Below are 57,671 nucleotides of genomic sequence, written 5' to 3'. Positions count from 1 at the left end.
CGAAGGCATAGGCGGGCCACACGTAGGTATGGATATGGTATGGCCTATGTCCATTATCATGAAGGGACTGACCAGTACCGATCCTCAGGAAATAAAGAAATGTATAAAAATGCTGAAGTCCACTCACGGAGATACCGGCTTTATGCACGAATCTTTTCATAAGGACGATCCGAAGAATTTTACCAGGTCCTGGTTTGCCTGGACCAATACATTGTTCGGCGAACTCCTTTGGGATACTTATAAAAAACAACCGGAATTATTGCGTTAAAAACGCTTAAACCGATCAAAACCGTTACTATGAAATTTTTTTTGAAGAGCGGGATTACCTTGCTTATCCTGTCCCTTTTGTGCTTTAACTGCAAAGAAGGAGATAAGGAAAAAAAGGTTCCCGTAAATAAAACAGCAGAAGATGTCGCGCTTACATCATACGTTAATCCGTTCATAGGCACGGCGCCGCTTACCGACCCGGAGATGATAGGCTATACCCCTCCGGAAAACTGGCGGGTTTGGGCGGGGCTGGTATATCCCGGCTCCTCCCTTCCCAATGCTATGGTGCAATTAAGCCCTATTACCGAATACGGCAGCGGGGCGGGATATGAATATGAAGATAGTGAAATACTGGGATTTACACATACCAATAAAGGACACTGGAACCTCTGTAATATCCCCGTACTCCCTGTTTCGGGCAATGCCCGGCATCCCTTCAGATCTTCATTCGATCATAAAGAAGAAGATGCTTCCCCGGCCTATTACGAAGTCCTGCTGAAAGACTACAATGTAAAAGTCCGGTTGAGCTCAACCCTTCGCTGCGGGATTCACGAATATACCTATAAGGATACTACGGACCGTAAGGTGTTACTCGACCTGGGCAGGGCCAATAACCGGGTTTCGGACTGGGAAATACAACTCATCGGAAAAAACAGGCTGGAAGGGTTTCAGCAAATGGGAAAGGAGAAGATCTATTTTTCGGCTTTGATAAGTGACGAGATCGAAAATATAGAAAAAAAGAATGAGGGGGAAAGTGAAGGTTATGCCCTGGTACAGCTAAAAGACGGTAGCCGTCCCGTGGTATTGAAAATCGGGCTGTCTTTTGTGAGTACCGGCAATGCAAGGGAAAACCTGGAAAAAGAAATAGGAGACAAATCCCTCGATGATATCCGTGAAAAAGGTGTTGAAACATGGGGAAAACTATTGTCATCGATCAAAGTTTCCGGTGGGACCGGCAGGCAGAAAGAACTTTTTTATACTTCCTTTTACCGCGCTTTTTTATGGCCCGCACTCCGCAGTGACAACAACGGGGAGTTTACCGATGAAGCCGGTAATAAAAGAAAAGAAGACTTCCGTTACTACACTATTCCTTCATTGTGGGATACATACCGGAATAAGCTCGTGTTACTGGCACTAGTTTCTCCTGATGTTACCGAAGATGTCATAAAATCCCTTGCGAACAGGGGAGAAATAAGAGGATTTATACCTACCTTTTTTCACGGGGACCATGCCTCGGCTTTTATTACCGGTTCCTATCTGCGGGGAATAAAGGATTTCGATGTAAAAAAGGCATATGAATTATTGCTGAATAATGCCTATAAAGAAGGAGGTACAAGGCCTTTTATAGCCGAATATATAAAAAAAGGATATATCTCCGACCCGCAGATCGATGATCCGCATGTGGAAAGCAAAGGAAAAGCCGGGGTTTCCAAAACCCTGGAATACGCTTATGACGATTATGCATTAGCCCTGCTTGCCCGGGAAATGGGAGATATGGAACACTACCGGGAACTCCTGAAAAGATCGGGTAATTACGCGAATGTGTTTGACCCCTCTGTAAATTTTATGCGCGGGAGGCGGGAAAACGGACAATGGATAACCCCTTTTAATCCCCAATACCCTTATTATGAATATATGTACCGCGAAGCCAATGCCTGGCAGGTCTCTTTTTATGCACCACATGACATGCCCGGGCTTGTGGAGCTTTACGGAGGGGAAAGAGAATTTGAAAACAAACTGGATTCGCTCTTTAAAGTTCCGTGGAATCCCGGTCACATAGCGAGAAATGTCTCCGGGTTTATGGGGCAGTACTGCCACGGAAATCAGCCCGATCATGAAGCTCCGTTTGCCTATTACTTTGCAGATAAACCACACAAATCACAAGAGGTGATCGACAATCTGCTGGAAAATTATTACGGAGTCGGGGAAGACGGACTGGCCCTGGTAGGGATGGACGATGCCGGGGAAATGTCTTCCTGGTATGTATTTGCTGCTATGGGACTTTACCCGCTGTCTCCGGCCGATCCGGAATACCTTGTAACTGTACCTGTTTTTGATAGCGTGGACTTTAATTTCAAGGGACATAAACCTGTTTCTCTGCAAAAAAAATCGGAGGGAAGGAAACTGGAGGAAATACGCATCGACGGAAAAAAGAGCAATTCCTTTTTTATACCGCACCGGTTGTTCCGGGATGGGGGAAAAGTGGAAATACATACAGGAGAATAGTAGATAATTACGTAGTGTTTTTGTGAATTTTAAAAGGTTTTAAAAGTTAATTTGCGAAAAAAACAGATAAAATTTTGTTAAAACACTAATTGTTGCTAAGTTTATACCGCTGGATAAAAGTATAGTTTCCCTTCGGTGAAAAAGCCTACAATTCATACTATAGACGACACATTGCTAAAACCTTTTAGCAAAGGTGACCGTACAGCCTTTCAGACCATATTCGAACTTATGGAGAAGAGGCTGTACGGTTTTGTATTTTCCTATACCAAATCCGAATACATCGCTGAAGAAATTGTACAGGAAGTATTTATAAGGATCTGGGAAAAGAGAGAAGAGATAAAGCTGAAAGGGTCTTTCAGTTCCCTTCTGTATACGATGGCAAAAAACCTTACCCTGAATTATTTGCGAAATGCTTCACAACGAGCTGTTATCCGTGACGAACTCTGGAGAAATGTTTCCGAACTCCGGGAAGATACGGAATCGGAAGTGATATTCTCGGAATATCGCGATATCCTCGACGATATTGTAGATCATCTGCCACAGAAAAAACGTTCCATTTATATAATGTCCAGGGAAGAAGGAAAGACCAATGCGGAAATTGCCGATATTATGGGCATTTCCCAGAAAACTGTAAAAAACCATCTCTGGAAGATCTTCGAAACGATAAAAGTGCAATTACAGCCTCACCTGGAAAATACCATTAAATTTTTCTTTCTCCTGTCCGTATATCATTTCTTCTGATTTTCAGTTCCTTATTTTTACTTCCCGCGGGAATATTTTGTATGAGATAAAAAAAACAAAAAGGTATTGGGACTTTGCAGGTAGTTATGTGTGTTGTTTACAAAGAATAAGTTTTTACAATTGAGAATTTAGTACCTGATAAAATTCATTTTTTAATGAATTTCCGGAATATCGGTTTTTTCCCTTTTGGGAACAGAGGATGAAAATCGGGAAAACTTTATCCGGATTGAGTTTTATCACCTGTTGAAAAGCGAGAAACTTCCTGTTGGTCAGATGGAGATTCCACCCCTCAATACTTAGGGACAGGTCGCGACCATTGAAAAATAGTAAAAAAGACATGAAAAATATTATTACCTGTTTCGGCATTGTTCTGTTATTGTTGTCGTGTAAAGAAGAAGAAAGGACTCCGGAAGTGAAGGAGAAAAACGAGATAGCTTCTGCCAACTATTTACAGAACAGGAAACCCTTACAACCAAAACCATACCTGGAATTGCCCCTGGGAGCTATACGCGCGGAAGGATGGCTCGAAGAACAACTGCACCGGATGGCAAACGGGATGACGGGGAAAATGGATTCCATCTATTCGGAAGTTGTGGGTGAAAGGAACGGCTGGCTCGGGGGCGATGGCGACGGATGGGAAAGAGGCCCCTACTGGATTGACGGCCTGCTTCCCCTGGCATATATACTCGATAACGACACACTTAAGGAAAAAGCAAAACCCTGGATCGAATGGACACTGAACAACCAGACCGACGACGGTTATCTCGGCCCGGTACCTTTTGAGAAAGAACCGGAACATGAGCCTGGATTGCAACGGGGGGCACGCCGGGACTGGTGGCCCAAAATGATCATGCTTAAAATATTGAAACAGCATTACGAAGCTACCGGAGACAAGAGGGTGATTACCGCCCTTACCAGGTATTTCAAATACCAGCTAAAAGAACTACCCGAAAAACCTCTCGATTTCCTCTCGTTCTGGGGCAACCGCAGGGGAGGGGACAATTTGCAGGTGGTCTATTGGTTGTATAACATAACCGGCGATGAATTCCTCCTGAAACTCGGAGACCTCATACACGAACAGACATTTCCCTGGACAACAGTATTTCTCAACGAAGTCAAAGATGCCGATCCGGGACATCCCTGGTCTTTCGGGAGCACAAAAGGTTATCCTTTTGATTCCCTGGAAATAAGTAAAATCACCCTTTCCAAACCAGGAGGTATACATACCGTAAACCTGGCACAAGGGATCAAGGAGCCCGTAGTACGTTATCAGAAAGAAACCGACGATAAATATCTTCGCGCCGTTAAAAAAGCATTCCGGGATATAAAACAATTTCACGGTCAGCCCCAGGGAATGTACGGGGGAGATGAGCCCTTACACGGCAACAATCCGGTTCGCGGTATTGAGTTCTGTTCCGTTTCCGAAATGATGTTTTCGCTGGAAAGTATGGTACAGATCACCGGGGATATGGAATTTGCCGACCTGCTGGAAAAGATTACTTATAATGCCCTGCCTACCCAGGCATCGGACGATTATATGGCCAAACAGTATTTCCAGGCGGCTAACCAGGTGGAAATAAGCGACCGTATAGATGCTGCTTTTGAGACCCATAACCACCATTTTACCGATTTCGTATACGGTACGGTAACGGGTTATACCTGCTGTACAACCAATATGCACCAGTCCTGGCCCAAGTTTGTTCAAAACCTTTTTTACGGAACAAAGGACGGTGGTGTAGCAGCCCTGCAATACGCCCCCAGTCGGGCAGAACTCAAAGTTGCCGGCGGGGTAGACCTGGAACTCCATGAAACCACGGAATATCCTTTCAGGGATACGGTCCGTTTTAAACTGACATTATCCGGGTCGGCCTCCTTTCCGTTCCATCTGCGCATCCCCGGATGGACGGACAATCCCGTCATTACCGTAAACGGGGAGAAAGTAAACGCAGATATTCAGGAACAGATTGCCATAATAGACAGAAAATGGGAATCCGGAGATGAAGTGGTATTGCAATTACCTATGAAAATACGGACTTCCAGGTGGTATGAGTTTTCCGCCGCTGTAGAGCGGGGGCCTTTGGTGTATGCTCTTAAAATACCGCATCATGAGAAAAGAAAGGACCGGAAAGACGGTTACGGGGAGTTCCGTGAATTTTATCCTGCGGCAGACTGGAACTATGGTTTATTGGAGTCTGTTATAAATAATCCTGAAGAGAATATACAGGTTGTGGAGAAGGACCTGAAAGAAAACTATCCCTGGAACCTTGAAAATGCCCCGGTGGAACTGCACCTTAAGGGAGTTAAAGCAGAAGAATGGAAAGACGTGAACGGGGTGCCGGTTATGCCCGGCTTCTGGAATAACAGTAAATCTTCGGGAGATCTAAAAGATATTATTCTTATACCCTACGGATGTACAACGCTGAGAATCACTGAATTTCCAACCTATAACATAAGGGAATAATACCAGTCCGGAAGACAGCGACACAAAAAGTCAAAAAAAATTATTTTAAAGTTGGGACTTTACACCGGGCTACGTGTGATGTATATGTGAAGGACGGCGAGAGTAGAGGACACTGGTGACCGTGCCCACTGTAAACCATAACATGGAGATGAACAGGGAGAAGGAAATAGAAATACTATTCAAAAAATTCCGGGAAAATACCATAAATGAGGAAGAGTACCATCGGCTGATGGACTGGATCAAGGAATCCGGTTCTGAAAGCAGGATGCGAAAATGGATGGACGAACACTGGGAAGAATTAAAAAAAAACGAGGATCATCCTGAAAGAGAAACAGTATCGGATACCCGCTTTCACCAACTACTGGAAAAAGCGGATAAGAGACGCAGGGTCCACCGGCCCCGGGACATGGAACAGGGATATGTATATTACCGGGTTGCGGCAATACTGGTTTTATTGCTTTCCGTTTCGGGGATCTGGTATTTTAAAAACCGAGAAAAGCCTTTACCGCCTCCGGTCATGGTTACCCAGCATATCTCCTCCGGGGAAAAAGCAACAATTACTTTGCCCGACGGTACGGTAGTGAGACTTAATTCTAATACCGAACTGGTTTTTCCCGATCGCTTTTCCGGCGATGTCAGGGAAGTGACCCTGCGCGGGGAAGCCTTTTTTGAAGTGACGAAAGATAAAAAACATCCTTTTCTTGTGAAAACAGGTGAGCTTACCACCCGGGTTTTGGGTACGTCTTTTAATATAAAGGCTTATGAAAATGAAGAAGAAGTGGAAGTTTCCGTAGCCACCGGGCTGGTTGAGGTGAGTAAAGGAGAAACCGGTAAAGAGAGCGAAGAAGAGCAGCATGTATTGCTCAACCCCAGTCAGCAGGCTGTCTACCGTGAAGATGAGCAGAATTTTATCACAAGGGAAGTGGACATAGCCAGCATAGCTATGTGGAAAAACGGTATTTTATCCTTTAACAGGACGCCCCTGGACCAGGCGGCAAAAATGCTCGAACGCTGGTATGGCGTAAAAGTAATACTTAAAAATCCAGGGCTTAAAAAATGTGTAATAACCGGAGACCATAAAAATCAGGGATTGTCCAGTGTGTTGCACAGCTTCAGATATGCCCTGGGAGTCTCATATGAAATAACAAAGGATACCGTCATTATAAACGGAAAAGACTGTACCAGATAAAACACCGATATATGAATAAACCAACCGGATAACAATGCACATATAAACCAAAAAAAGCGGCCTCCTTACCACTGTTAGCGCAATTGATAGAAGGCCGGAAACCAAACGAAACCGAAGTTTCACTTAATCTTCACAAAATTATGAAAAATAATCTTGCCAAGGCGTGTATTATCATGACTTTACGCACAGTTATACTGAGCATCTGGACATTTTCCGGATTAGCTTTTGCATCAAAAGCGACCTCACAGAACATTCGGGATGTCTATATCAATGTGGTAGTGAAGGATGTGTCAGTAGAACAGATCCTGAAGACCATAGAAAGCAAGACCGACTTTGTTTTCTTCTATGAAGAAGGAATTATCTATAATACCCATAAAAAAATTACCCTGGATGCCCGGAACCGGAGTGTCGCCGAAATTCTGAAAATGGTCTCCAGGGAAGCCCATGTATCTTTTTTACAAAAGAATAACACTATAGCCGTAAAAAAGATCAGGATACCCCCTCCGGTAAAAAAAGCGGAAGAAAAACCACAGGAAAAAACAGTAGAAGGGACCGTGATTGACGATAAAGGAGTGCCATTGCCCGGCGTGAATATCCTGGTCAAGGATAAGCCCAAAGGGACCTCTACGGATTTCGATGGTAATTACGAACTCAGCGTTACCGAAGATGATGTCATTACCTTTTCCTACGTAGGTTTTATTTCACAGGAAGTAGCAGTTGCCGGGAAAACACGTATTGATATAACCATGCAGGAAGACGCCCAGCAACTCGACGAAGTGGTTATTACCGGCTACTCCGCACAGGATAAAAAATCGCTCACAGGCTCGATAGCTACTATAACCAGTGAAGATATGGAGAATGTACACGGAGGTGCTACCGTGAGTTCAGGCCTGGCTGGAAAGATTCCGGGAGTCACCTTTCGGATGGCCGATGGGCGGCCGGGGGCTAGTGCCGCCGTACAGATCCGTAACATGGGAACCCCCTTATTTATAATAGACGGTGTGCCGCAGGATGAAGGGCAATTTAATAATCTTGCTCCGAATGACATAGAAAGCCTTACCGTCCTGAAAGATGCTTCTGCGGCCATTTACGGCGTCCGGGCAGCAAACGGGGTGGTGGTAGTCACTACCAAACGAGGAAAGAAAGGCTCCAGGAATACCGTAAATATCAATGCGTATACCGGCTGGCAGAACTGGTCGAGGTTCCCCGAACCGGTAAACGATTCTTACCAATGGATGCTGATGAAAGCCGAAGCCGATGTCAACCAGTTCGGGCAGACGAACATTACCCCGGAGGAACTGGAAAAATACCGGATAGGTACAGAGTATGGCTATCAGTCCTTTAACTGGAAAGATTTTATTATCAAGAAAAATGCCCCGCTTACCAATATCAATATAAATGCTTCCGGAGGCTCCGAAAAGATCAATTATTATCTTTCTGCCACCCGCTTAAAGCAGGAGTCCGTGCTGGGAGATGAATTTACGTTTGAACGGACCAATATTCAAAGTAATGTAGATGCGAATATCTCCGATCGTCTTCGTGTGGGTGTACAGATCAACGGGAGAATAGAGATACGGGACAATCCGGGAATTCCCGGGGCCGACGATTACTGGTTACCTCGTTTTGCCATTCTGAGGAACCGCCCTTTTGAGCGCCCCTACGCTAATGATAACCCGGATTATCTCAATGATATAGGACATAATGAAACGAACTGGGCATTGCACAATAAGGAAATCGGAGGATATGCCCTGGATACCTGGAGGGTTATCCAGACCAATTTTACGGGAGAATACGATATTCCTTATATAGATGGGCTCACCCTGAAAGGAATGTATTCCTACTACCTTGCCGACCGGGTACTCGATGGTCACGAATATACTTATGAAGCTTATACTTATCATCCGGATACCGATACTTATGAAGTTACGGGAGGAAGTACCAATCCCTGGCGGGAAAGGGAGAACAAAAAAGTGTTCCGCCAACTGTACCAGGGGCAGCTGCATTATAAAAATTCTTTTGGCAACCACAATATCGAATCCTTTTTTGTGGTAGAACGAAAAGAAGACCGCGAAACACGGCAGTGGGTGCATTCCGTACCGGATAACAACGACCTTCCCCTGATCTATTTCAAGGATATGGACACATTTGATGACAGTGATAATGAAGAAGCAAGAATAGGTTATGTAGGGAGAATAAGCTACAATTACAAAAACCGGTATTACCTGGAACTGTCCGGAAGGCGCGATGCCTCCTGGATGTTTGCTCCCGGGAAGAGGACCGGTTTCTTTCCTTCCGTATCAGGGGGATGGCGTATAACTGACGAGCCGTTTATGCAAAATTTTCTCGGGGAGAACACGGTTTTAAATGATTTGAAATTCCGTGCTTCCTATGGTGTCCTGGGGGATGATAACCGGAATGTTACGGGATTGGGAGCTTATGATTACCTGAGCGGGTATAATTACAATGTGTCGCAGGTCATCCTGGACGGAGATGTTGTAGTAGGTTCGCGAAACCGGGGAATACCCATAACCAATTTTAGCTGGTTCAAAAGTAAGATAACCAACATCGGAGCGGATTTCTACCTGTTCGACAGTAAACTGAGCGGGTCTTTCGAATATTTCTACAGAAAACGTACCGGGTTAAGGGGACGGAAATATGATATATTGATCCCCAGTGAAGTAGGTTACGGCCTTCCGGATGAAAATGTAAACAGCGATGCCCGTTATGGTATAGAAGGGGCACTGGCCTATTCCGGAAATTTCGGAGAACTCACTTTTACGGTTAGCGGAAATGCTTCGGTTTCCAGGAGCAAGTTCCTCGATAGCTATAAGCCGCGGTATGCCAATGCCCTTCAGGAATACCGGAACCGCCGGGAAGGCAGATATGAAAATATTTTCTGGGGGCTTACGGCCATAGGACAGTTTCAAAACCAGGAAGAGATCGATAACTACCCGGTAAATATAGACGGACAGGGAAATTCCACTTTGTTGCCGGGCGATATTATCTATAAGGATTTTAATGGTGACGGATATATTAACGGTAATGACGAGAGACCTATCGGATACACCTCGTTTAATCCTAATGTCAATTTCGGGTTCAGCCTCCGGATGGCGTATAAAGGCTTTGACCTTACCGCAGATTTCTCCGGGGCTTCAGGGTATTCCTGGAATCAGGAGCATGAAACGAGGGTCCCTTACCAGAACGAAGGGGCACTTAACCGGATATTGCTGGATCGCTGGCACCGTGCCGATCCTTTCGACACGGAGAGCGAATGGATATCCGGCAAGTACCCGCCGCTTCGCTATAATCACGGCGGACACAGCAGCTACAGGAATTCCACATTCTGGCTGCACAATGTAACCTACATAAGGGCAAGAACACTTGAACTCGGTTACACGCTTCCCAAAGCTCTCCTGGACAAATTCGGTGTGCAGAAAATGAGGTTCTATATAAACGGGTATAACCTGTTTTCCATAGATAACCTGTCCAAATTTGGAGTGGATCCGGAAATAGCAGATACCAACGGGTTACAATACCCTCCGAATAAGTTTGTGAACTTAGGTGTGAATATTTCATTATAAAGCAAAAGAACAGAGATGAAAAAATATATATATACCCTGATAGCATTGACTTTATGGTTAGGTGGTTGCAATGACGATGATTTCCTGAACCGCGAACCCACACAGATCATCCCTACGGATAAAGCCTATAACAGTCCGGAACTGACCTTGTCTATTCTTGCGGACCTGTATAACCGGTATTATGATTTCGGAACGGTGGAGTCCTGGCAGTCGCTCTCCGGTTTTAATATGGCTTTCTGGTCCGATAACGGGAGTTACGGGGCATTTCAGAACAATAGATGGGGATATGGTGACTGGCGCACATGGGATTACGGTTACATCCGCGATATCAATATTTTTATACAGGGAGTTACGGATTCGGAAGGTCTGGAAGAAGAAGATAAAACCCGTTTTATTGCAGAAGCCAGGTTTTTACGGGCCTCGTATTATTTTACTATGGTAAAGCGTATGGGAGGTGTTCCGCTTATTCTCGAACCTATGGAGTACGATTACAGCGGAGATCCTACATATCTCCAGCATCCGAGGGAAACCGAAGCAGCCATATATGATTTTGTTATTGCAGAGGCGGAAGAGATCATGGAAATGCTTCCCGATGACGTAAATTCCAAATCACGGGCCAGCATGGGTGCAGCCCTTGCCATGCAATGCAGGGCGGCATTATATGCCGGTTCCATAGCCAAATACGGGTCCACAATCCCCCAGGTATCGCTGCCGGGTGGAGAAGTAGGCATTCCGGCAGACAGGGCGAATGGTTATTATACTGCCGCATTGCAGGCAGCACAGAGAATTATAGACGGAGAAGCGGGAGCTTATGCACTGTATCAGAAGAAACCCGACCTGGCAGATAATTTTGCCAGTATCTTTTACGATAAGGCCAGCAATCCCGAGGCTATTTTTGTAGAAGACTACAAATTACAAACCGGCAAAAGGCATGGTTTTACCATATCCAACCAACCCCGGTTTGGCGCCGAAGAAGAAGAGGGAGGGCGCATAAACCCTTCACTGAATTTCGTACAATCTTTTGAAACCCTGGAGGGAGAATTTGCACCGTTGCCCAATAAAGATGCCTCCGGAGCATATATCGCCTACGATAACATAGGAGATATCTTCGAAAACCGGGACGCGCGCCTGCAAGGTACTGTAATTGTACCCGGTTCGTCCTTTAAAGGCAGGGAGGTGGATATTTTTGCCGGAATACAAATGCCCGACGGTTCCGTAATCAGTGGAGATTCCAGGGGGCAAAGCAAGGATGTTGACGGTACTTCCGTGCAGGTTGTTGGTTTTGACGGGCCTATTGACGGACTGGAACACGTGGCACAATCCGGCTTTTATATCCGGAAATACCAGGACCCCAAGGATGGTTCGGGGCAACGTGGGGTAATGAGCGATGTGTGGTTTATCCGTTACCGCTTCGGAGAAGTGCTGTTAAATGCTGCCGAAGCTGCTTTTGAACTCGGCCAGTCCGATGTGGCGGCGGATTATATGAACAGGGTCCGGGAGAGAGCCGGGATTACCGTACCGCTTACCCCCGGAGATATAACCTTTGACAGGATAGCTCACGAACGGTATGTGGAGCTCGCCTTTGAGGGCCTGTACTTTTTTGACCTGAAGCGCTGGCGGATTGCCCATCTGGTAATGGACGGTTCGGAGATTACGGAATCTGGGATCACACAAAATATAGGAAGCGCTACCAAACGGCAGACACAGCCCTATGGAATATGGCCTTATAAAGTGTACAATCCCGGAAATGCAGATCATGAAAAGTATATCTACAAGATTGTCAGACCAAGCCGTGTAACCGCTTCCGATCGCTTCCGGTTTGGAAATTACTATTCCGAGATCGCCCAGGATGTGCTGAACAACAACCCTAAGATTGTAAAAAACCCTAACCACTAAAACGGCAAAGATGAAAACACTAAAATTTAAATATTATTGGATATGTCTCTGTGTATGCGGGATATTCACTTCCTGCGGTGTCGATAATTTTGACGAACCGGATACCTTTTTCAGCGGGCGGGTGGTCTATGAAGGAGAACCGGTACAGGTAAGGCACGGCGAGGTGAGATTTCAGTTATGGCAGCCGGGATACGGGGACCCGGGACCAATTGAGGTTCCGTTAAACCAGGACGGCTCTTTCAGTATAAAAACATTCCATGGGGACTATAAACTGGTCTTTGTTAATAATGCAGGCCCTTTTCAGACGGAAATCATAAATGAAGAACAGCGGGATACTATCTTTTTTACCCTGAATGGAGAAAAAACGCTCGATGTGGATGTAAAGCCTTATTTTATGGTAGAAAATACGGAGTTTTCCCTTTCCGGCAATACGGTTAATGCCAGGTGTAGCATAAGACAGATTATAACCGGAGAGGAGGCCAGGGAAGTGGAGCGCGTAACACTCTATCTCAATAATACGGCTTTTGTTTCGGACAATGATCTGGAAAATTATGCAAATGCCAATGCCGATACGGCAGACCTTAATGCCATTGAGGTTTCGGCGGAAATTCCCGATGACAATACCAGGAATTATGTGTTTGCACGTATAGGAGTAAAGATCAGTGGAGTAGAAAGCCTTATCTTTTCACCGGTGGAAAAATTGGAATTCTGATGAATACCTTAAAATTTAAACGGTTTCTGAATGAAACAGCACTCGGTATATAAAATAGCAAGATCAATTTTATAATAAATATTTTAAGCATGAAGAAAATATATCCGTTAACACTATTACTATTCCTAAGTATGATATGCAGTGCTGTGGCACAGCAAAAGGGAGAACGATGGTCCATAGAGAAGGCCGAAGCGTGGTATAAACAGCACGACTGGATCAATGGAGCCAATTTTATCCCCAGTAACGCTATAAACCAGCTAGAGATGTGGCAGGAAAAGACTTTCAGTCCCGAACTCATAGACCGTGAACTGGGATATGCCGAAAGCATAGGGATGAATGTTATGCGGGTCTATCTGCATAGCCTGGCCTATAAAGCCGATCCCGAAGGTTTTAAAAAGCGGGTGGACCGGTACCTGGATATTGCCAATAAACATGCTATAAAGACTATGTTTGTCATCTTTGACGATGTATGGGACAAAACCCCGAAGATCGGCAAACAGCCCGAACCAAAAACAGGTACTCATAATTCCGGTTGGGTACAGGATCCCGGTGATCCCGCTTCCGGAGAAGAAAAGAATTTTCCGGAACTGGAAAAATACGTCAAGGATATTATCAATACCTTTAAAGATGATAAACGTATCCTGTTGTGGGATCTCTACAACGAACCGGGAAATGAAGGGAAAGGAAACGAATCGTTGCCGTTACTCAAAAATGTGTTTGAATGGGCGCGTGAAGTGAATCCTTCCCAACCGGTATCGGCCGGTTTATGGTCGTGGGGTCTAACGGACCTCGGGGCTTTTCAGGCATTGCATTCCGACATTATTACCTATCACAATTACGGCGATCCCGAAGATCACCGGAGGGTCCTGGAATTGCTGAAAAGCCACGGACGCCCGATGATCTGTACCGAGTATATGGCCCGTACCAGGAACAGCAGGTTTGCCAATATTATGCCAATGCTGAAAGAGGAAAACATAGGGGCGATAAACTGGGGGCTGGTCAACGGCAAAACGAATACCATTTATGCCTGGAATACCCCGATAGAAAGCGGAGAAGAACCCGTCGAATGGTTTCACGATGTATTCCGAAAGGATGGCACCCCGTACCGGCAGGATGAAGCGGACCTGATAAAAAAACTGAATAACAAAAAGTAAGCTGATTTTTATGTGCCGAAAGCTTTCTGTATTTCTCCTGTTAATGTCGGTCTGTATGAGTTGCCGGACAAAACCAGGAAAAACTGTACAACTAACATAAAAATCATGAAAAAAATTAATCTGTATATTATCTTAACCCTGGCTGTAAGTTTAACAGCCTGCAAACAAACCAATAAAAAAGAGACCACGGCGAAAACACCGGAAGATACCGGTCAGGCCGAGTTACGGGAAAAAGCCTTCGATACGATCCTGGATGGTAAGCAGGTAGGTCTGTACCGGATAAAGAACAATAAGATAAAAGCCGCCTTTACCAATTATGGGGGACGTTTGGTGGGGTTGTGGGTACCGGATAAAAACGGGAAAATGACCGATGTAGTGATAGGCTTTGACAATGTGGGTGATTTTATCAATTCCACGGAACCCTATTTTGGCGCAACAATAGGCCGGGTAGGGAACCGTATCGCCAAAGGAAAATTCACACTGGAAGGTAAAGAGTACACTATTCCCGTAAATAACGGAGAAAATTCGTTACACGGCGGTAACAAGGGGTTCCAGGATGTAGTCTGGAAAGCAGAACAACCGGATGACAAGACCCTGGTACTGCATTACACTTCTCCCGATATGGAAGAAGGCTTCCCCGGGAATCTTGAGGTGAAAGTTACTTACTCCGTTACGGCAGATAATAGTCTGAAAATGGAATATGAAGCAGCAACCGATAAGCCTACCCCCGTTAATCTTACAAATCATGCTTTTTTTAACCTCAATGGCGAGGGGAATGGGACTATTCTGGAACACCGTGTGAAATTTTATGCGGATGCATTTACCCCCGTAGATGAAGGCCTTATTCCTACAGGAGAGCTAAAGGACGTAAAAGGGACTCCTTTCGATTTTTCGGAATTTCACACCATAGGGGAGCGTATCGGAGAAGAAAATGAACAATTAAAGAACGGAGACGGTTACGATCACAATTTTGTATTGAACAATACTAAAGCAAAAGGAATGAACCATGCCGCTACGATCATAGGGGACAAAACGGGTATTACCATGAATGTCTATACGGAAGAGCCCGGGATACAGTTTTACAGCGGTAACTTCATGCAGGGAAAGAATACTTTCAAAAGCGGGACCAAAGACGACTTCCGTACGGCATTCGCCCTGGAAACCCAGCACTTCCCCGATGCCCCGAACCAGCCGGATTTCCCGTCGATAATATTAGATCCCGATGAGGAATACCATACCGTTTCCATATATAGTTTTTCAACAACCGATAATTAGAATAACCAGATAACTCCATCTAAAATCACCGTGATGAAAAAATTAATTCAGATCCTGTTTACCATCTTGTTTTTCCAGGCCGGTTATGCCCAGCAAAGGCAGGCACCTGCATATCCCCTTATAACACACGATCCTTATTTTAGTATCTGGTCATTTGCCGACGAGGTAAATTCCACGCCCACCACGCACTGGACAGGAACCGATCAATCCCTGCTGGGGTTTGTGAAAGTAGACGGGAAAACATACCGTTTCCTGGGAAAAGAAGGTGTAAATTATAAAGATGTACTTCCCGCTTCAGACAGTGAAGCCTATGAAGTAAAAAGTACGGAGAAAAACCCCGGACAAGGCTGGGAACAACCCGGCTATAACGATTCGGACTGGTCTGTATCCTCTGCCCCTTTCGGGGATAACGATCAGGCCGGGACTTCCTGGAAGAGTGAAGCCCTCTGGTACAGGCGTACCTTTGACCTTTCTGCCGTCCCTTCGGAAGAAATATTGCTGAAACTCCGTCATGATGATAACGTAAAAGTATATATCAACGGAGAGCCGGTATACGATTGCGAATGCTGGAATAACGAATTCAAATACTATGACATCCCGGAAAAGGTCCGGAAAAAACTAAAGAAAAAAGGAAATGTGCTGGCTATTCACATACGGAATACAGCAGGCGGACAATGGTTGGATGCAGGTATCGTGGAAAAAATAGTTCCGAAAGACAAAGCCATTGCAGCCAGGCAAAAAGCTCTGAATCTTTCTGCAACACAAACCACATATACTTTGGAATGCGGTCCGGTAGACGTAGACCTTACGTTTACCTCTCCTTTGCTTATGGACGATCTCACCCTTTTTGCCCGACCGGTATCCTATATTTCCGTAAAAACTACGCCTAAAGATGGCAAGGCTCATAAAGTGCAGGTATATTTCGGAGCTTCTTCTGCAGTAGCATCCAATGTACCCGGCCAGTTGATGACTACGGAAAAATCGTCCACGGAAAACCTCTCATACCTGAAAGCAGGTACCACAGAACAACCTGTCCTGGAGAAAAAGGGAGATAACCTGCGTATTGACTGGGGCTATATGTATGTTGCCGCCCCGGGTGCCGCAAAAGCAACACAATATGTTTCCCCTGCCACGGAAGCCGCGGAAAATTTCATCTCCGGAAATACGGTTTCAGGGGAGGTAAAGGAAGGAAAGCAACTGATGCTGAACACCGTTTTTCCCGAAGAAGAGATCCGTTCCGAAAAGGAACACCTGATCCTGCTTGGCTATGACGATATCTATTCTATCCAGTATTTCGGGCAGAACCTGCGCCCGTGGTGGAATAAAGACGGGAAAAATACCTTTCAGAACGAATTGGAAAAAGCCTATTTCCGGTACGAAGACGTCATGGAAAAATGTGATGCATTTGACAGCGATCTGCGTCAGAAAGCCGTGGCGGCAGGGGGTGAGAAATATGCTGAGATATGCGAGATCGGTTACCGGCAGAGTATTGCGGCTCATAAGCTGGTAGAGAGCCCTGACGGTGAGGTATTGTTCCTTTCCAAAGAGAATTTCAGTAACGGTTGTATCAATACCGTTGATGTGACCTACCCGTCCGCACCGCTATTTCTCCTGTACAATCCTGAACTTATGGAAGGTATGCTTACCGGGATTTTTTACTATTCTGAAAGCGGAAGGTATAAAGAACCTTTCCCTGCCCATGATATAGGTACATATCCCAAAGCGAACGGGGTGGTATACGGAGAACCCATGCCCGTTGAGGAATCCGGAAATATGATTATTCTCACGGCGGCCATAGCAAGGGCTGAAGGCAATGCCGGTTATGCCAAAAAGCACTGGGAAACGCTTACCACCTGGGCCAATTACCTGGCAGATAAAGGCTTTGATCCCGGGAACCAGTTGTGTACGGATGATTTTGCCGGACACCTGGCGAGAAACGCCAACCTGTCCGTAAAAGCGATAGTAGCCCTCGGGTGTTACGGGTATCTTGCCGATCAATTGGGATATAAAGATGTAGCTGAAAAATATACGGCAATGGCCAAAGAAATGACCGGGAAATGGCAGGAACTCGCCGATGCGGGAGATCATTATGCGCTTACGTTCGACGACAGTAACACCTGGAGCCAGAAATACAATCTCGTCTGGGATAAAGTACTTGACCTTGATCTGTTCCCGAAAGAAGTCTATCGGAAAGAAATAGCCTTTTACCTGAAGAACCAGAACAAGTACGGTCTGCCCCTGGACAGCAGGTCCGACTACACCAAATCGGACTGGATATTGTGGACGGCGACACTGACGGATTCGAAGTCCGGGTTTATGAAACTCGCAGATCCTGTGCACGTTTTTGCCACAGAAAGTAAGGACAGGGTGCCCATGAGTGACTGGCATTTTACATCTAGCGGGGATGTCCGCGGGTTCCAGGCCAGAAGCGTAGTAGGAGGCTATTTTATAAAACTGCTGGAAGAAGAATGGAAGAAATAATATAATACCGGATAGTTGATTCCGGCCGGGAAACAGTTATCGGTGCTCATAAATCCTTTTTGCCCTCAAATTGTAAAATTAACCAAACAGAAATGACACCATGAACAGAAAATTAATCTACAGCATCCTGGCCGGGATTTCATCCGTGCTATGTGTTGCGGCACAAACAGTGCCCCGTGTGGAAGGGAGCCCTTACCCGTTTTCAGCCGTGCCGGATCGTTTGTTCCTCACTTCGGAGAACTATGCCCCTTCGGAAATTATTGCCCTTCAGACCCTTATGGGGGTAATTGCCAAAGACAAACCGGAAATACTCAGGGATATTTACGGTCACAGGGGTCTTGTGGAGAATACGGGAATAACGGTGGATGATACATATTACACGGATTTCCCCGCACTACTGGAACATTTTGCCGGCAGGCTGGACGGATATATCCTTTGTAATCCGAAAGACAGGTCTACCAATGTAGCCATCTCCCTGGCCGGTGTAATGAATGCCGTGGCCATCCCCGCGGATATAGAGCAGACCGCCATAAGTGCGGGACTCGAAAAACTACTGGATGTAAGGGACAAGGATGAATCCTGGGCGCTTGCCAATTACGGGGATCTTTTTAGCACCACCATCGCATCCTATCAGCAGAGTTCTGACGACCGGGTATATCACCTGGGAGATTACAGCGCATTCACAGGAGCTTTCCAGTTCTGGGACGATTCGCCTTCCGGAACACTGGCCAATAACGTGTATAGCCGGATGGACAAAGGAGCCACCTATTTCGGCTGGGGCCCTCAGGAATATGAGACGGTAGAACAATTGTCCCTGAATTCCGCGGTGATACACCCGTCCGATTGGGGCCCTAATATGTCAACCCTCACCAATATTCCCGCGACTAAGGAAACATTCCGTCAGAAAGAACCGGTGAAGGCCTTTGAAGTAGTCCCGGATGTTCATACGGTATGCTTTGTCATTTCCGACGGCGATAACGTACAGTGGCTTCTCGGTTCACACGATAGTCCCACCAGCTGGAACAATCCGAATCGTGCCCGCGTTAACCTCGGGTGGACGATTTCTCCCGCACTTGCGGAACTCGCCCCCGTGGTCTATGAAAAATATGTGGATAACTGTCTTACCACATCCGAAGGCCGGAATGTGCTCATCGCAGGGCCTTCCGGAAGAGGATACCACCTGCCGGGAAGATATCCGGATGCCGATCTTGAAGCGGAAAGCGAATTGCTGAATCGCTATATGAAAAAGGCAGACCTGAGGATCGTAAATATCATCGATGCGGATGATAGTGATAATGACCCGTCAGCCTATCTCAGACAGGATAATATAGATGCCCTCTTCTATTACAGCTACGGGGCCAATTATACCGGAAGGCAGGGGGAAATAGACTGGTATAACGGAAAACCATCCATTGGTGGCAGGTATACCTTATGGGGGACCCTCTCTTCTCCCGGGCCACTTGCTGAACAACTCAATCAGGCATCTACCGACATTTATTCCGAGGATGGTTACAGCCTCATCCCCGTTCACGTTTGGTCCAGGGGAGTGGACGATGTGCTGGAATGTATCGAGAACCTGGGACCCAACGTACGGGTAGTGGCACCGGACGAGTTCGTGTGGCTTATCCGTAAAAATCTCGGCGGATTACAGGTGGGTACCGGTAATGGGCTCAGGGCAGATTATTACGATGGATATAACCGGAACGAACTCAGGTACAGTCAGACCGATGCGAATGTCGATTTTGATTGGGGAACCGGTTCTCCCGATGTGGAAAAACTGGGGACCGATCAGTTCTCCGTGAAATGGTCCGGGCAGGTACAGCCTTTATATGATGAAGAATATACTTTTTATGTGCAGTCGGACGATGGCGTGAGACTTACCGTAAACGGAGAGGTACTTATGGATGCCTACGATTCAAGGGGTGCACAGACCGGAAGCGGTACGATAACCCTGGCTGCCGGGGAGAAATATGATATCTTACTCGAATACGCTGAAGACAGCGATGATGCCTTCTGTCACCTGGAATGGGAAAGCATCTCCCAGATGCGTGAAATTGTGCCGAAGGGACAGCTTTACAGCCGCCCGGATAGCTCCAAAGGGCCGGTGACATTTTATGAAAAATGTGGTTTTAAAGGCTTTCATGCAGAACTTCCCATAGGAGAATACAAACTGGCTGACCTGGAACTCCGCGGATTCCGGGAAAAAGAGATCGCAGCACTGAAAATTGCCCGGGGATATAAAGCGGTGCTGTACGAAGAAGATAACTTCGGAGGGGCGTCCAAAGAGATCAATACCAACCGGGGATGCTTCGGCAACTGGAAAAATAAGGTGAGTTCTCTCAAGGTAATGGCCGACGGAGATACGGAACTGGAAGGCACCTATTCTCTCAAAAACATAAACAGCGGGTTGTTTATGGATGTCCGGGGAGGGCTCGGAGGAGTGTCGGACGGGGTGAATGTACAATTATGGCACGAAAATAACCAGGCCAACCAGACCTTTAACCTGGAACACATGGGTAACGGAGTATATACCATTACGGTATATCACAGTGCCAAATGCCTGGATGTGGAACAATCCGGGTTGGACGACGGTACTAATATTTCACAGCGAACCAACTATGAAGCCCGTAACCAGCAGTTTATTGCTGTTCGTGAGGGGGGCAATTACAAATTTATTGCCGTACACAGTGGTAAGGTCATTGCCGCTGAAGATGAAAGTACATCATCGGAAGCCAGTGTAGTACAATATACCGATACCGGTCAGGCTTCTGCAAAGTGGGAACTTGTATCTGCTCCGGCAGTGGGTAATGGCGACGGGCTCACGGGAGATTATTACAACGGTATGGAGTTCGACACTTTCGTTTTTTCCAGGACAGACCCCTCAATCGATTTTGACTGGGGCGAAGGTTCCCCGGGAACTGGTGTGGATGTAGACGACTATTCCATACGATGGAACGGAAAAGTAGAACCCAGGTATTCCGGGGAATACACATTTTACATCACCAGTGATAACGGCAGGAGACTATGGATTGACGGCGAACTTATTATCGATGCCTGGATAGATGACTGGGATGTGGAATACTTCGGTACTATTACCCTGGAAGCCGGACAGAAATACGACATACGACTGGAATATTTTGAAAATTACGGCGGGGCCAATTGCAGGCTGCGGTGGTCCAGTGATTCCCAGCCCAAAGAGATCATACCGCGAAATCAACTGTATGCTTCTGGGCAAACAATTATTGTTCAAACAGAAAAGGCCGAAGAAAAGGAAGATGCAACTATACTTTATCCCAATCCTTCTTCGGGAGACCTGCGTCTGCAGTTTGATTCCGAAAAGACCGAAGTGGCCATTTATAACATGGCCGGGCGTAAGGTTATGCCGGTTAAGACCGTAAGACCGGATGAAGCAGTGGATGTTTCATCATTGAAGAGCGGACAATATATCATCCGTTTTTATGTGAACGGAGAAGAAAAAACAAAGCACTTTATTAAAGATTAAGGGACCTGTTTGCCCCTTAAAACCGGAGTCTTCATGCTGAGCTGCCTTCCGAAGCCCTGTTAAGGTGGGGGAAGGCAGTTTTATGTGAGTATCAGAACTACCGGGAAATTGCCTGGTAAGTGAGTGTTTCAAATTCATCACCTATACGCCAATAGGGGGACAGGTATTCCTGGGTAAAAAGTATTCCTATAAGATTTTCCTCCGGGTCTGCCCAGTAATGTGTATTAAATGCGCCTCCCCAGCTAAAAGTACCGATAGAAAAGGGTGACAGGTAATCGTTCTTTTCGGTTTCCAGGGCAAATCCCAGTCCGAACTGAAAATCATCCGGTTGCGGAGGGTAGGGGGAAATACGCATTTCGGGGGTTAGCTGGTTGGTAAGCATAAGTTCTACTGTTTTGGGGCTTAACAGTCTTTTTCCGTTGTAGGTCCCTTTATTGAGGAAAAGAGTAAGGAACCTGGCATAGTCCGAAGTCGTGGAGCTGAGTCCGGCACCTCCCGAAAAATAAGTTCCTTTCTGATTGGGGAAGAGGGGATTTACACCTTCGTAAATAGAACTGGTTACCTTTTCCAGTCCCTTGGGAGTACTTTCGTATAGGGTAACCAGGCGCGATTGTTTTTCTTCCGGAATATGAAAATACGTGTCCTCCATTCCCAATGGTTCGAATACCCTTTTGCGAAGGAAGTTGTCAAAAGTCTGCCCGCTCCATAATTCCACCAGGTACCCGAGGAGATCGGTATTGATACCATAGGTAAAAGCTTCGCCGGGCTGATGTTGTAAGGGTACTCTGGCCAGGAGTTCCATTTTTTCTTTTATAGTAGAACCGGCAGACCCGATACCACTGGGGATACCTGCCTTTTCATAAATGGCCCACATCCGTTTGTCACTGAAAACAGCCGGATAGGCAATACCCGAGGTGTGCCTCAGCAAGTCCCGGATGGTAATTTGTCTTTCTGCCGGGGAGGTGGTGTACGTCGTATCCTTTTCATTGTAAGTGTTCAGGACTGTCATATTTTCATAAGCCGGTATATACATGGAAACGGGGTCATCCAGCAAAAACTTCCCTTCTTCCCAGAGTAACATCACAGCAAGGCTGGTAATAGCCTTGCTTTGAGATGCAATACGGAAAATGTTATCGGTCTGCATCCTCTTCCCGCTTTCCGTATCGGCATAGCCGAAAGCCTTGTTATACACCACTTCTCCATTTCGGATAATAAGTGCCGTTGCACCGGGAATATGTTTGTCTGCGATATGCCTGTGAACAAAAGAATCGATTTGTTTCAGGCGCTCCGCATCAATCCCTTGTGTTCCCTGGGCATGTGAAACGAAGGAGAAAAGCATCGGGAAGAAAGCGATAAATCTTGCTGCAGTATTTCTTTTTGAAAATGTTTTCATCGTTTTTTCAATTAAGAGGTTTGTACTTATTCCTGGGTTTTCCCGGCTGAAGGATAGTCCGTATATCCTTTGGACCCACCTCCGAAATACGTAGAAGGGTCCCCCTGGGTAAAAGGTATATTATACTCCAGGCGATACGGAAGATCCGGATTGGCAATGAACGGGCGTCCGAAGCCGATCATATCCGCCCATCCTTCAGCGAGTGCGGTTTCGGCTTTTTCCCGGGTGTATTTGCCGGAATAGATCATGGTTCCGGCAAACACTTTGCGCAATGCTTTTTTGAAAGATACCGGCATTAAAGGAGCATCATCCCAGTCAGCCTCCGCTATATGTATATAAGCAATCCCCCTTTTATTCAGGATTTTTGCTGCTGCCGTATAGGTCTCTTCCGGGTTGTCATCTACCGCACCCTGCAGGGTAGTAAGGGGAGCAAGGCGCACTCCTACCTTCTTTTTCCCTATGGCGGCAGTAACGGCCTGAACGGTTTCATCCAGGAAGCGCAACCTGTTTTCCAGGGAGCCGCCGTATATATCTGTCCGGTTATTGGCCTGTGAGTCTATGAACTGGTTAATGAGATATCCGTTGGCTCCGTGAAGTTCCACACCGTCAAAACCGGCTTCCATGGCATTTTTTGCAGCTTTTGCGTAATCCCGTATGACCTCCCGGATTTCCGGAGTGGTAAGCGCCCTTGGCGTGGAATGCTGTACCATTTCACCCATCCCGTTTTCAGCGCCTTTGCCTTCGGGATCGATAAAGACCTTAACACCTTCAGCAACCAGGGAAGATGAAGAAACGGGAGCTCCGTTATCGGGCTGCAGGGACGTATGGGAAATACGGCCTACGTGCCACAACTGGGCAAAGATCAATCCGCCTGCTTCATGTACGGCATCGGTAACCTTTCTCCAGCCTTTCACCTGTTCCGGTGTATATATTCCGGGAGTCCAGGCATAACCCTGTCCCTGTTTGCTGATCTGCGTACCTTCGGAAATAATAAGTCCTGCGGATGCCCGCTGGCTGTAGTATCGGGCCATAAGGTCAGTAGCCACTTCACCTTTTGCCGCCCTGGACCTGGTCATGGGAGGCATAACGATCCTGTTTTTGGTGGTATACTCTCCCACCCTGTGCCCTTTGAAAAGGGAAAGTTCTATATATTTCATGGTAATATTTTCAGATTTGCGAATTATTTGTTTTCCACTGCGTATTTCAGCTTTTTGTTTCGCCTCAGGAACAAGAGTGAAATGGCGATGCCCGCCGCAGCCATGGCAACGCCAACCCACTCCGGGGAAGTATAGCCATAACCCATATCTATGGGAATGCCACCGAGGAACGCTCCCAGTGCATTTGCAATATTAAAACAGGCCGGGCCCAGGGAGGCCACCAGCATTTCCGCTTCGCTCTTTACCGAATTGAGCAATAATACGGTAAGCGGGGGAACAATGGCAAAGGTGGCTACTCCTGTAAGAAACGTCATGGCCAGCGAAGCCCAGGAGTAGGATGCGGTATAATAGATCAGAACCATGCATATTATCTGGAACCCCAGTACGGTAATAACGGTTGCAGACGGGGAAAAGGCATCGGAGAGTTTTCCGCCGATCAGGTTCCCCACAAACATTCCGAATCCTGCGAGGATCATGATGTAGGGCAGGTGATTCTCGGCAATGCCCGATACTTCCGTCATCAAGGGCGCTATATAACTTATCCATGCGAAAAGTGCTCCCGGAGCCACGGAAAATATAAGCACCATAAACCAAACATTACCATCTTTGAAAATGGCAAAGTCTTTCCAGGGATTCCCGGTATTTTTCCTCGGTTCCGTCTTAGGCATCCAGAACCGCAGTGCCAGGATGGTAACCAGCCCGATAAAGGTGATTAGCAGAAAGGTATAACGCCAGGAAAAGTGATGTCCTATATAGGTGCCCAGCGGAACACCAAGCAGGTTGGCTATGGTAAGTCCGGAGAACATGAAGGCTACGGCTTGTGCCTCTTTGCCTTTGTCTGCAAGCCTGCTGGCCATGACGGATCCTATCCCGAAGAAAGCCCCGTGCGGAAGCCCGGATACGAACCTGGATAGCAGGAGAAGTTCATAGTTCGGAGCAATAATGGACAATCCGTTGAACAGGGTGAACAGAACCATGAGCAACACCAGTGCTTTCTTTGGGGAAAACCTGTCCATACTTACCACCAACAGTGGCGCTCCGATCACCACTCCCAATGCATAGGCCGAAATAAGATAACCCGCTACCGGGATGGAAATATCGAGATCTTTGGATACATCGGGCAGCATTCCCATAATGGTAAATTCGGTAACCCCGATACCCAGGCCTCCCAGTGCCAGGGATAATAAGCTTTTTTTCATGCGTTTATTTTTATAGTTCTAAATGGTCACATGTCGATTTCATAATATAGTATGGATTTTAGACGTGGTATTATGAGATCAGACTCTTGTACCCGGAAATCACGGGAAAAAACACTTTTTCCAGGTGGGCCTTATACGTGGTGATATCTCTTTCCATATCCCCGTTCTTGACAATATCATGAAAGTGGATTCCTTCCAGCGGCTCTAGTCCGATAAAGGCGTTCATCCGGTGAAACCCGAATAAAATGCCTTCGTCCACGCTTTTTTGCTGAAAGAATTCCCCCGGAAGGGTGAAAGCTTCCTTAGGTGCATTCCAGCTGGTGGTAGCCATATATTTTTTTCCTTTGAGCAATCCGCCGGTACCGTAGTTGATAGCAGGATTGGCAGAAGACCGGCCGTCACCATTATAGATGTCTCCTCTTTCAAAAACATAATCTACATATTCTTTTAGTTTGTGGGGAAGCTGAAACCACCAGATAGGCATGTGATAAATAATCACATCCGCCCAGGCAAATTTCCGGGCTTCTTCTTTTGGAATATACTTCTCGTTAATATTGGTGGTCTTTACTTCAAATCCTTCCCGGGATTTAAAAAAATCATGGGTTATGTTTGTCAGGGTTTCATTGAACCGGCCACGTGATTGTGCGAATTTTTGTCCGCCGTTAATAATGAATATCTTTTTCATTGCTATGTCTTTTAAGATTACAGGACAAAATTATGGCTACTTCATGTATTATTAAAATAATATAAATCATATATTTGTATCATAATTATAATAATTATGGTATGGTAAATCTGGAGTGGTACAGGACTTTTAAAGCTATTTATGAAACAGGCACCCTTACCGGTGCTGCGCAGGCTCTTTATGCTTCCCAGCCCGGGGTAAGTCTGCATCTCAGTTCGCTGGAATCCTATACGGGGTATAAATTATTTGATCGTTCTTCGAGAAAAATGGTGCCTACGGAGAGAGGAAAGGTATTGTACAACCATATTAAGGAGGCTATAGCCAAGCTGGAGGATGCCGAACAGTGTTTCCGGAAAAGTACGGAAAAGGATAAACCTACCATTAGTGTAGGCATGTGTATGGAAACCTTTCAGTATACTGTGGAACCGTTTATTTCCACTTTACCTTTTGATGTTATTATCAAGTTTGTGGAATACAAGGATGCCCTCAATGACCTGGACAAAGGAATACTCGACCTGGTGATAAGTTCCCGTAAAGGTCAGGATAAGAATATAGATTACCGGGCCTTTTCCAAAGAGAAAATAGTACTTGTGGCAGGAAGGGATACGGACGTGGACGGTTTTGAAGAACTGCTTACAGGAGAACGCGGCCGCCTGGAAGAGTGGCTGAAGTGCCAGACATGGTACGGGACTACGGGCGATATGGAAAATCTGCAGAGGTTCTGGAATGTGAATTTCAATAAACATCCCGATTTTAAATGTAATTATATTGTTCCGAACAAGACGTCTATCGTGCGTTGCCTGAGCAGGGCGAAAGGCCTTGCCGTACTTCCCGATTTTCTGTGTATGGATGAGATAGAAAAAGGGAATATCCAATTGCTTTGGGAAGGAAAAACACCCATAGAGAATACGCTTTACTTCGCTATGCGTAAAAAGACGATCTATGCCGATGAAATAAAATGCATAGAAGACATTTTCGAAAGGAAAATGCCTTCTTATGAACCTGTGGAAAAAGAAAGTATAGCCGGATAAAAATATTTCTACCTTACCATTAAGGCGGATATCCTTTCCCGGCTTATAACGGGATTGGCACCTTCGCTTTCCGCTACCAATGCACCCATGGCACATGCAAAATGTATGGCTTTCTGCGGATGGGATTTGTGATGGAACAGGTGGGTAAGTAATGTGGCAAGAAAAGAATCGCCTGCGCCTACCGTATCTTTTACCCTGATGTTATAACCACTGTTATAGTACCACTTTCCTTGGTGAAGTAATACCGCACCGTGCCTGCCTTTGGTTACACATGCGGACGGTGTATTGGTTTTTTCCGCCATATACTCCATATTCTGCTCCAGGGATTTGTAGGGAGAACCCAATGCTTCCGAGATCTCATAGAGTTCGTCATCATTGAATTTTATAAAATCGGCTTTGTCCATCAGGTCTTTTAAGGTGTCCATAGTATAATGCGGACTCCTTAAATTGACATCGAATACTTTACGGATGTCTCCGGACAGTAATTTATGTAAGGTATTCCTAGCTACCTCGTCACGACATGCAAGGCTGCCATATACCAGAAGGTCGGAAGTATTGACCAGTTTTTCTGCCGTATCGGTAAATGGTATTTTATCCCAGGCCGAAGGGTAAGTTATCTCATATGTGGCGGAACCACGATCGTTGAGGGTTACCTGTACCGTGCCGGTGGAGTGGTTTTCTATTTCGGCAATTCCTTTGGTATTGACCCCGTTCTTTTCGAGGTATGATTTTATTTCTTTACCGTCGTCATCACGGCCTATGCCGCTTATCATGCTTACATGGCATCCGAGGGACTGCATACGCATAGCTACATTAAGCGGTGCTCCGCCGATGTTTTTGTGGTCCGGAAAACAATCCCACAACACTTCACCGTAAGATATTACCCTGAGTTTTTTTTCTTTATTCACTTTTATGGTTTTCAGGCAGGTTTGCCGTTACAAATTACGAAAAATTAAATATGGGAAGTCTGAATTCGATCTCCCTGTTTTTATAGTCATTCCGAAACTTAACATTTTTAGCAAATGCATAAATAGGGATGACATTAAGCTAATTATTAAATGAGTACTCTTTGTGAAACTCCGCGAAACCTCTGTGTATCTCTGTGAAATAGCTATCACACAAAGTTGCTCAGAGAATTCACAAAGAACCGCAGAGTAAAAACGTCTTCGGTAGCGCAGCCGAGAGGTTCCGGCCTTGAAAAACACCCCGACTGCGTCCGATGTGACGGTTGTATTAATACCCCGGATTTTGTTTGTACAATCCTCCGCCGGTAAAATCGATCTCCCGTTGCGGGATCGGATAATATTCATCTCTTCCTGCGGTGAAACGGGCATTGGCCAGGAAGTCCCGCTTCGTTTTTTCTTCATTCAGGTAAGCATTTAATACTGCTGCGGCTTCTCCCCAGCGGACCAGGTCGAAGAAACGGTGCCCTTCCATGGCAAATTCCAGTCTCCTCTCGAATTTGAGGGCTTTCAGGGCTTCTTCTTTGGAAGAAAATGAGGGATACGGTTCTATGTTGTATATGTTGCTTGCCCCGGCTTCTATAGGTCGGGCCGTGCTTGCAGCAGCTCTTTCCCGTAACTCGTTGATAATAGGCAGCGCTTCATTGTACCTGCCCAGTTGTATCAGGGCTTCGGCCTTAAAAAGCAATACATCGGCATATCGTATAAAATCTATGTTCTTAGAGGTGCCTATAAAGGGTCCTTCCTTTACAAAACAGGAGCAGTCGGGAGCCTGTTGTTCTTTCATATTTCCGAAAAAGCCGTAAACACCGGGATCCCTGGCCCAGCTTGTCCGGTAAATCATATCGCCCTCTTCGTTTACCGTATTGCGGTATTTAAAGGGACGTCCGGGTACACCTATCGTATGGTCGAGCCGGGGATCGACACTGGTAAAATCTTCGGGATCGATCATATCTGAAGCATTGAAATGGTCGGGCAGGGGCAGGCCGTCCGCACCGGTCTTAAAGGCATTGACCATGTTCTGGCTGGGCAGGTGAAAACCGCAGCAACCGTACAACGAAGTTCCGTGCGGTGAATTCAGCCCGGTAACATAGCTTGCCCTGCCTACTTCCGTTCCGTCATTTACCGAAAATTGTGCTGCCCATATGGATTCGGGGCCATTGTCATGGCCATCGAGAAAGTTATTCGCAAAATCCGGTTCCAGGCTGCCGGATACTTCGTTTGCATACGTAATAACTTCTTCCAGTCGTGAGGGATTAATATTCACTACATTGTGATTTTCGTCCTGCTCATAGGCCTGGTAGAGCCTTAATTTGGCCATATAGGCGGCAGCGGCACTTTTATCTGCACGGCCCGACTGTTCACGGGTCCCGGGAAGGTTTTCAAAAGCAAAGAGAAAATCCTCTGCGATCCTGTTCCAGAGTTCTTCATTGTCTACATCATTGGAAATCTGTAGTATCTCCTCATCGCTGAGTCCTTCCGTGACATAAGGGATCTTCTTGAAAAGCAGTTTCAGCATAAAGTGGGAATGTCCCCTGAGAAAGCGCAGTTCTGCCATCCTGGTGGTTTTCAAAGGGAATTCTTCTTCGGAAAGTTCCCCGATCACCGACAGGGCAAAATTGGCCCGGGAAATTGCTTTGTAAAAATTAGTCCAGGTACGCGGTATCATTTGGTCGCCATCATCGGCCTGGGTAAGGTTATACTGTTCGTAATGGTCCACTACAACGACATCGCTCCTTCCACCACCACCTTTATAGGCGTCGTCCGAACGTACGCTGCCATACACCCATAAATGGGTGAGGGGGCCTATCATTTCGTCGTTGGCAATCCCGGCATAAGCTGTGGTGACCAGGTTTTCGGCATTTTCGGCAGTGGCAATATCCTCTTCGGGGACCTGCCCTTTGGGATCGTATTCCAGAAAATCCTTGCTGCAGGACATCAATAAGAATGTCCCGGCAAGGAGAGTATAGTATATGGTGTGAATTGCTTTCATTTGTTTATTTTTATTGTTCAGTCAAAGATTAAAACCCTGTAATTTTTAGTTTCTATAAACTTTTGCCACGAATACACTAATAGTTTTTAAAAATGATTCGTGTATCGATGGCAAAACAGACTTTCAGTCTGCTGTAAACCTATGACTTCCAAACCCGTATTGGTTTAGTTTTATTATAAGTTTAAAGTCATCGGTATACATTGGATTATCTAATTACCTCATTATCTCATTGGAATATTATCCCATTTTAAAACCCGATATTGATCCCAAGTGAAAAAGTGGTAGGAACCGGAATGGCATTGACGTTAGTCCTTTCAGGATCGGCCCCCACAAAGTTTTTCGGAGTGATCCAGAACAGGTTCTCTCCCTGCATATAAAACCGCAGGTTGGTCATTCCTCCCCATTTTTCGATCAGTTCCTTGGGCAGGTTGTACCCTAACTGGGCGTTTCTCAGTTTAAAATAGGAGTTGTTGCGGTATACATAATCCGAGTCCTGGGTGTCATTGTTCACCAGGGAAAGGGAAGGGATGTCCGTATCCGTATTTTCGGGGGTCCAGGCATTGAGGACACCCAGCCCGGCATTTTCCCGTCCCTGTACAAAGTTGTTCCAGAAAATATAGGGATCGATCCCGATACGTCCGGTGACTCCGGAACCAAACACCGATAGGTCGAAGTTCTTATATCCGAGATCAATGCGAATGCCATATTCCAGATCGGGGAGTGTGGTACCGAGGAAGTCGCGATCGTCTGCATTGATAATACCATCTTCATTGAGATCCACGAATTTTATCCCGCCCGGCCTTGCACCTACCTGGGTGGCATGTGCCTCTACTTCTTCCCGGCTCTGGAACAGCCCGTCCGTTTTGTACCCGTAAATGGAAAACTGGGAATGACCGATGATAGAATTTTCTGCAGTTCCGGGATAAGCGGTCCTTACTTCTTCGGGAAGTTCGGTGATTTTATCCTTAAAAGCCCCGAAGTTGGTAGACACGGCAAAATACAGTCCGTTTTCATAGGTGTCGGAATAAGCCAGGGACAGTTCCCATCCCTTGGTACGGGTGGAGGCCCCGTTGAGAAAGCGTTGCCGGCCTTCGCCAAGTACCGAGGCCACAGGAGGTTGTATTAAAATGCCTTCGGTATTTCTCACAAAATAATCGAAAGAACCGGCAATTTTGTTTTGGAAAAATCCGAAATCCAGCCCGACATTCATTTCGCGGGTCTCTTCCCATTTCAATCCGCTGTTGGCAGCTTGTATTGAGACAAAGCCGGAAGGCAGGTTCCCGGTATTATTACCGTTGAGGTCATAGGCAGTTCCTACATTATAATAAATATTAAAGAAGTCCGGTACATATACATTCTGATTGGGGCCGTACCGGGCTTCATATAATCCGAAGCGGGCCACATCACCTATAGACTGGTTACCTACTTCTCCATAGCCCGCACGTATTTTGAGATCCGATATAGTGTTGTTTTCTTTCAGGAATTCTTCGCGATTGATACGCCATCCTGCGGTTGCTGCCGGGAAGTAGCCGTAGCGGTTGTCGTCTCCGAAACGCGAAGATCCGTCCCGCCTGAGGGTAAAGGAAGCCAGGTATTTATCGGCAAAGGCATAACTGAGCTTACCGAACTGCGACCATAGGCGGCTGCCTGTAGAAGTACCGTCTGTGGTACGGTTTCCCGAAGCAGCACCAAGGGTAAAGTAGTCTCCGGTTTCTATGGCAAAGCCCTGGCCGGAGGATACGATGGAATTAAAGTCCGTCCTTATCGCTTCGGTACCGAGAAGCACCCCGATCCTGTGATCGCCAAGCTTCAGCTCATAATTCAGGGTATTGGTAAAGGTAAAGCTGGTATAATCGTTGGTATCATGTGTCAATTTATTGACACTTCTGGTTATAAAACCGTTCTGTACAGTGGTCTCTATATCTTTCCGGTGAAAGCGGTTGTGGTCTATTCCCACAGAGGTGCGGAACGTCAGGTTACTAAAGATATCGGCTTCTGCAAATACATTTCCGAAAAGGGTGGTCCTTTCGGTATTGTCCCACCGGTTAATGTATTGCATATACACGGGGTTATTCCGGTCGGAGTATCCGGAGCCGATCGGCCCGGCATATTCTCCCGTAGCCGTAAAGACGGGGATCGTCGGTGCCAGGGTAATGGCCAGCCCGGGAGTAGGGGCACTTCCCACATCGGGAGAGGCCAGGGTTTCATTGGAAGTAAAAAGCTGGGTATTTATGCCTACCCGTACCTTGTCCTTAAACAGTTTTACGTTTCCGTTAAACCTGGCCGAATAGCGTTCATAACCTGTATATTTCAGGATACCCGTATTTTTCAGGTATCCCAGGTTGAGCAACATGAAAGATTTGTCTGTTCCCCCGGAAATACTCACATCATTATTATATACATACCCGGTTTCATAGGTTTCTTTCTGCCAGTCCGTATCTCCCGCAGGGACATCGGTATTTCCGCCCACGTAGGGTTGTACGGATACACTGTTAAGCACAGGGCTGGTAAAGTCACCGTTCCAGTTAAAATCGTAAATCTCTCCATAGGCATTATTGGGATCGGCCCCGTCATTCACGGAGGCACGCCACAATGCTTCACCTCTCTGTTGCGCATTCAGCATATCGTAACGCTGTTTCTTTTCGGAAAGGACCGAAATGTTTGAGTTTATGCTGATACTGAATTTTTCACCTTCTCCCCTTGTGGAGTTTTTGGTACTGACCACGATAACCCCGTTGGCTGCCCTTGCCCCGTATATGGAGGATGCCGAAGCATCCTTGAGCACCTGGACGGACTCAATAGCGCTCGGATTGATGCTGGCAAAGACTTCCGGACGGACGGTGGGAACCCCGTCTATAACGTAAAGGGGATTATTGTCTCCCAGGGTACTCACTCCCCGGATAAGAATGCGGCTGCTTGCCCCCGTAGGGTCTCCCGACTTCTCTACGAACAGCCCGGGCACACGGCCCTGTAGGGCCTGCATGGTGCTCCCGGAGCTCATGCTTTGCCCTTCCAGCGGAGCCATGTCTACTACGGAAATAGCCCCTGTCATTTCCACTTTTCGCTCCCTGGTATACCCTACAATAACAACTTCATCCAGTTGTTGCGAATCTGTGTCCAGGGCAATATTAATCTGTGTTTTTCCGTTTACCGGGATCTCCTTTGTAACAAATCCTACATAACTGAATACCAGTATGGCCCCGCCAGGGATGTCGGGGAGACTATAATTACCATCAAAATCGGATACGGTACCTTTGGTAGTCCCTTTTACAAGAATGGAGGCCCCGGGAAGGGGAAGCCCGTCCTCAGACGAGGTCACCGTACCATTCACTCCGGTTTCCTGTGCATACAGGTAGCCCTGTGCCAACAGCAGAAGGCAGAACAATAATCGTTTCATATGTTTTGGTTTTTCTGGTTAATCGAATTTTAATTGATGAATAGCGATCTCTTTAATGACAGCTTCCGAATCTGTTGCAGTAAGCCTAAAGGTGTCAAAAGGAGCTTCGGGGAAGAATATTTCTGTCATGACCACACTACCGTTATCGTAAAATATCTCGATAGAAGTCTTATCCAGTACAATGTGTATGTCAAGTGTGGCTGATGAAGAAAAACGGGGAGCAACGGATTTTTTTTCTGCGAATTTTTCAGAGAAACCGGTTTTCCCTGTCTTTGTCCGGTCAATAAAGAACTCTTTCTTCTGACTGTTCAGACCGAAAGTGAGGCTGTCACCTTCTTTGTTGTAGAGTTGGATTACAGATGTTCCATTACCTATTCCTTCGAGGGTGAGTGAGATTTCGGTGCTGTTAAGTGCAGCATTACTTTCTGTATGATAAACGAAAGGGGTGTTTAGTGCAATGTCGTGTTTTTTGCTGGCTCTGGCACGAAAATCTTTTAATTCCCGGACGGGCTGTGAAGCCAGTTGATAGGTGTTCCCTGTTTTGACAAGCCGCAATTCCCTGGGGAGGGTCATGGCGCTTCGCCAGGCGGTGGTGGGCACCTGCTGGGCATACTCCCAGTTGGACATCCATCCGATAAATAGTTTTCTGCCGTCACTATCCGGGATGCCGGACCAGGTGACCCCGGCATAGTTGTCTTTGCCGTAGTCGATCCAAAAGGCTTTTCTTTTATTTAATTCGGCTTCAAACCCGGGATCTAAAATAAAGGTCGTACCGTCAAAATCGCCTATAAAATACTGGGTAGCCGAACCGCCATTCGGTCCTCCGGGGTTGACACTCTGGATCAGTACCCATTTGGTTTCGCCTGTGTCTTCCACGGTCATCGGGAAAAAGTCAGGACATTCCCAAACGCCACCGTGAGCACCCGTTTCCACACCGAAATCCGAAAGGAATTCCCAGTCTTTCAGATTGTCGGAACGGTAAAATTTGGCCCGGTCCTGGGCGGCCAGTACCATGACCCATTGATTACGTGTGGTGTCGCGTACTATTTTAGGGTCACGAAAATCCCGTATGCCCGGGTTTTCGATGACCGGGTTGCCCTGGTATTTTGTCCAGGTCATCCCTTCGTCTGTACTGTAGGCGATACCCTGTGTTTCCACATCGACCTGGTCGTTATCCCTTTTTTCCGGGTTGTGAATGGTATACATGGCTATTACGGGAGGAGCCCCGTTTTCTCCGAAGCCAGAAGTGTTTTCATGGTCTACCACGGCACTTCCCGAAAAGATATAGCCTGATTCGTCAGGGTAGAGGGCTATCGGAAGTTCTTTCCAGTTCAGCAAGTCCGTACTTACCGCGTGTCCCCAGTGCATGGGGCCCCAGACGGTGGAGTCCGGATAATGTTGAAAGAACAGGTGATAATACCCGTTGTAATAGAACATGCCGTTAGGGTCGTTCATCCACTTTTCTTCGGGAGTGAAATGAAAGTAAGGCCTGTAGAGCGCTTCTTCGCTCAGAACCGTATTTTGGGATGTTGTTCCCTTCTTCCCGTTTTTCTGTCCGCAGGCAACGAGAACAAACAGGGAGGCGGTAAGTATTGTCGCTTTGGTTTTTAGTGTGTTTTTCATAATTATTGGGATTGATTGTTTAAAGCGTTATTTTCGAAGTGCGATCAGGGGCTTGTAATGCCCGGTCATTCTCCGGAATGTTTGAGATGTATGGCCGGGGTTTTATCTTTGATTTTTAGCCGGGTCTGTATTTTCTCCAGTGAAATTCCCTTGGTTTCGGGCATGACAAACCAAACGAACAGGAGTTGAAGGATCATCATTACCGTAAAGAACATGAAAACCGGCCATGAGCCCACACCGGCGAACAGCATGGGGATCAGGGAGGGGATGACCGCGGCGAGTATCCAGTGTACGGACGACCCGAAAGCCTGGCCGGCGGGACGTAGGTTATTGGGGAATATTTCTGATATATACACCCATATTACCGCCCCTTGCCCGATGGCATGCGATGCTATAAAAATAAAGAGGGAGAGGGGGACCGATAACCCGCCCCAGTCAAAATAAAAGGAAGCGGTTACCATGGAAAGGGAGAAAATATAGCCGAATGAGCCATATAATAACAGGGTTTTTCTTCCCAGTTTGTCTATAAGCATTACTCCTGCCAGCGTAAACAACAGGTTAACAAGGCCTATTCCCACGCTGCTGAGCAGGGCAGTGCTCTGTGCCAGGCCTGCTTCCTCAAATATTCGCGGGGCATAATAGAGAAAAGCATTAATGCCGGAGAACTGGTTAAACATGGCAATGAGGAAAGCAAGGACAAGGGAAAACCTGTATTTTTTCATAAATATGGTCTCTCCGGAATGGACTGTTGCCGCCCCTTCCTGTATTTTTTTTACCAAACGATCTGCGTCGCTTTCGGGGTCAATAAGTTTCAATATAACTTTTGCACGTTCTGTTTGTTTTCGGGAAATAAGCCATCTCGGGCTTTTGGGAAGGTTAAAGGCAAAGAGGAGATAGACAAGGGAAGGAAAAGCTTCGACACCCATCATCCAGCGCCACGAATTCTCACCGGTATTGCTGAGCAGGTAATTGGAAATAAAAGCAATGAGTATACCCAGCACAATATTAAATTGGTATAAAGAAACTAATTGCCCCCTTTTCCTTGCCGGGGCAATTTCCGATACATAAGCGGGAGCGGCAATAGTGGAGGCCCCTACACCGAGCCCGCCTATAAAACGGAAAAATGCAAAAGTATGAGGATCATTGGCCAGGGCAGACCCTACGGAAGATATCAGATAAAGAAAGCCTATAACTATAAGGGTGTCTTTTCTTCCTATGCGGTTCGTAGGGATCCCGCCGAACAAGGCCCCTACCACCGTTCCCCAGAGGGCCATGGCCATGACCACGGAACCGTGAAAAGCATCGGAAGAATTCCATAATAATTGCAATTGCTTGTCGGCCCCGGAGATAACCACCGTATCGAACCCGAACAAAAAACCGGCCAGTGCCGCCGTAACCGACCAAAGAATAATTTTATTCATCTTTTAATTTATTGTGATGAATGCTAATCTATTCTTAAAAAATGATGTTCTGTTTTGATGATGTTTCAAATCATTTCGTTTTTACTTTTTTTATCATTTTATTTTTTAATATTCTGTAAATCAACTGATTTGTTTTTGCCGGATCCTTTACTATAACGATATAGTTATACTCAGGTAACAGGAATTATACTGATGTTACATGAATTAAAGCCGGCTTACCGGTATGGTTTCCCGATAAAACCATACCACGGGTACAAGAAAGATAAGAAAGGGTTGTTATAAATGTGTTCTGCAGTTTTATAAACGTATTGCGGGGGAAACGTATAAGAGGTATAATATTACTTCCCGGTGCGGTATATTATTTATCGCGAATGAACTTTACGGCTTTTTTATGATAACATGAAAAATGTCTTCCGGAATTATAAGCTGTTTTTATATTCCTTCGGGGTGATGCCATACTTGTTTTTGAACGAAGTGGAGAAATAGTTGGGGGAAGAAAAACCGCAGGCATAGGCAATTTCGGCTATGTTCAGGGAAGTTTGACGGAGCATTTCCCGGGATTTTTCCAGCCTTATACCGCTGACGTATTCATTGGCGCTTATCCCTGACATTGCTTTTATTTTGCGATAGAGTTGTACGCGGGACAGGTTTAATCTCCGGGCAAGTTCTTCTACCGTAAATTGCGGATTATCCAGATGTTGTTCTATAATAGTGTCCAGCCTAGTGCGAAATTCCTGTCCGGCGATCTTTTCTATTTCGTTTTGTTGCAGGGTGATCTTTTCGCTTTGCAGTTCCAGTAATTTTTTCTTTTTGCTGATGACATAGGTGGAATAAATACTGTAAAGTGCCAGGGAAAGGATAAGTACCAGGAAAAAAGTCAGTATTTTGATAAGATTGGTCTGGGTGGCGTATTTCTTTTCCTGTTCCGAGAGTTTTTGCAACTGGTTTTCGATACTTGCTTGCTGGCGGTCGATCTTGTCCAACTGGTTTTTCATAATATCCGCGTTTACGGAATCTATAATTGTGGTACTAAGTATGTTGTTCTTGGAAACAGGTTCGTTCCGGAGGACTTTAAGGGCGAGTTTTATGGCTTCGTTTCCGCCTGTAGGATAAAAGATGGTAGCTTGTAATACCTTGTCCTGGACTAGCTGTATACCGCCGTTCAGGGTGTTGAGCCCATCGACTCCTATGAATTTTATTTTGTTCTCCACGCCTTTTTCCCGGGCCACTTCCCAGGCACTGAGGGCCATGCGATCGTTGTGGGAGAATACATAATCGATATCGTTATGCGCTTCCAGTATATTTCGCAAAGGTTCTTTTACCGATTCGCTTTCCCAGTTGCCGTCTATAGCCGCAACGGCCTCCAGTTTTTCAAACCGGTTTATGATCTGCCCGAATCCCAGGCTTCTCTCGTGGGCCGGGGAAGATCCTTTAAGCCCTTTTATCTCAACGATTTTTATTTTTCCTTCTTTATAGGGAATACCGGAGGCTATATAACGTCCTGCGTTCCTCCCCACTTCTATATTGTCTGCGCCGATATAGGCAGTGTAGCTTTCGTTACCGATTTTCCGGTCAATAACAATTACGGGAATGCCCGCTTTTACGGATCGTTCCACCACTGCGGTAAGGGGCTGGGACTGTATGGGCGAAACAATGATTATATCCGATCGGTCGCCGATAAGCCTTTCGATGTCCTCCACCTGTTTCTCCACATTGTCATCGGCATCGAGTATGGTGAGTTCCACATTGTCATGCAGGGAGGCTTCCAGCCGCATGGATTTGTTCATCTGTTTCCTCCAGTCGTCGGTGGTCATACCTTGAGAGAAACCTATCTTTATCCTGTCTTTATCCTTAAGGCCGGAGCAGGAGAAAACAATGCCTGTTAGGAGAATACAGGCAAAAATGCGACAATAGCGGATTATATCAGAGTTCCCGGAAATTGGCATTACATTGAAAAAAGGACTATAACTATCGTTTTTTTAATTTCAGCCACGAATTCACAGATAATGGGATTGGTTTTCTGAAAATTATTCGTGAATTCGTGGCTAATTTACAAAGAAGCCGATATTTTCTGCCAATTTATAAAATTAAGACCATTTGTGAAGCACGGATTGCGGATTTCACGATTTTTATATCCATAACCGGTTTTTATCTTCCCCGGGCCGACCGGTGTCTTTTTCTTTTTTTCCTCCGGTAAAATTCGATGAAGAGTGCTGTGCAAAGCAGCGCTACTATGGTACCTGAAACGATAATTTGAGAAGAAACCGGGAGTTTTTCATGCTGTATATTTCCGTAGTATACGAATCCGCTCCAATAATAAGGCGATTTTTGGGCCAGGGGGACTTCTTTGTCTTCCAGGTAATCTATTTTGGATTGATGGTTTGCAGCGGAAGCAGAGGCATATTTTTGATAGTTTTGATAAAACAGTGTCATAATCCGGGAGGTAGCGCGGTCATTTACTTTCCACAAAGAGAACAGTATCCTGTTTGCCCCTGCGTACTGAAAACCGCGTGCGAGGCTTATAGCTCCTTCACCGCGCTGTAGTTTCCCGATGCCTGTTTCGCAGGCGCTCAGTACGACAAGGGCGGGCTTTAGTTGTAAGCCATATAATTCGTGAAGTAACATTACATCATCCCGGAATTCTATATTGGCGGGAATTACAAAATTTCCACCGCTGGCGTGAGTGGAAAGGTGAATAATGTCATAATTTCCGGCTTTTTCCAGGAAATTGGCTTTGGTGGCATCTTTTCCGCTTAGGATATCTGCGTCGGTTATGCACCTTATGCTTTCCGCTTCTTCTTCGGAATACCGCAACTCCATAGGAGTGCTTTCAAAAATGGGGAAAATACCCAGAAGTTTTTCTTTTTCAGTATACCGGTATTCTCTGAGATACAGGTCTGCCGAAGTTTGATATACCATTTTTTGCCGTTTCACCAGGAAAGGCATCCGGTTATAATTATCGCTTTGTGCAGGCTCGATCAATAAGGCTTCAAAAGGGATAAAGCCAAGTAATCCGTCCGGTACGATAACCAGGTACTCGGTATTGAGTATTCCGGAGGGAATCAGGGAACGGTAGACCTGGTAAGCACTCCGGCTATAAGCTGTTACGTCATTATTGATACGGGAAGGATTATCAAAGAAGGAAATGAAGTGGCGTATCTCTTCCCGGAGTGCACTGGTATTGTCTTTTCTGTGTAATTCGGCGCCATTTCTACTGAAGGCAAAGATATACAGGTGTTGTTTCCCGGAAAAATAAACGATCATGCTGGCGTTGTCATTCTTCAGTTTATTCCGTAACAGGGGAACGGATATACCGGAAAAGGGAGTTTCAGGATATTTTTCATCGATTTTGTGGCGGAGTGATTTAAGCTCCAGGTTGAGCCGGTTTGAGGTTTTCGTATACAACCGGACGGAATCTTTACCCTGTCCTGTGAGTTGTGCACGTACCAGTTTATTTACGGTATTTTCGTGAATGGAGGACAGGGTGTTTTCTTTCAGGAGCAGGGAATCCCCCGGAAATTTTTCTGCCAGTGATTTTTGAGAAATAGCGCCTTTTAAGGCAGATGCTTTGCTTCGTTCTGCATAGAAGAAGGCTCTTTCGAGATAATGATCTTTATTCGTGTTTTTATAAGTATTGTAGAGCAGGTCTATACATTTTTCACTTCGTATCCGGTTATCGTTGCCGTGCAGGATTTTTGTTTCCTGCGATATGATTTGTTTCTGTAGTAATCCGGTTACATAGAAACTAAGTTCGTAATAGTAAAGGCTGGTTTCCATGTCGTTCTCCAACGAAGCCAGGGCATCAAAAATGGCGATCAATGTATTTTCGGGATATAGTGTTTCCCTGTTTGGTAAAGCGTTTTTATTATGGTTTGGTAAAAGAAAACCAAGAGCTGTGTAAAGAAGTTTCCTGGCCTGTGCCGTATCGCCATTTATCGTAGATAATTCGGATTTTTCCACGTATAAGCGGGCAATATCCCTTGCCTGGGATGGTTGTTCCCGTATGGCTTTTTCGGCAAGATCGAGGTATTGTTGTGCCAATATTACCTGATCCCGGTTTTTGGCAAGCTGAGCCATATTGCGGTACATGGGGGAAGTGATTTCCGGGTTTGTCTGTGTTGCCTGTTTCAGGATAGCTTCCGATTTTTCATATTCTTCCAGTGCAAAATAATTAGTGGCAAGATTGTTCAGTAGTAATGCTTTTTGTTTTGTATCAGGAACCGTATTTTTAAGATATTTTTCCAGTAACCGGATAGCGGTGTGAAAATTTCCGGTATTATGGTATACTACGGAGAGATTGAGTACCGCAGCAACCCTTTGGACCCGGTTTCCCTGTTCTTCGGCCAGAAACAAATAAGATTTTATAGTATTTTCGGCCTGGGTGAAGTTTCCTGATATCGTATAAAGGTTGCCAAGTGGCTTCAGGCAATATTCTATGATGTCGTAATCGGTTAGTTGATGGTCCTGATAGTTTTTCCAGGCGCTTTCGTAACAGGCAATAGCCTTCTGCGACATTCCCGATTTCCGGTAATGGTATCCCATATTACAGCGAAGTATAAGCATGGCTGTGTGCTCCCGGGGAGTCACTGCCTGTTTTTCAAAAGCGGAGGCTTTTTCCTCCAGCCGCTTGAAAATATGCGGGGCGGAGGCTTTCGCCAGCCTGTCCACAGTGTGGTATATGCTGTCCGTAAGCTGTCCCTGTAACGGAATGACTGACAGGAGACAAAACAATAAAAGTAAATTTTTTTTCACGCCGTATGTTTTTTGTATTGTACAATACTGCTCCATAATTTTACGGAACATTAGAACTTCCATATGGCATAGAGTTGTACCTGGCTGTTAGGGGCATTGAAATGATAGACATATCGTGCGCCGATACTCGGGCCTATCCTGGCGAATCCTGCATTGAATCCTATAAAAACCCCGCTCTGGAAACTGGTGAACGACCTCGTGGTTTCTGTTTGTGTGACAAAATCTTTGGTGTCGTCACGAAAATCCACACCCTCGGAGGGGATGAGGAGCGAATACGCTCCGGTATCGGTAATACAATGCCTGCTGCTCAGGTTGGTTTTGAGTTGCACCCCGGTACCGACGGCAAGGTAATTGTTGAGGTTGTACCTGTAGGATACCGGGACGAGGTATAGCGATATGTTCCGGTATTCATTAAGCGATTCCACATCATAGGAGTCCGTAAAACCATTATCGTTTACAACTTCATCCGTAAACTGTTTTACTTCTTCAAAAGACGCCGCCGAGACCATAAGTTCAGCCTGGAGGTACCCGCGATAGGATTTATATGGTGAAATGGTAACACCTGCAAAATATTCGCGGTGGTTGTCGAGGTCCGGGCTTATCATGTATCCGGCCTTGGCGCCGACGGAGATATCAGGCAGAAAACGGGTGGTAGCATAATTTGTAATAATAGGTTCGTTCTTATCAAAATAGATGGCTGTCCGGCTTTTGGTTTTCCTTTTGTGAAAATCTTTTGCCAGTTTTATACGGTATTTTACAAAGCCTTTGGTAGAATCGTATTCCTGTACGTTTTTCTGTTCGCTACCCGGGAGGTAGATATTTTTGAAGGTGAAAATTGCCTTTTTTTCGGTAAAGGCAGTGTCAATACAACTGTAGGTGATGTCTTTTTCTTTCGGGCAAACGGGACATTCGGGGTAGAGACTCTCAATCTCCAGCGTACTTTTGTCAAACATATCGGGAATATCGGTTTCCAGGCGTATGGTCCGGGCAGGACCCTCACCATTATTCTGAAATCTTGTTTTGAACCGAAAGGTCTTGAACCGTACCAGGCGATAGTTCATAATGGTGGCGTTGGAAGACATTTTGTTGGGATCGTGTGAGGTAACAATCTCCATTTCCATTTCCTTTATTTTGTGATTGTCATAATTTTCGTCGGGGACATAGATGCTCCTCACGGTAATAATGGCACTGGTATCCTTTAACATTTCGGGAGTGGTACGAAGTGTGAAAAAGATATTTCGTTCTTCAGCGGGAGACATTCCTTCAAACTCCAGGATACTCCAGTCTTTGTAATACGCCTTGGATTCTTCGAGAGTGAAGGGAAGGTTGATTTTTTCCGTACTGTCCTGCCATTGTTGTTTCGGGTAAAGCATTTCTTTTTCGGCGGAGGCCAGCAGAGTGCCATCCTGCATCACATTACCGGTGTATACAAAATCTTCACCCGTTCGGACCTTTTCTCCGTGATAAGTACGGGTATCCGTAAGTTCGAAGTTATCCGTCTTGTATTTCAGTTCATTATAAAAAAGATATAATTTACCGCTCGTAACATATTCTTTGGGATTTTTATAGCTGAGCACTACTACCATATCTTCTGCCGGGACGGGTTCGCGGTTTCTTTGCAGGATGAGGTAGTCTTCCATGGTAGCCTGGTCTTTATAGGTTTCCGTAACCTTATCCACTTTTATTTTCTGCGGACGGGTGGCAGGTGTTTTCCCATTGTCGTAATGATTGGTCACCCATAAGTTTACCTCGTATTCTCCCTCTCTTTTATAATGGTGCTTCGGTTCTTTGTCCCGACTGAAGTCACCATCCCCGAATTCCCAGAAATAGGAGTAATAGGCTTTGGGAGCCCCGGCGATCTGTATAAGGGCCGGGGGCATGGGAATGAGATCTACCGTGTTGCCCGATATATGGTAATCGAAAATAGCGGTACGTTGCAAGGTATCGGAAAGTTGTGTTTCCTGAGCGAAAGCGGACCGGAATACAATGATTAAAATTAAAGAGGTAAAAATCCGCATATGATTATTTCATTTATAAAAGATGTTAAAAACCAGGCTTTCCTTTTTATAAAGCCTTTTTCAGGGCTGTTATATCATATTCTTTATAATTATATCCGGAAGACGATTTAATTGTTACCCTTTATTGTCTTATTTTTTTGTACCCGGAAAACAAAAGTAGGTTAGGGGAGCTTGGCTATAACCGACAGCAGTTCTGTGAGGGTTGCCGTGCTTGTTTCGCTATGGGCTATGGTATATATCTTATCTGCTTCTGCAGTTATGCTTTTTACGGCATAGCGCCATTGTTCACCTTCTGCGGAAATAAACAACAGGTGTATGTCCAGGTTCGGGGAAAATTGCCGGTAAGGATCTGTAAACATAGATGTTTTGTTGTCCCAGTAAAGTTGTGCAATCGCATGTTTTTCATCGGCATAAGCCAGGTAAACGGCAGCATTTTCACCATTATACCCATCGCTTGCCAATACCTGTATACCCGCTTTTTCTCCGGGGTAGTTTGCTGCATGGGCGATGCCTTTCCATCCGTTACCGGAAACATAGGTTACATAATAACCGTTTTCCGTAAAAAACTCACCTTCCGTATACACATTCCAGAAGAAACTGTCGTTTTCATTTTCCATACCTTCCCAAAGGAACATATCCTCTGCAGCATCCCCGGTTTGGGAAATGGGAACTCGTATCTGTATTCCACAGTCACTTACTATCTGTTGTCCGTCCCGGGTAAGGTTGAGATAAAAGAATCTTTCGCCTATGAGAAGCGATCTTATTTGTTCGGTTATCTGCCCCATAGAAGGCTTGTTGGTAACCAGCATATCGTTCCGGTCATACAATTCGATGAATTCCAGGGTTATATCTCCATCGATGAGCTGGCCATCTGCAGAGGTAAAGCAGCCCTGGGGTATGATGATCATCATACCGTTGTCGGAAGTATGTTCCAGTCCCTGTTCTGCCTGAAAGATTATATTAGTGGAAAGCGTTTCCCGGGCGGTTTCCTGCAGGTTAATGAATTCCTGTGGCGCCGGAGCTTCGAAGTTCATTTCCTGCAGGGGCTCGTCGCAACAGGTGTCCCGGTTACAGCCGGATAACAGCAGGAACAACGAAAAAAAATGCAGAAATGATGCGAATTTCATAACATCGGTGGTTTTGGCTGGTTTCTCAAATGTAGCGAAAAAGTTTGTATCCGGAATGAGATAAAACAGATAAACGGGCGGTAAATATGAAAGTGATTGGGGCATGAGGTGTTGCGATAAAAAGGAAATCCCGCAACCTGTGATCGGCCAGGGCGGGATTTCTGCATGAACAAACCTAAAAAACCAGATATATTTTTACGGCAGTGCGCTTATGGCATCGACCAGGTCTTCTTCGCTGCCCGTGGTCGTGTCTTCGAGCGTAAACGTGTAAATGTCGTTCTCGGCCACGGTAACTCCCCGGATAGCGTATCGCCACTGACCGTCTTCCTCGGTAACAAAGATGACGTGCATTTCCAACCCTACCGGGATCTGTCCGTAATGTTCTGAAAAAGTACCCGTATTGGCATCGAAAGTGTCCAACAGGGCCAGGGCATTTCCCTCGCCGTCATAAGAGAGGTATACGGCACAATTTTCGTTGGTAAAGCCTTCGGGGACCTGTACCTGCAATGTGGTTTTGGGCCTTGGGTCATTGTAGAAGCGGTCTACATTGGTCCAGCCGAATTCGCCGAAGAATGCAAAATACTGGTCGCCTTCTGCAAATACACCGTTTTCCTGTCCGTTATCATTCTCTTCCTCTTCGTCCCATACCAGGTTACCGTCATTGTCTATGATCCCTGTCCAAAGGGTCATATCCTGGTCCGGCCCTCCGGTCAGGTCTGCCGGGATTGTCATTTGCATGTTGCAGCCGGATTCCAGTGCTTCCCCGTTTTGGGTGACATTTACATAGAATTCTCCTCCGGATATAAGAAGCGTTTTGTCACCTTCCGGAGTGAGTCCCATAGTAGGCTTGTTGGCCGGGAGCATATTTTCCTTTTCGAAAAATTCCATAAATTCCAGGTCTACTTCGCCGGTAACCGCATCCCCGTCGAGCGTAAGGCATCCGGGGAATATATTCAGGGTTACCCCGTTTTCCGAAGTGAAAGTAATACCGTCTTCCGCATTGAACTGGGCAGTCTGTAACCGGTCTTGCAGGGCAGCGTCCCTCAAACTGTTAAACGCCTCGGCTGTCGGAGGATCGAATGGGGGTTCTTCTATGGGGGTGATCCCTTCGTCATCACTTAAACAACCTGTGAACAGAAGTGCTGACAGAACTAAGATGGCCAATGGTGTTTTTACATTTTTCATGATTTCTTCTTTTTGGATTAATATTTTATTTTCTTATAGGATTTTTAAACTCGGTGATCTTCGGAGGTTATTGTCTCGGCTGGCTGAAAATCATTTTTGACATAATGACTTCACCGGAAGCGACGAGAGCAATCATTTTATGAGCGTAATCTTCGGTTGAAGCATAACCTTTTGCATATCCGGTAGCTGTTTCAACTTCCCAGAAATAATTTCTCTTTTCATTGTTTTTTGCTTCGTTTTCCGGCACATAAAAGCTTACTATTTCCTTTTCTATTACAAACTCTCCCCGGCTTACCATGGCTATCATAGTGTTGGCATGTTCCGTATTTGGTGAAGTTCCTTTATACACACCTTTATCTGTTTTTACAGACCAATCATAAACTTTTGTAATATGGTCTTTTATGATTTCCGCAACTTCGGCTGAAGTGCTTAAGGTCATTTTTTTATTTGCGGCATTTACATTCAAAAAAGTAAATACTGCGATTGCGATAATTAAAACTGAATTTCTCATAACGTACTGTTTTTGGGTTTTGATAATTTCTTTTTTTTGAGTGAAACTCTTTCTCTGTTTCATCTTTATATCAAATAGCCCGTTATTTTGTTACCCCTCTGCGAAAACTTTTTTATTTTAGTTCGGTAATTCTGTTGGTATGGCGGAAAGTAAAATACATGAAGACCAGAAGTATGTAGACGGTCTGTTGCAACACAATGCATTGGTTATAAAGTCTATTTATGACAGGTTTGTACCCAAAGTGGTGCATTACATCCGTAACAACAGCGGAAATAGCAATGATGCGGAAGATATTATCCAGGAGGTGTTGGTTATTATTTACAACCAGGCGAGGGATAAAGGCCTGCAACTTAGTTGCCCGTTCGATGCTTATTTTTTTCTGCTATGCAAAAGGAAATGGCTGAACCAGTTAAAAAAATCTTCCGGGAGGGAGGTAACAACAGGTGATGAAAACGTATATAAGGACGAAGGTGCGGAAGAACTGGTTATGGAAGCAGATATTTTCAGTGAAAAAGAAGAGCTTTTCACCGTAATGTTTAATCGTCTCGGTAAGGTGTGCAGGGAGTTGCTGCAAACATCTTTCCGTTTAAAATCGATGGAAGAGGTAGCGGAAGCACTGAGTATAACCTATGCTTACGCCCGAAAGAAGAAATCACTTTGCATCGGAAAGCTAACCGAAATGATCCGCCGGTCACCCGAATATGAAAAAATAAAATCCTCCTGACGATGGAAGAGCAAGACTACATTTTATTTGAGGACTATGTTTCCGGTACACTTTCCGAGGAGGAAAAGCAGAAACTGGAAGAGCGTTTGCAATATGACGATGAATTAAAGGAATCTTTCACGGTGTATAAGGAAGCATCGGTCTACCTCGACCGTACTTTCGGCAAAACGGAAGATACGGAGGCCTTCCGGGATAAGATATCGGCTATATCAAAAGAATACTTTCGTAAAGATACGGAACCCAGCAAGGGTATACGTAAGCTGAGGCCCTGGCAGATAGCTGTGGCTGCGAGTATACTGGTAATACTGGGGATTTTCTTTTTCCGAAGGACAGGTATGCCCGTTTATGAGGATTATGCGGATTACCCACAGTTGAGCCTTACGGTAAGGGGAGGGGAGAATACCTTATTGAAGCAGGCGGAAACTGCTTTTAACGAAGGAGATTACGGAAAAGCATCGGTCTTGTTTGAAGACATACTGAAAGCGGACAGGACCAATGCGGAAATATCGTTCTACTATGCCGTATCCCTTGTAGAACTGGGCAGGTATGAAGAAGCAGATACCGGGTTTTCCGCATTGATGGCTTCGCGTTCGGTATTCCGCACAGAGGCCATATGGTATGGGGCATTGAGCAAACTCAGGCAAAAAGATTATAAGGCCAGTGCGGGACTCCTGGAACAGATTCCGGAAGGTGATGACAGGTACGCCCAGGCACAAAAACTGCTGAAAAAACTGCCGGAATAGCGAACAAAGAGCCACGGCGTTTCGGTTAGTCGAAACGTATGAACATATCATTAAAGTTAAAGGTCACTTTCTCAAACTTTCCGATAAGGTCCTGACCTATGTTGCCGAGGTAGTGGTTATCCGGTTTCAGGGCTTCTTTCAGAACAATAATCGAGTCTATGGCAACCTGCTTATTGCCGACTTCCGGGGAAAAGGTGATATACATTCCCTTTTTGGTTATAAGACCTCCTGCTCCGCCTATCGTAACATCCGTTTCTTTATAGGTCTCTTTCAGCTGTTTCTCATTTTTTGAATAATATGTACTGTATAACATACTGCTCATAGCCCCGGTATCCAAAGTATAGGTACCTGCGCCCGTCTTGTCTTTCAGGTAAATGAGCGGGGTGAGAAAATCTATGGCAAGGTTTCTTTCTTCACCGGAAGTTTGTTCCAGGGGCACGATAAACCTGTCGTCCCGGGTAATCTGTATTTCTTTCATGCCTTCGATGACAGGGAATCCTATGATGCCATGTATCTGGTAGTCTATCTGCGGGAAGGCAAGGGCCTCGTCCGGGAATACCAGAAAAACCGCGTTGCGGACCGTCAGGCTTCCAAGATGCAGTTTCGGGGCTATGGCGATCCTTGACTTGATCTGGTGCCCGGTAATAGCATCTACATTTATGGTGCCATCAAGTAGTTTCAGGCCGAAGCGTTTGGCAGCCGTTTCGGTTATGGTAGAGAGGTTGGCCCCGGTGTCAAAAACAAAATACTGTTCTTCGGGACCCAGGGAAACCAACAGGTTCTGCAGTTGTGCCTTGTCCCGGGAAATCTTCAGGTTCACGGTGCTGTTTATTTCGATTTTCTGTTTTGGCTGCTCTTCCAGCGCTGACCAGATGGCCAGGGAATTTCCATAATCCTCCTCTTCTTCGTCTGTCATGCGGTCTGTATATTCCGAAAGCAAAAGGGAAAGCGTTTCTTTTGCTTTTTTATAATCGTATAATTTGGAATAATTGACATGACCTATGGAAAGTATCCTGAATTTAAGGCTGTCTGATATTTCCGAAGCGTGTTTTTCCAGGAGCAGGTTCATCTTTTGGATGGATGAATCCGGACGGTTAAAAACATTGTTCAGAAAAACACCGGCCTTCAGCCTGTGGAGTTCGGAGAGGCGATCAGCGTTCTCCGAGTATATTTCACGGGCACGGAAATAGTCCTTTGCATTGATCAGGGAGTCGATTTGGAGATAGAGGTCTTCGTTACCCGGCTGATCTGCCTGGCCGTTTACTATTGCGGTGAGAAGGAGGGAAAGGCTTATGATTGCCTTATATACGGAACGTGTAGGGATCATTTTCAGGTTTGTTAAGAAAAATATATCGATCGGATGAGTTAAAATTAGAAATAAAATCCGTAACTCGTATTTTCTTCTGACGTTTTTAATTCAGATAAAGCCCGTATATGAGAAAGCACAATGCTATTTTCCCGTATTGAGCGCCGTAGTTTTCTTTTTCCCGGAAGCAAAATCGTAGGCTATGCCTGCCATACATCCCCAGGAGAAATACCACAGCAGTTCGGTTAACGGGATGTTTCCGAGTACGGTAGCCCCGTAGGGAGTGCCGGAGAGGAGCCCGTACAGATCCCAGTAGGTAGGCGATATGAGGTTAAAAAGTACCGTATAACCCGGAATGATGAGCAGCAGGGTGAGTATTCCGGAGCCCAGTAGGGGGATCCACAGGTCTTTCCGGATAGAGGCCATTATTATTGAAAAAATGATAAAGGCAACGGAACTGACAAAAATAGAATAGAACCCCAGCCAGTTACTCAAAAGGAAAAGCGCCCCGATCCCCGTGAGAAAAAGGAAGGCAAAGTGTCTTTTCCTACGTTGTTCCCCGTTGGAAATGCTTTTCCGGAAAACCACATCATATACCGATACGGCCAGACCCGTAATAAAGAATCCGAACAGAAAATCTTCCGGTGACACGGTAGCCAGTCCCACGGAGGAAGGAGGGCGCCAGTAGTCGCGAAAATACCAGAACTCTGCGGCCAGTCCCGCAAGGCCACCGATTATACTTGTTTTTAATATTTTTCTTCTCAAATCTGGCCTGGAACAAAAGAAAACAATCCAGGGCACACATAAAAACACGGAAATGAAGAGATAGATGTATTGATCCATGGAGGTGTGATACAGGTTGGTTTAATGCCCTTAAAGTTAGTAAATTGGTTTTACATCCGGAAATTTCCGTGTTTTCAATGGAACCTGATAACGGTATTGGGTGCCGGCCTTTCCCGGTGTTTTTCCTGTCCGGAATCTCTGTTTACCGGGGTCCAGGGCATTTCTCCGAAACGGGAAAAATCTTTATAAGAGCCGAGAAGGGTGAACTGTTCAAACAGGAAGGGGAGACCTTCCGCACCGAGCGGGGAATCGGAATCGGCTACATGCAGGTGCAGGTGGGGATCGGTGGACTGTCCGGTAAAACCGAGTGAAGCAATAACTTCACCTTTTTTAACTTTTTGTCCCGGCCTTACCCGGATACTTCCCGGCTTCAGGTGTTCATAGAATACATAACGGTCCCCGCTGATCTTCAGGGATACATAATTCCCGGTAGCCTTTCCCGAAGGGTATCGGGGATGCCCTGAAATGGTAGCACTTTCCATAAAGTCATCCCTGGCCGATGCTACCGTACCGTCTGCAACGGCGAGTATATCAGCGCCATATCCGTACCGGTTTTTAACCAGGTCTTCATCGCCTTTTGCAAGTTTGCCTTTACTGTCCGTTTGCATAAAGTCAATGGCAAAACGCCCGGGTATCCGCACTTTTCCTCCTTCGGTATAGAACACCCTGCGGTGCCCGCGTTCCCAGTCCGGACTATAGATCGCGGTCCAGGGACCGTCACGTAGCGGTGGACCGAGAACCACCGTGGTTTTGTGCGGTTCAAGGACTGGTCCTGCGAAAGAAACCGTTTTGATTTCGGCATTCTCCGGATGTATAAACTGAAGGTGGTGTACAAGTGTTTTGTCTTTTGTGGCGGGGGGGAGGGTAAATTCCATAAAAATAACACTGGCTCCTCCCGGCGGTAAGACATTGTCTGGAAGTGGTTTTTCCGTGCCTGCTGCTTTGTGTCGAAACTGCCACTCATCACCGGTGACGGAAAAAACGGGAATGCTGTCCGGTAACCCCTGTACATCCAGCCGGGTAAATTTAACGGGGGTGTCAGAGAAATTGGCAATGTGCAGTTCGTAATAAACCGTGGGTTTTCCGTTTATGGTGACAATTTCCGGCAGATGTTTTATGTGTACATCCGGAGTTTGCACGTATTCCTGCCCGAAAAATATACCGGGTAGTAAAATAAACAATTCCAGGCACAATCTTTTTATTCGCGGAGCCATAACATTTATTGTTTCTCCCGTTTTTGTGGAATTTATGATGACTAATATACTTAAATTTCTATAGCTGTACACTTTGAAATTTGTTTTCAGATTGTCTTTTTTTGGAGAATTCAATCTGTAAACATACAACAATGTATATGCATGGATTTCAGTATGGTAATAATTTTATCGATGTCGATATGGTAACCTTCCGCCCGAAGTATCCTGTCACAATCTTCCAGGTCAAAGTTAAAACGGATATGGGGAAAGTGATAGGACAATGCGAGAATACAACTGTCCGCAGCGATATCGTCCTGTACATTTGTCTTGAAAATCTCCACTATGCTCCGTATGTTATTTTTCATATGTTCAGAATGTTAATGCCTGAAAAACGGTCGTGAACAGCGTTTTAGTCCAGGTTATATTTTAACCCGATATTGAAGTAAAGCATGTTTTCCAGGTCAAAATTATACAGGGCGTTATCATCCAGCTTATAATTCTGGATCTGCATTTCATTGAAAATGGTATATCCCCCTTCCGCGAACAGGGAGAAGTATTTACCTATGCGATGATGATATCCCAGTCCGCCTACTACTGCAATATGCGATAACCTGTTTTTTTTATTTTCCTGTCCCGGGAGGATAGCTTTGGTGATATTGGCTAATGTCCAGTCCAGTTTAATAAATGGCTGAAGAGCTATCTTCCGATTTATATTGTAATTGATGTAAGTACTGGGAACACCTAAGTGATACGACCATTTTTTATCAATTATTTTGTAATAAGAAATTACCCCGATGGGAAATCCTAGTTGCAGATCATATGCCATTCCGAATAAAAAGAAAGAGGTGAGATCTTTCCCCGATAGTATCGCCACTGTGTAGGCGGTAAGCGAAAAATCCCTGAATTGCAGATTGCCGTTGAGATTGGAAGATATACCGGGTTCCACGACAGTCATTAACTTCCACCTGTTATTGAATGTTTTTATCCATCCTGTCTTTAAGGAAGCCGTGTGAAATCTTTCGAGGGAGGAAGTTGAAAACGGGTGAGACCTTTTTTCGAAACTGAAGGTTGAATGTGTATAGGATGCACCTATCACCAGGGCATTCCCTTTTTTGCTCGTAGGAAAGGTATTCTGAAAGGAAAAGCCGGATTTAAGCATGTGTGTTCCCGCATTTTCGGGAAGCAGGGTAGAAGAGACGGACAAGCCATCTTCCTGCTGGGCGTAGCCAAGATTAAAACCTGTTAATAAGGCTACCGCGATAAATTTTTTCATGAATTTGCCTGTTTTAATTTTCCAGACAAACATAGGAATCGGTAACCTGTAGGAATTGTACAATTTCGACAACAGTGCGACAGGAAAGGAGGTTTTGTTCTGTGGTGCACACCAGTGCAAATTGTTTTTTCCGGAATTCCCGTGGCGTGAGGTTGGTTATCTGTTTGAATTCGCGAATAAAATGAGATTGGTCGTAGTATCCGGATGCATAGGCCACCTCTGTTAAAGAGGTATTTGCCGAGTGGTACATATGCCGGACGGCATTATTGATCCGTTTAATCTTTAGCAGTTCGGAGGGGCTCAGTCCTATGATCTTTTTAAATTTTCGTTCGATGGTTTTGTAATTGGTGCTGTATAATTTGCCGAGATCATTTATTTTTAAAGGATTTTCGGGGAGTAACAGGCTATTTATGCAGGATTTTACAAACCGGTAATCACTTACAAAGTCTGTTCCGGAAAGTTTGTTGAGTAAAAAGTTTTCGAGAATTTTTATTCTGTCCGTATCATTCGGGGCTTCAAATATCTGTTCTTCCAGAAGGAGATACTCCTTTCCAAGTAAAATATCCAGGGGATAATTACTGTTGGCAAAGAGATGAGCAGGAATACCCAAAAAAGGGAATGCTCCGCCGGGTTTAAACCTTACGCAGAAATGTTTAAGTCTTCCTGGAAGCACAACATGTGAAGACTTACTTTGAATACCGGAAACATGGGAATCTTTAACACATTCTTTTTTACCGTTTTTTACTTCCGTATGGGGATCGCCGAAATTAAATACCAGTTCTATGTTTCCGTCCGGGATAAACGATTCCATGTCCCGGGGAGAGATGGTGTTGGTCACGTCCGTACTCCAGAAACATTCCACATATTCCGACAGTGCCGAATGCGGTTTATATTCAATGTATTTCATTTTGCAGAGAGGTATGACCTATCAACGGGAATACCGGCTTTATAGTATTTGATCTTTTTATTCAGGATTTTAAAAGATCAGTTCCACATGTATCTGATAGGTATGTAGAATGTTCTTCACCTTTTCCGTATCTATACGGATGTCCTCTATGCGCAATATCCGGTCGCAATCTTCCAGGTCGAAGTTGATGGTGGCTTCCGGAAAATTGTCGAGCAGCACGGAAACCACTTTGTCAGCCATGATTTCATCCCGGACATTGGTTCGGAAAATTTCCACGGTAGATTCAAAATTGTATACGGGCATGGTTATTCTTTTTTGGGATATACCTCATTAGTCCGGGTTTTAAGGAAAATGTTACAGGTCACCACCCGATAGTTTGTCCGTCTTCTACAACATGGCCAGGCCGGATCATGGAAGTCATAATAAAAATGTCTTTCTTCCCGACACGGAGGTTCTCCGACAGGATTTCCAGCAGGTTTTGTTGTATGTTAAGGATATCTTCTTCGGCCCACAGGGTAGGGAGATAGAGATTTACCATAACCTCATAAGACTTCCCGGCCTGTAGAAAGTTACTGACCAGGTTTATACATATATCCTTTTCTGCTACCCCGATACGCATGCCCCATTCCCTGACCATAGTATCCAGCAAAGTCCGCGGGATATCCTGTCGCTTTACAAAACAATGGGCTATGGGCATAGCAGGTGATTTTTTAAAATTTGCGTTCCTGGAACGGTAAGCCTTTTCCGTCTTCGCAATACTCTTTCAGGCTCAGGAGGAACATTCCCCAGTTATAATTGCACCAGCGGTAGAATTCCGTCACTTTTCTCCAGTCAGTATGCTTCAGTACCACGGCGGTTACACCGTCTTTTTCGGTAAGATCGAATATCACCGAAGTGCCAACCCACTCCGGATCGGATTCCACACACTTCCATACGATCTTGCTGTGTTCTGTCAGATGCTCCACTTTCATTTTGGTTGCGTAGCCATCGTCAAAATCAAATTCGTTGATATAGCCTACCTCCGGTTTTACGTTCAGTTTCTGTGTCCATACTTCTGATAAACCTTTTTCGGTAGCGAGTGCCGTATATACTTCGGAAACAGGTGCTTTAATATAGTTGATATGCTCTATGTCTGCCATGGTTAATTGTTGTTCAGGTTATTTTTTATTCGTTTACAGGACAGTTTACCATCCATGATTTTAAATTGATATGAGGTGACTTGAGGGCTAAATTAAGTGATTACACCTCTTTTCAAGGAGTTTATAATGCCATTTTATAGGGGGATTCGGGACAAAATTGTATCTTTAAAGGCTTGTTTTGCACGATTTTTTTTAAAATAAGTCCCTGTTGTTTAATTGTTTGTGCTACAATTAAGAGGGATTTTCATAGATGGAATATATATCTTTAAACTAGAATCATCTGTATAAAAACCAAATATCCCAATGGAGTTATCTATTTTATTGACATCTCATCATCGCCTGCTGAGTGTGGCTGCCATGCTGGATGTTTTCCAGTCGGTAAACCGGTATTTCACCGAAGCGGGGGCCCCTCCTTTCTTTGATATCCAATTGCTTTACGGTGCGGATGAACGCTACAAAGATCGGTATAGCGAATTTACGACAAGACCCGTGACGGAGGTAGAGTGTACGGACCTGGTACTGATCCCAGCCTTTGCTTCGGAAGATATCAGGACCCTGATCGGGGAAAACCGCGAGATCATCCGATGGTTGCACGAACAGCACAGGCAGGGGGTAGAAATCGCCAGTTTTTGCACCGGGGCTTTTCTGCTGGGCGCATCGGGGTTGTTGAACGGAAAGAAAGCCACTACGCATATTAATGCCACCACAGCCTTTGCCAACAGTTTCCCGAATGTTTTGCTGCAGGCCAGGGAAATACTCACCGAAGACGGAGGTATCTATACCAGCGGAGGGGCTACTAACAGCTTTCACCTGATGCTTCACCTTATTAAAAAATATTGCGGGGTAGAGACCGCTATTTATATTTCCAAGATGTTTGCCATAGATATGGACCGGGAACAACAGGCTTGTTACGGTACGTTTACTCCCAATCGCAACCACGGCGATGAACTGGTAAAGGGCATCGAACAATATATCCACGAAATGTACCCGGAGATACAGACCATTGAAGAGATAGTAAACGAAGTCCCCGCCAGTCGGCGCAATATGGTCAGGCGGTTTAAGAAGGCAACAGGAGTTACCCCTATAGTTTACCTTCAGAAAATACGTCTGGAAGCTGCCAAAAAAATGCTGGAACAGACCAATAAGAGCATCATGGAGATTATGCTGGATGTAGGTTACCGTGACGAAAAATCATTCCGGAAGCTGTTTAAAAGGAATACGGGGACCACGCCTGTGGCTTATCGTGAAAAGTTCAAAGGGGTAGTGCTGAACGCATAAAAGGTAATGAAAGTGTGGTAAGTAGATGTTATTTTGGTAATTCCTGAGCCTTAAACGAGTTTATCAGTGACCTATTCCGAAAACAAAGGGGATTCTTTTGCTAATAAAAACAGCATTGTTTAGGCCTGAAATCGTTGTTTTTAGTCAAAATATAACGAGTTTAGGTCAAAATAAGGACCTGTTTAGGTGAAAAATAGATGTTTTTGCATAAAACAAAGAACATTTTAGCCAACGTATCGTTAATTTTAAATGAAATAGGATAATACCCAGCCTCATCTTCCAAAAAGAGAATCGTTTTAGCTAAAAAGGAGATCATTTTGCCTAAACAAGACATCTTTTTACCTAACCGGGAGGTTGACCCACCTAAACGGAGCCACGTTTTGGCCAAATCCTGTCCCTTTTTAGCTAAAGTATTGTTACTATGGGTTAAAGATCAGGGCTTCCGGGCTTAACGTTTAGGTTTTAGACGTAAAGCTTTGGCCGCGATACTTAAAAAATTAATGCGGGTAGTTTGTCTATGGTACGTCCGGGGGTATTCGTGTCATCTTCGGTTAAGATCCCTCCTCCATAAAACAGTCCGGGGAAACCGGAAAGACTACGGGAACATAATTAGTAGTGCACCCGGAGGCACAGGCTTCGTTGAAACCCAGACTCCAATCTTCTGATTATCTTGGTAAGACCACTGGAAATGCTCGTGTAAAGCAAATGTTATTTTAAGGATAAACCTTACCCCTTTACAAGGGGTTTTGCGATATTATTAGTAGTTTTGATAATGTTAAAAAAATATTAAATATGATGAAACTCTACGCTGCCAGATTGTCTGTCCTGTTCGTAACCCTCGTATGTCACAGTCTTGGACTGTACGCACAGGTACCTTCTTACTACAACGGGACAGATGTAAACCAAACGGGCAATAACCTGAAAACGGAACTTGCCGCCCTGATCACACAAACTCATACCACGGAACTGAGTTACACCCCCGGAGTATGGGAAGCGCTGAAACAAACAGACCTTGATCCGGATAACCCGGAAAATGTGTTGCTGATTTACGGTTATAACGATAATGACGGTAATATAAAGACCGACCGGACCGGGGACAAGGATAACAACGGAGGGAATACGGGAGACTGGAATCGCGAACATGTCTTTGCCAAATCACTCGGTAACCCTAACCTGGGAACCTCTGGCCCCGGGTCGGATGCACATCATTTACGGGCTTCGGATGTAGGGTTTAACGCAGACAGAGGTAATCTCCCCTTTGCCGATGCCAGTGGAAATGCAAGAAAAGTAAGCAACTCCTGGTACCCGGGTGATGAATGGAAAGGAGATGTTGCCCGGATGGTAATGTATATGTACCTCCGTTACGGAAATCGCTGTCTGCCTTCTGCCGTAGGGACGGGACCGCAGGTCTACAGTAATGAGATGATGGACATTTTCCTGGAATGGAATGCCGAGGACCCGGTTTCGCAATACGAAATAAACCGGAATAATATACTGGAAAATTTACAGGGGAACCGAAACCCCTTTATTGACAATCCCGCTTTTGCCACATCCATATGGGGCGGCCCGCAAGCCGAAAACCGTTTTGGCAACAGTCCGGCTCCCATCGCAAATATTCTTATCAATGAGGTTGACTCCGATACACCGGGGGTAGACACAATGGAATTTATAGAGCTCTATGACGGCGGAACAGGAAATACTTCCCTCGACGGTATGGTGGTAGTATTGTATAATGGCTCCAATGATCAGAGTTATGCCGCTTATGACCTTACGGGATACAGCACCAATGCGGAAGGATATTTCGTTTTGGGGAATGAGGATGTACCCAATGTATCCGTTGTTTTTCCGGGCAATACCCTTCAGAACGGTGCAGATGCGGTAGCATTGTATAGCGGTACCGCAGCGGACTTTCCGGAGGGTACCGCGCTTACCACAACAGACCTTATTGATGCTGTTGTATATGATACTGATGATGCGGATGATGCGCAATTGCTTACGCTTCTGAATTCCGGCCAGCCTCAACTGAATGAAGCAGGGGCAGGTGATAAAGATAACCATTCCCTTCAGCGTATGCCTGACGGAGCGGGAGGGGCAAGGAACACTTCTTCCTACAGTACGGCTTCACCTACACCGGGGGCAGCTAACGGCAACGGAGAGGACAACAGAACAGGCGTTCTTATCAACGAGATAGATGCCGACACTCCCGGAACGGATACTATGGAATTCGTAGAACTTTATGACGGCGGAACGGGAAATACTTCTCTCGACGGTATGGTGTTGGTGCTTTATAACGGTTCCAACGATGCGAGTTATGCTGCTTTTGACC

41 protein-coding genes (1 of these 41 running past the window's edge) are annotated in these 57,671 nt (G+C 45.5%); 17 read left to right on the top strand and 24 right to left on the bottom strand.

Translation table 11 applies throughout. The annotated features are described in order from the left end of the window. From ED312_RS13565 to ED312_RS13505, 12 genes are all read left to right on the top strand, one after another. Positions 1 to 268, top strand: partial view of a glycoside hydrolase family 125 protein gene (locus ED312_RS13565; protein ID WP_123216557.1) — the end only. 1,160 nt of this gene lie to the left of the window's left edge; the window shows 268 of its 1,428 coding nt (coding positions 1,161-1,428); its start codon lies off the left edge, out of view; its stop codon occupies positions 266 to 268. A 29-nt stretch (positions 269 to 297) separates the two neighbouring features. Then, positions 298 to 2,493, top strand: coding sequence for a GH92 family glycosyl hydrolase (locus ED312_RS13560; protein ID WP_123216556.1), 2,196 nt, complete (start codon positions 298 to 300; stop codon positions 2,491 to 2,493). Between the two features lie 135 nt (positions 2,494 to 2,628). Beyond that, positions 2,629 to 3,234: an RNA polymerase sigma factor gene (locus ED312_RS13555; protein ID WP_148044292.1), complete on the top strand. Its 606-nt coding sequence runs from the start codon at positions 2,629 to 2,631 to the stop codon at positions 3,232 to 3,234. Between the two features lie 337 nt (positions 3,235 to 3,571). Next, positions 3,572 to 5,695: a beta-L-arabinofuranosidase domain-containing protein gene (locus ED312_RS13545; protein ID WP_123216553.1), complete on the top strand. Its 2,124-nt coding sequence runs from the start codon at positions 3,572 to 3,574 to the stop codon at positions 5,693 to 5,695. Positions 5,696 to 5,843: 148 nt separating this feature from the next. Continuing rightward, complete coding sequence (locus ED312_RS13540; RefSeq protein ID WP_170164516.1) at positions 5,844 to 6,884, top strand: FecR family protein; 1,041 nt, start codon at positions 5,844 to 5,846, stop codon at positions 6,882 to 6,884. Positions 6,885 to 7,024: 140 nt separating this feature from the next. Next, positions 7,025 to 10,465: a SusC/RagA family TonB-linked outer membrane protein gene (locus tag ED312_RS13535; RefSeq protein ID WP_240643101.1), complete on the top strand. Its 3,441-nt coding sequence runs from the start codon at positions 7,025 to 7,027 to the stop codon at positions 10,463 to 10,465. 15 nt (positions 10,466 to 10,480) lie between these two features. After that, entirely contained in the window at positions 10,481 to 12,361 is a 1,881-nt protein-coding gene (locus ED312_RS13530; RefSeq protein WP_123216550.1) for a RagB/SusD family nutrient uptake outer membrane protein, read from the top strand. A gap of 10 nt (positions 12,362 to 12,371) precedes the next feature. Continuing rightward, the gene (locus tag ED312_RS13525; RefSeq protein ID WP_123216549.1) at positions 12,372 to 13,073 is read left to right on the top strand and encodes a DUF3823 domain-containing protein; all 702 of its coding nucleotides are present in this window, start codon (positions 12,372 to 12,374) and stop codon (positions 13,071 to 13,073) included. Positions 13,074 to 13,162: 89 nt separating this feature from the next. Beyond that, complete coding sequence (locus ED312_RS13520) at positions 13,163 to 14,227, top strand: cellulase family glycosylhydrolase (RefSeq protein WP_123216548.1); 1,065 nt, start codon at positions 13,163 to 13,165, stop codon at positions 14,225 to 14,227. A gap of 105 nt (positions 14,228 to 14,332) precedes the next feature. Beyond that, on the top strand, positions 14,333 to 15,502 hold the full coding sequence (locus tag ED312_RS13515; RefSeq protein ID WP_123216574.1) for an aldose epimerase family protein: 1,170 nt from the start codon (positions 14,333 to 14,335) through the stop codon (positions 15,500 to 15,502). 33 nt (positions 15,503 to 15,535) lie between these two features. Next, positions 15,536 to 17,983: a glutaminase family protein gene (locus ED312_RS13510; RefSeq protein ID WP_123216547.1), complete on the top strand. Its 2,448-nt coding sequence runs from the start codon at positions 15,536 to 15,538 to the stop codon at positions 17,981 to 17,983. Positions 17,984 to 18,083: 100 nt separating this feature from the next. Further along, positions 18,084 to 21,485, top strand: coding sequence for a PA14 domain-containing protein (locus ED312_RS13505; protein ID WP_123216546.1), 3,402 nt, complete (start codon positions 18,084 to 18,086; stop codon positions 21,483 to 21,485). Between the two features lie 97 nt (positions 21,486 to 21,582). Here ED312_RS13505 and ED312_RS13500 read toward each other — a convergent pair whose 3' ends face one another. From ED312_RS13500 to ED312_RS13485, 4 genes are all read right to left on the bottom strand, one after another. Further along, complete coding sequence (locus ED312_RS13500) at positions 21,583 to 22,878, bottom strand: serine hydrolase domain-containing protein (RefSeq protein WP_123216545.1); 1,296 nt, start codon at positions 22,876 to 22,878, stop codon at positions 21,583 to 21,585. A 26-nt stretch (positions 22,879 to 22,904) separates the two neighbouring features. Beyond that, positions 22,905 to 24,035, bottom strand: coding sequence for an alkene reductase (locus ED312_RS13495; protein WP_123216544.1), 1,131 nt, complete (start codon positions 24,033 to 24,035; stop codon positions 22,905 to 22,907). Positions 24,036 to 24,058: 23 nt separating this feature from the next. Beyond that, entirely contained in the window at positions 24,059 to 25,234 is a 1,176-nt protein-coding gene (locus ED312_RS13490) for an MFS transporter (RefSeq protein ID WP_123216543.1), read from the bottom strand. Between the two features lie 70 nt (positions 25,235 to 25,304). Next, complete coding sequence (locus tag ED312_RS13485) at positions 25,305 to 25,919, bottom strand: NAD(P)H-dependent oxidoreductase (protein ID WP_123216542.1); 615 nt, start codon at positions 25,917 to 25,919, stop codon at positions 25,305 to 25,307. Positions 25,920 to 26,020: 101 nt separating this feature from the next. Between ED312_RS13485 and ED312_RS13480 the strand changes: the two genes are divergently transcribed. After that, the gene (locus ED312_RS13480; RefSeq protein WP_123216573.1) at positions 26,021 to 26,950 is read left to right on the top strand and encodes a LysR family transcriptional regulator; all 930 of its coding nucleotides are present in this window, start codon (positions 26,021 to 26,023) and stop codon (positions 26,948 to 26,950) included. A gap of 8 nt (positions 26,951 to 26,958) precedes the next feature. Here ED312_RS13480 and ED312_RS13475 read toward each other — a convergent pair whose 3' ends face one another. The 11 genes from ED312_RS13475 to ED312_RS13425 form a co-directional block, all read right to left on the bottom strand. After that, a complete protein-coding gene (locus ED312_RS13475; protein WP_123216541.1) occupies positions 26,959 to 27,858 on the bottom strand; it encodes a carbohydrate kinase family protein in 900 nt (299 codons plus the stop codon). Between the two features lie 325 nt (positions 27,859 to 28,183). Further along, a complete protein-coding gene (locus tag ED312_RS13470) occupies positions 28,184 to 29,905 on the bottom strand; it encodes a RagB/SusD family nutrient uptake outer membrane protein (protein WP_123216540.1) in 1,722 nt (573 codons plus the stop codon). A 247-nt stretch (positions 29,906 to 30,152) separates the two neighbouring features. Beyond that, the gene (locus ED312_RS13465) at positions 30,153 to 33,302 is read right to left on the bottom strand and encodes a SusC/RagA family TonB-linked outer membrane protein (RefSeq protein WP_123216539.1); all 3,150 of its coding nucleotides are present in this window, start codon (positions 33,300 to 33,302) and stop codon (positions 30,153 to 30,155) included. Between the two features lie 18 nt (positions 33,303 to 33,320). Beyond that, positions 33,321 to 34,925, bottom strand: coding sequence for a glycoside hydrolase family 32 protein (locus tag ED312_RS13460; RefSeq protein WP_123216538.1), 1,605 nt, complete (start codon positions 34,923 to 34,925; stop codon positions 33,321 to 33,323). A 65-nt stretch (positions 34,926 to 34,990) separates the two neighbouring features. Beyond that, positions 34,991 to 36,346 carry a sugar porter family MFS transporter gene (locus ED312_RS13455; RefSeq protein ID WP_123216537.1) on the bottom strand — a complete coding sequence of 452 codons (1,356 nt, stop codon included), beginning with the start codon at positions 36,344 to 36,346 and terminating at the stop codon, positions 34,991 to 34,993. 419 nt (positions 36,347 to 36,765) lie between these two features. Then, a complete protein-coding gene (locus tag ED312_RS13450) occupies positions 36,766 to 38,292 on the bottom strand; it encodes an AraC family transcriptional regulator (protein WP_123216536.1) in 1,527 nt (508 codons plus the stop codon). A gap of 202 nt (positions 38,293 to 38,494) precedes the next feature. Continuing rightward, on the bottom strand, positions 38,495 to 41,098 hold the full coding sequence (locus ED312_RS13445) for a CHAT domain-containing protein (protein ID WP_170164514.1): 2,604 nt from the start codon (positions 41,096 to 41,098) through the stop codon (positions 38,495 to 38,497). Positions 41,099 to 41,148: 50 nt separating this feature from the next. Beyond that, positions 41,149 to 43,116: a PKD domain-containing protein gene (locus ED312_RS13440; RefSeq protein ID WP_123216534.1), complete on the bottom strand. Its 1,968-nt coding sequence runs from the start codon at positions 43,114 to 43,116 to the stop codon at positions 41,149 to 41,151. A 161-nt stretch (positions 43,117 to 43,277) separates the two neighbouring features. Beyond that, positions 43,278 to 44,243 carry a hypothetical protein gene (locus tag ED312_RS13435; RefSeq protein ID WP_148044291.1) on the bottom strand — a complete coding sequence of 322 codons (966 nt, stop codon included), beginning with the start codon at positions 44,241 to 44,243 and terminating at the stop codon, positions 43,278 to 43,280. Between the two features lie 195 nt (positions 44,244 to 44,438). Next, a complete protein-coding gene (locus ED312_RS13430) occupies positions 44,439 to 45,428 on the bottom strand; it encodes a hypothetical protein (protein WP_123216532.1) in 990 nt (329 codons plus the stop codon). 67 nt (positions 45,429 to 45,495) lie between these two features. Continuing rightward, positions 45,496 to 46,002, bottom strand: a complete 507-nt coding sequence (locus tag ED312_RS13425) for a hypothetical protein (RefSeq protein WP_123216531.1) — start codon at positions 46,000 to 46,002, stop codon at positions 45,496 to 45,498. Positions 46,003 to 46,078: 76 nt separating this feature from the next. On the opposite strand from ED312_RS13425, the gene ED312_RS13420 reads away from it, so the two are divergent. Together ED312_RS13420 and ED312_RS13415 are read left to right on the top strand one after the other, a co-directional pair. Continuing rightward, entirely contained in the window at positions 46,079 to 46,663 is a 585-nt protein-coding gene (locus tag ED312_RS13420; RefSeq protein ID WP_123216530.1) for an RNA polymerase sigma factor, read from the top strand. A 2-nt stretch (positions 46,664 to 46,665) separates the two neighbouring features. Then, entirely contained in the window at positions 46,666 to 47,406 is a 741-nt protein-coding gene (locus ED312_RS13415; protein ID WP_123216529.1) for a tetratricopeptide repeat protein, read from the top strand. A 25-nt stretch (positions 47,407 to 47,431) separates the two neighbouring features. On the opposite strand, the gene ED312_RS13410 is transcribed toward ED312_RS13415, so the two are convergent. From ED312_RS13410 to ED312_RS13370, 9 genes are all read right to left on the bottom strand, one after another. Beyond that, the gene (locus ED312_RS13410) at positions 47,432 to 48,733 is read right to left on the bottom strand and encodes a retropepsin-like aspartic protease (RefSeq protein ID WP_123216528.1); all 1,302 of its coding nucleotides are present in this window, start codon (positions 48,731 to 48,733) and stop codon (positions 47,432 to 47,434) included. A 123-nt stretch (positions 48,734 to 48,856) separates the two neighbouring features. Then, positions 48,857 to 49,477 (bottom strand): hypothetical protein, encoded by a 621-nt coding sequence (locus tag ED312_RS13405; RefSeq protein ID WP_148044290.1) that lies wholly within the window; start codon positions 49,475 to 49,477, stop codon positions 48,857 to 48,859. Positions 49,478 to 49,629: 152 nt separating this feature from the next. Further along, a complete protein-coding gene (locus ED312_RS13400) occupies positions 49,630 to 50,769 on the bottom strand; it encodes a M23 family metallopeptidase (protein WP_148044289.1) in 1,140 nt (379 codons plus the stop codon). A 110-nt stretch (positions 50,770 to 50,879) separates the two neighbouring features. Then, on the bottom strand, positions 50,880 to 51,113 hold the full coding sequence (locus ED312_RS13395) for a hypothetical protein (RefSeq protein ID WP_123216525.1): 234 nt from the start codon (positions 51,111 to 51,113) through the stop codon (positions 50,880 to 50,882). Positions 51,114 to 51,157: 44 nt separating this feature from the next. Continuing rightward, a complete protein-coding gene (locus tag ED312_RS13390; protein ID WP_123216524.1) occupies positions 51,158 to 52,021 on the bottom strand; it encodes a DUF6268 family outer membrane beta-barrel protein in 864 nt (287 codons plus the stop codon). 13 nt (positions 52,022 to 52,034) lie between these two features. Next, positions 52,035 to 52,928 carry a helix-turn-helix domain-containing protein gene (locus tag ED312_RS13385; protein ID WP_123216523.1) on the bottom strand — a complete coding sequence of 298 codons (894 nt, stop codon included), beginning with the start codon at positions 52,926 to 52,928 and terminating at the stop codon, positions 52,035 to 52,037. A 69-nt stretch (positions 52,929 to 52,997) separates the two neighbouring features. Next, a complete protein-coding gene (locus tag ED312_RS13380) occupies positions 52,998 to 53,231 on the bottom strand; it encodes a hypothetical protein (RefSeq protein WP_123216522.1) in 234 nt (77 codons plus the stop codon). A 58-nt stretch (positions 53,232 to 53,289) separates the two neighbouring features. Then, positions 53,290 to 53,625: a hypothetical protein gene (locus ED312_RS13375; RefSeq protein ID WP_123216521.1), complete on the bottom strand. Its 336-nt coding sequence runs from the start codon at positions 53,623 to 53,625 to the stop codon at positions 53,290 to 53,292. 13 nt (positions 53,626 to 53,638) lie between these two features. Continuing rightward, positions 53,639 to 54,067 carry an SRPBCC family protein gene (locus tag ED312_RS13370; RefSeq protein ID WP_123216520.1) on the bottom strand — a complete coding sequence of 143 codons (429 nt, stop codon included), beginning with the start codon at positions 54,065 to 54,067 and terminating at the stop codon, positions 53,639 to 53,641. Between the two features lie 303 nt (positions 54,068 to 54,370). Here ED312_RS13370 and ED312_RS13365 point away from each other — a divergent pair, with 303 nt between their 5' ends. Together ED312_RS13365 and ED312_RS13360 are read left to right on the top strand one after the other, a co-directional pair. Beyond that, on the top strand, positions 54,371 to 55,345 hold the full coding sequence (locus ED312_RS13365) for a GlxA family transcriptional regulator (protein ID WP_123216519.1): 975 nt from the start codon (positions 54,371 to 54,373) through the stop codon (positions 55,343 to 55,345). 792 nt (positions 55,346 to 56,137) lie between these two features. Then, the coding region (locus tag ED312_RS13360) for an endonuclease (protein ID WP_206363256.1) at positions 56,138 to 57,671 on the top strand (1,534 nt) is incomplete at its 3' end.

It is taken from the genome of Sinomicrobium pectinilyticum (assembly GCF_003725735.1).
Taxonomy (GTDB): Bacteria; Bacteroidota; Bacteroidia; order Flavobacteriales; family Flavobacteriaceae; genus Sinomicrobium; species Sinomicrobium pectinilyticum.
The sequence above is the reverse complement of the archived record's forward strand: the minus strand, read 5'-3'. Positions and strand labels throughout refer to the sequence as shown.

Coding starts and splice junctions, on each gene's coding strand:
- ED312_RS13500 (WP_123216545.1), bottom strand. CDS start 22,878: ATGAAAACATTTTCAAAAAGAAATACTGCAGCAAGATTTATCGCTTTC.
- ED312_RS13440 (WP_123216534.1), bottom strand. CDS start 43,116: ATGCGGATTTTTACCTCTTTAATTTTAATCATTGTATTCCGGTCCGCT.
- ED312_RS13480 (WP_123216573.1), top strand. CDS start 26,021: ATGGTAAATCTGGAGTGGTACAGGACTTTTAAAGCTATTTATGAAACA.
- ED312_RS13425 (WP_123216531.1), bottom strand. CDS start 46,002: ATGAAACAGAGAAAGAGTTTCACTCAAAAAAAAGAAATTATCAAAACC.
- ED312_RS13450 (WP_123216536.1), bottom strand. CDS start 38,292: ATGCCAATTTCCGGGAACTCTGATATAATCCGCTATTGTCGCATTTTT.
- ED312_RS13520 (WP_123216548.1), top strand. CDS start 13,163: ATGAAGAAAATATATCCGTTAACACTATTACTATTCCTAAGTATGATA.
- ED312_RS13370 (WP_123216520.1), bottom strand. CDS start 54,067: ATGGCAGACATAGAGCATATCAACTATATTAAAGCACCTGTTTCCGAA.
- ED312_RS13495 (WP_123216544.1), bottom strand. CDS start 24,035: ATGAAATATATAGAACTTTCCCTTTTCAAAGGGCACAGGGTGGGAGAG.
- ED312_RS13375 (WP_123216521.1), bottom strand. CDS start 53,625: ATGCCCATAGCCCATTGTTTTGTAAAGCGACAGGATATCCCGCGGACT.
- ED312_RS13510 (WP_123216547.1), top strand. CDS start 15,536: ATGAAAAAATTAATTCAGATCCTGTTTACCATCTTGTTTTTCCAGGCC.
- ED312_RS13485 (WP_123216542.1), bottom strand. CDS start 25,919: ATGAAAAAGATATTCATTATTAACGGCGGACAAAAATTCGCACAATCA.
- ED312_RS13545 (WP_123216553.1), top strand. CDS start 3,572: ATGAAAAATATTATTACCTGTTTCGGCATTGTTCTGTTATTGTTGTCG.
- ED312_RS13415 (WP_123216529.1), top strand. CDS start 46,666: ATGGAAGAGCAAGACTACATTTTATTTGAGGACTATGTTTCCGGTACA.
- ED312_RS13385 (WP_123216523.1), bottom strand. CDS start 52,928: ATGAAATACATTGAATATAAACCGCATTCGGCACTGTCGGAATATGTG.
- ED312_RS13395 (WP_123216525.1), bottom strand. CDS start 51,113: ATGAAAAATAACATACGGAGCATAGTGGAGATTTTCAAGACAAATGTA.
- ED312_RS13400 (WP_148044289.1), bottom strand. CDS start 50,769: ATGGCTCCGCGAATAAAAAGATTGTGCCTGGAATTGTTTATTTTACTA.
- ED312_RS13430 (WP_123216532.1), bottom strand. CDS start 45,428: ATGAAAAATGTAAAAACACCATTGGCCATCTTAGTTCTGTCAGCACTT.
- ED312_RS13530 (WP_123216550.1), top strand. CDS start 10,481: ATGAAAAAATATATATATACCCTGATAGCATTGACTTTATGGTTAGGT.
- ED312_RS13460 (WP_123216538.1), bottom strand. CDS start 34,925: ATGAAAAACACACTAAAAACCAAAGCGACAATACTTACCGCCTCCCTG.
- ED312_RS13560 (WP_123216556.1), top strand. CDS start 298: ATGAAATTTTTTTTGAAGAGCGGGATTACCTTGCTTATCCTGTCCCTT.
- ED312_RS13455 (WP_123216537.1), bottom strand. CDS start 36,346: ATGAATAAAATTATTCTTTGGTCGGTTACGGCGGCACTGGCCGGTTTT.
- ED312_RS13435 (WP_148044291.1), bottom strand. CDS start 44,243: ATGAAATTCGCATCATTTCTGCATTTTTTTTCGTTGTTCCTGCTGTTA.
- ED312_RS13525 (WP_123216549.1), top strand. CDS start 12,372: ATGAAAACACTAAAATTTAAATATTATTGGATATGTCTCTGTGTATGC.
- ED312_RS13535 (WP_240643101.1), top strand. CDS start 7,025: ATGAAAAATAATCTTGCCAAGGCGTGTATTATCATGACTTTACGCACA.
- ED312_RS13410 (WP_123216528.1), bottom strand. CDS start 48,733: ATGATCCCTACACGTTCCGTATATAAGGCAATCATAAGCCTTTCCCTC.
- ED312_RS13465 (WP_123216539.1), bottom strand. CDS start 33,302: ATGAAACGATTATTGTTCTGCCTTCTGCTGTTGGCACAGGGCTACCTG.
- ED312_RS13365 (WP_123216519.1), top strand. CDS start 54,371: ATGGAGTTATCTATTTTATTGACATCTCATCATCGCCTGCTGAGTGTG.
- ED312_RS13470 (WP_123216540.1), bottom strand. CDS start 29,905: ATGAAAGCAATTCACACCATATACTATACTCTCCTTGCCGGGACATTC.
- ED312_RS13515 (WP_123216574.1), top strand. CDS start 14,333: ATGAAAAAAATTAATCTGTATATTATCTTAACCCTGGCTGTAAGTTTA.
- ED312_RS13540 (WP_170164516.1), top strand. CDS start 5,844: ATGAACAGGGAGAAGGAAATAGAAATACTATTCAAAAAATTCCGGGAA.
- ED312_RS13505 (WP_123216546.1), top strand. CDS start 18,084: ATGAACAGAAAATTAATCTACAGCATCCTGGCCGGGATTTCATCCGTG.
- ED312_RS13490 (WP_123216543.1), bottom strand. CDS start 25,234: ATGAAAAAAAGCTTATTATCCCTGGCACTGGGAGGCCTGGGTATCGGG.
- ED312_RS13380 (WP_123216522.1), bottom strand. CDS start 53,231: ATGCCCGTATACAATTTTGAATCTACCGTGGAAATTTTCCGAACCAAT.
- ED312_RS13390 (WP_123216524.1), bottom strand. CDS start 52,021: ATGAAAAAATTTATCGCGGTAGCCTTATTAACAGGTTTTAATCTTGGC.
- ED312_RS13420 (WP_123216530.1), top strand. CDS start 46,079: ATGGCGGAAAGTAAAATACATGAAGACCAGAAGTATGTAGACGGTCTG.